Below are 46,833 nucleotides of genomic sequence, written 5' to 3'. Positions count from 1 at the left end.
TGCAGAAGCGAGTCGATGCTCATCCGCCGATTAAGAGCTCAGTGCGTCGCACGCTCCGTCTTAGTGCTTTTCTGTGGGAGAGTCAGACGCGACCGGGCGTTACGATGAGGTGCGGCCGCGGCTGATGCTGCACGATTCAGCCATGGTGACAACGAGTGCAACAGCAACAGCTTTCGCCTGTCGGCGAGTCACTTTTCTTTGCTTGTGCAAAGAAAAGTAACCAAAAGAAAGCACACCCCGCAGCGCGCCCTCCGCGCTGACGCGCTCCGGGTCCGCAGCCACGACGGGCATTTTTCGACGGCACATCCATGTGCCGGCGAAAAACGACGCGCATCCTGCGCGTCGCCCTTCGGGTATTCGCCCGCCGCGGCTGCCGCGCCGAGGGGCCCCCGGTAAAGCAGAAGCGCAACAGCCAAAGCAAGAGCAAGAGCCAAAAGCTAACGCAAGAGCCAAAGCCAGAGCCAGAAATGCCAGTGCGACCGAATTCCCCTGCCACCGGAACCACCATGAACTTCATCTCCACCCGTAACGCCGCTCCTGCCGTCTCGCTCAGCCAGGCCATCGCCGCCGGACTCGCCCCCGATGGCGGCCTGTACGTCCCCGAGCGCCTGCCCGCCGCCCGCGACCTGCGCGCCGGTGCCAGCCTCGCCGAGACCGCCGCGGATCTGCTGGCGCCGTTCTTCGATGGCGACGCTCTGGCTGCGGACCTGCCGGCCATCTGCGCGGAGGCCTTCGACTTCGCCGCGCCGCTGCAGCCGCTGGCCACGCCCGGCGACCACGCGCTGGAGTTGTTCCATGGGCCGACCGCCGCGTTCAAGGACTTCGGCGCGCGCTTCCTGGCCGCCTGCCTGACCCGGCTGCGGCGGGGTGCGGAAACGCCGTTGACCATCCTCGTCGCCACCTCCGGCGATACCGGTGCCGCGGTCGCGGCCGCGTTCCATCGCCAGCCCGGGCTGCGCGTGGTGGTGCTGTATCCGGACGGGCGCGTGTCGCCGCGGCAGGCGCACCAACTCGGCTGCTTCGGCGACAACATCCAGGCGTTGCGCGTGGCCGGCTCGTTCGACGATTGCCAGGCGCTGGTCAAGCAAGCCCTGAACGACGCCGACCTGCAGGCGCAGGCGCCGTTGAGTTCGGCCAACAGCATCAGCCTGGGGCGCTTGCTGCCGCAGATGAGCTACTACGCGCATGCAGCCCTGCAGCACCATGCCGCGCATGCGCAGCCGCTGAATCTGGTGGTGCCCACCGGCAACCTGGGCAATGCGCTGGCCGCGATCCTGGCGCGTGCGCTGGGCGTGCCGCTGGGCCGGATCGTGCTGGCGACCAACGCCAACCGCGTGCTGCCGGACTTCTTCGCCGGCGCCGATTACGCGCCGCAGCCCAGCGTGGCGACCCTGGCCAATGCGATGGACGTCGGCGCGCCGAGCAATGTCGAGCGCCTGCGCTGGCTGTATCAGGGCGACGACGCCACGCTGCGCACCCAGTTCCAGGCGTACTCGGTGGACGATGCGCAGATCCGCCAGACCATCGGCGAGCGCTTCCGCCGCTACGGCGAGGTGCATTGCCCGCACACCGCCACCGCGCTGCACGTGCTGCAGCAACTGCGTGCCGAGGGCGCGGAGGCGGACGCCGGCGATTGGGCGGTGGCGGCTACCGCGCATCCGGCCAAGTTCGAAGGGGTGGTGGAGCCACTGATCGGCCAGCCGGTGGCGGTGCCGCCGGCCTTGGCGGCGCTGCTGCAGCGGCCCGCGCAGGCCGAGCCGATCGCGCCGGACTACGCGGCGCTGCGCGCGCGGCTGCTGGCCGGTTGAGCGACGCGGGCCTGGGCGCGCGCGAGCGCGCTCGACGGCTCAGTCGGACGGCTGCAGCCGCTGCCAGGCGGCCAGGACGATGCCGCGGACCTGCAGCCAGTCCAGGCGCGAGCGCGGGTGGTCGCGCAGGAACACATCGCGCAGTTGCGCGACCACCTCTTCCACGCGCTGGCCGTGGTACTTGAGGTAGGCATCGTAGGCCAGCTTCAGCGCCGGCTCGTAGTCGTGGAACGTGTAACCGGGCTGATGGAAGGGGCTGTGTGCGTAATGCGCCTTCCAGAACTCCAGTTCGCGCTCGCGGTCCAGCATCACGCAGGCGCGCGAGGCGTGTTGCATCTCGATGGCGACGGCCATGTTGGCCCTCCGAGTGGTCCCCCCCACCGGCACCGCGGCGGCGCCGCAGGTGTGTTGCGCACGCAGTCTATGCCGGTCGGGCGTCGCCGCCGCGATGGCCGGCTGAAGCGTTCAGAGCTGGCGGTGCGGCGGTGCTGCACGCGGCAGCAAACCGGTGATCGGTTGGCCGCCGGCGGGCACTGCACGGTTGTCCACACGCGATGTGGAGCGTTGCTCTGGAATCCTGTGGATAAGTGGCCAGGCACCGCATGGCGTCGGTGCCTGGAGCCGCGTGGCGAAAAAATCGCCACGCCGGTCCGCTCAGTCTTCGTCCGACGCCAGCCGGTGCAGCGCGGCGAAGTCGCGAATCTCCACCACATGCAGTTGCGGCAGCGCGATCAGGCCCTGCTGGCGCAGCTTGGTGAAGGTACGGCTGACTGTCTCCATGGTCAGGCCGAGATGGTCGGCGATGTCGCCGCGGCCCATCGGCAGCACCACCTTGTTGCCGGCATCGCCCTGGCGCGCCGCGCGGGCCGCCAGCTTGAGCAGGAAGTCGGCCAGTTTCTCGGCCGGCTGCAGCCGCGCCAGCGACAGCGCCGCGTCCTGCGCCGCATCCAGCTCCAGGCAGGCGCGTTGCAGCAGCTTGCGCTCCAGGTGCGGGAACTGCGTGCGCAACTGCTGCATCTGCGCCACCGGCACCCGGCACACCCGGCTGTCGGCGATGGCTTCGATATCGTGGCGGTGCCTGGCCGATTCGCTCAGGCCGACGTAGTCGCCGGGCAGGACGAAACCGGCCACCTGGCGGCGTCCGTCGGCAAGGGTGCGGACCAGGCGCAGCGCGCCGGCGGTGACGGTGTAGACCGCCTGTCGTGCCTCGCCGGTGCGGGCCAAAGTGGCGCCGGCGGCGTAGTGCAGCGAGGTCGTGGCCCGTTCCAGCGCCTGCACCTCGTCGCAGGCCAGCGCCGAGCAGATCGCCAAGTGGCGGACCGCGCAATGCAGGCACTCGTTACCGCGCGGTTCGCGCGGGGCGGACGCGTCGGCGTAGGGCAGGGCGAATCCGGAAGGAGGCCTGTTCATGGGCGTGGCAGCGGCTTCGGCACCGGCGAATGATACGCCGATGCGGCCGCGCGTGGCCGGTGCGGCTAGAATTGGCGTCCCGCTCGCCCCCGAATCGCAGGAGTTCCGCACGTGATCAAGCCCCGTACGCCGCCCGGCATCATGGAATTGCTGCCACGCGAGCAGATCGCGTTCCAGCGCATGCTGGACGTCATCCGCCGCAATTACGAGCGGTTCGGGTTCCTGCCGGTGGAGACGCCGGTGTTCGAGCTGTCCGACGTGCTGCTGACCAAGTCCGGCGGTGAGACCGAGCGCCAGGTGTACTTCGTGCAGTCCACCGGTGCGCTGGCCAATGCCGCGGCCGAGGGCGGCGAGGGCGGGCTGCCGGAGCTGGCGCTGCGCTTCGACCTGACCGTGCCGTTGGCCCGCTACGTGGCCGAGCACGAACACGAGCTGAGCTTCCCGTTCCGGCGCTACCAGATGCAGCGCGTGTACCGCGGCGAGCGCGCCCAGCGTGGCCGCTTCCGCGAGTTCTACCAGTGCGACATCGACGTGATCGGCAAGGATGCGCTGAGCATCCGTTACGACGCCGAGGTGCTGGCGGTGATCCACGCGGTGTTCGCCGAGCTGGGCATCGGCGATTTCGCCGTGCAGTTGAACAACCGCAAGCTGATGCGCGGTTTCTTCGAGAGCCTGGGCGTGGCCGAGGGCGAGCGCCAGCTCGCGGTGCTGCGCGAGGTCGACAAGCTGGACAAGCGCGGCGCCGACTACGTGCGCGAGACGCTGGCCGGCGAAGCCTTCGGCATTCCCGCCGAGCAGGTGCAGCGCATCCTCGACTTCGTCGCGGTGCGCTCCAGCGGCCACGACGATGCGTTGGCGCGGCTGCAGGCGCTGGAGGCCGATGCGGCGTCCAGTGCGACCCTGCGCGAGGGCGTGGCCGAACTGCGCGAGGTACTGGCCCTGGTCAAGGCGCTGGGCGTGCCGGAGACCGCGTACTGCCTCAATTTCTCCATCGCCCGCGGCCTGGACTACTACACCGGCACCGTCTACGAGACCTTGCTGACCGACTACCCGCAGATCGGCTCGATCTGCTCGGGCGGCCGCTACGAGGACCTGGCCAGCCACTACAGCAAATCCAAGCTGCCCGGCGTGGGCATCTCCATCGGCCTGACCCGGCTGTTCTGGCAGTTGCGCGAGGCCGGCCTGATCGACGGCATCGCCTCCAGCAGCGTGCAGGCCATGGTGGCGCTGATGGACGAAGCCAAGCTGGACGACGCGCTGGACATCGCGCGGCGCCTGCGCGCCGGCGGCATCAACACCGAAGTGCAGATGGAGCCGAAGAAGATCGGCAAGCAGTTCCAGTACGCGGCCCGTGCCGGCATCCGCTTCGTGGTGCTGGCCGGCGACGACGAGCTGGCGCGCGGGGTGGTCGCGGTCAAGGACCTGCTGCGCGAGCAGCAGTTCGAGATCGCCCGCGACGAACTGGCCAGCACGCTGCAGGTGGAGCTGGAGCAGGCCAAGGTGATGGCCTGAGTCTGGTGGCGGCGGCCGGCGACGGCCGCCGCGCTGTGCGAGATCTTCGTGGGAGCGGCTTCAGCCGCGACCGGCATGGTCGGTGATCCCGGCCACGGCTGATCCCAAAAACGCAGGCTACAGCAGGCCGGCACCCTGCAGCATCGCCTTGAGTGCACGCCGCTGCGCGCCATCGTCCACCGGCCAGCCCTGCACTTGCGCGACGACCTTGCCGTCGCGCACCAGGAAGAACGTGGGCATGCGCCACTCGCGCGGCAACAGCGGCCATTCCTCCACGTCGTAGAGCGGATGCAGCGGCGTCTGCGGCTGCGCCTGGTTCCAGGCGCGCAGCGCCTCCAGGTCCTCGCTGCCGGGCGGCAGGGTCAGCCACAGCGCGTGGCGGCGGAACGCCGGGCCCAGTTCGGGATCGGCGGCGATGGCGCGTGCTGCGTCGGCGGCGAAATGGCAGCCGGCGGTGACCAGGAGCTGGGTCGGCCCCAGATCGATGCGCTGGCGGCGCAGGGTGCGGCCATCGGCATCCAGCGACCACAGCGTCGGCCCCTGCGCCGCCGCGCCCAGGCGGTCCTCGAAGCGCAGCCAATGCGGCCAGTCGGCGCTGCCGCCATCGGCCAGCAGGCGCCGTGCGTCTTCCACACGATGCGCGAGCAGCAGCGCGTTGCCGGCGTCGTCCACCTGCGCCGCGCTGGCCTGGCCGCGGCGCCGCAACTGCGCCAACACCTGCAGTTGCGTGTCCAGCCCCGCCGGGGTGGGGCGCAGCGCGTAGGTCGCGACGACGGCCCGATACAGAAGATCCAGCGCGGCCGCGTCCGATTGCGCGATGGCGGCGGGGTCGAATGCTTCGGGCAGGGCGCTGCGCACTGCGGGCCAGGGATCGCGTCCAGTGCGACCGAGGCCGTCCAGATTCCGGTTGTAGCCGTTGTAGCGACGCTCCAGGTCGCCGATCGCGGCGGTGGGCTCGTGGGCGCGCGGTTGCGTCGCCCAGTGCGGCAAGCTTTCCGCGTAGCGCTCGACCCCGAACAGCGCCAGCAGCGCCCGGCCCTGCGTGCGGGTCAGCTGTGGCAGGTCCTGCGTATCGAATCCACCCAGGCCATTGCGGCCGAACACGAGGCCGTCGAGGAAGCGTTCGCGGGCGCCGGGCGTGAGCGCGTCCAGCGGCGTGCGCTGGCCGGCGTGGGTGCGCAGGTAGGCCTTGAGCTGGGCGGCGGAGCGGATCGGCAGTTGCTCCACAGTGGCCGCGGTGTCGGCGTTTGCGGCCCCCTGGGCGGGAGGCGCCGGCGGCGGCTGCGCCGCTGCCGGCGTCGCCATGCACAGGGCAAGGGCGGCAAAACACGCAGTGCGCATGCGGTACTCCAGAGCGGCGGCGGTCATCGCCGATCCTAGCGGCCGCTGGGCGATCCTTCCATCCGCCGCGGGAGGTGTCTGCGCGCAGCGTGAGGCCGGATCGCGGTAACGCGCAGGGCGCCAGAAGGTGCAACAGGAGGGCCCGGTGGCTAAATGCCAGGTCGCTGCGACCAGCGCAAGCTTGACCTTGTAATAGCGTGCTATTACATTAGCGCAATGAAACAACGTCCCGTCCCAGCAGAAGACCGCGACAGCGACGCCTCGTTCAAGGCGTTGGCGCGCACCCTGGCCCAGCTCGGCAAGCCGCAGGAAGTGGCGGCGTTCCTGCAGGACCTGTGCACGCCGGCCGAGCTGGAGGCGATGGCGGACCGCTGGCGCGTGGTGCCGCTGCTGCTCAAGGGCGTGCCGTACCGCGAGATACACGACCTGACCCAGGTCAGCGTCACCACCATCGGCCGTGTCGCACGGACCCTGGAATACGGCGCCGGCGGCTATGCCGCGGCGCTGCGCCGGCAGACGGCGCGCCCCTCCGATTCCCACTGAGATGTCCTGATGAGTGCTTCCCTGGCAGCACCGGCCCGCGACCGGCTGCGTATCGCGATCCAGAAGAGTGGCCGCCTGGCCGAGCCGGCCCGTGCGGTGCTGGCCGCCTGCGGGCTGAGCTGGCGCGAGAGCCGCGACAAGCTGTTCTGCTACGGCGAATCGTTGCCGGTCGACCTGCTGCTGGTGCGCGACGACGATATTCCCGGGCTGATCGCCGACGGCGTGTGCGACTTCGGCATCGTCGGCCGCAACGAACTCGAAGAGCAGGCCGGCGAGCGCCGCTGCAATGGCCTGCCCGAGGCCTATCGTGCCCTGCGCGGGCTCAACTTCGGGCAGTGCCGGCTGATGCTGGCGGTGCCGGACAGTTGGGAGTGGAGCGGTCCGCAGCAGGTGCAGGGACTGCGCATCGCCACCAGCTACCCGGCGGTGCTGGCCGACTGGCTGGACGCGCGTGGCATCGCCGCGCAGGTGGTTGAGCTGTCCGGCTCGGTGGAGATCGCGCCGCGCCTGGGCACCGCCGACCTGATCTGCGATCTGGTCTCCAGTGGCGCCACCCTGGCCGCCAACCAGCTCAAGCCGGTGGAGACGCTGCTGGAGAGCGAGGCGGTGCTGGCCGGCCCGGTGCGCGAACCGGCCGACGCCCGCGCCGGCCTGGCGGCGATGCTGCTGCGCCGGCTCGACGGCGTGCTCAAGCTGCGCGACAGCAAGCTGCTGATGTTCCGCGCCGCGCGCGAGCGCGTCGCCGACCTGGCGCGGTTGCTGCCCGACGCCGAACCGCTGGTGCAACTGCCCGGCGATGCCGATGGCCCGCTGCAGTTGCAGACCATGTGCCACGGTGCGATCACCTGGCAGCGCATGGAGGAACTGGAGCGCGCGGGCGCGCAGGGCTTGATGGTGTTGACGGTGGAGCGGTCGCTGGCATGAATCGTTTGGAATGGAGCGCGCTCGACGCGCAGGAACGCACCCAGGCGCTGACCCGGCCGGTGCAGCGCGTGGCCGAGCAGACCCGCAACGCGGTGGCGCAGGTGCTCAATGACGTGCGCAGCCGCGGCGACGGCGCGCTGCGCGATCTCACCGCGCGTTTCGACGGCGTGGTGCTGGAGACCTTCGAAGTGAGCGCCGCCGAGTTCGCCGCCGCCGAGGCGGCGGTGCCGGCGCCGCTGCGCGCGGCGATGGCCGAGGCGGCGGCGCGGATCGATACCTTCCACCGCGCCGGCATGGCGCAGCCGTACGCGGTCGAGACCGCGCCGGGCGTGGTCTGCGAGCGCGTGGTGCGGCCGATCGGCCGGGTCGGCCTGTACGTGCCGGCCGGCAGCGCACCGCTGCCGTCGACCGCGCTGATGCTGTGCGTGCCGGCGGCGCTGGCCGGTTGTCGCGAGGTGGTGCTGTGCACGCCGCCGCGCGCCGACGGCTCGGCCGACCCGGCGGTGCTGGTCGCGGCGACGCTGTGCGGCGTCGACCGGGTGTTCAAGCTCGGCGGCGCCCAGGCGATCGCGGCGATGGGCTACGGCACCGAAAGCGTGCCGTCCTGCGACAAGCTGTTCGGTCCGGGCAACAGCTACGTCACCGAAGCCAAGCAACAGGTCGCGCAGGCCGGCGCGGCGGCGATCGACATGCCGGCCGGGCCGTCCGAGGTGCTGGTGATCGCCGATGCCGGCGCCGATGCGGCCTTCGTCGCCGCCGACCTGTTGTCGCAGGCCGAGCACGGCCCCGACTCGCAGGTATTGCTGCTGTCCGACAGCGCCGCGCTGATCGAGGCGGTGGAGAACGAACTGGAGCGGCAGCTGGCGACGCTGCCGCGCGCGGCGATCGCCCGGCAGGCGCTGGCCGCGTCGCGGCTGATCGGCGTCGACACGCTGGAGGATGCCTTCGCCATCAGCAACCGCTACGCCCCGGAACACCTGATCCTGGCGCTGCGCGCGCCGCGCGACTGGCTGGACCGGGTCGAGGCCGCCGGCTCGGTGTTCCTGGGCGACTACACTCCGGAGGCGCTGGGCGATTACTGCAGCGGCACCAACCACGTGCTGCCCACCAGCGGCGCGGCGCGTGCCTACAGCGGCGTGAGCGTGGCCAGCTTCCAGAACTTCGTCAGCGTGCAGAGCGCCAGCGCCGCCGGCATCGCCGCGATCGGCGGTTGCGCGGTGCTGATGGCGCGCGCCGAGGGTCTGGACGCGCACGCCAACGCGGTGGCGCTGCGCATGGAGAAGGCGGCATGAGCCGGACTCCAGACGCACGCGCCGTGCTGGCGTTGGTCCGCCCGGACCTGCGCGAGTTCGCCGGCTATTCGTCCGCGCGCAGCAGTGCGCTGCAGGGCGAGATCTGGCTCAATGCCAACGAGTCGGCCTGGGCCAACGCTGCCGATGGCGACGCCGGCAATCGCCGCTATCCCGACCCGCAGCCGCCGGCGCTGCGCGCCGCACTGGCGCAGCTGTACGCCTGCGCCCCGGAACAACTGCTGCTCGGCCGTGGCAGCGACGAGGCCATCGACCTGCTGCTGCGCGCCCTGTGCGAGCCGGGCCGCGACGCCATCGTCATCACCCCGCCGGTGTTCGGCATGTACGCGGTGTGCGCGCGGCTGCAGAACGCGCGCGTGGTCGAGGTGCCGCTGCGCGATACCGCCGAGGGCCTGCTGACCGACGTGGACGCGGTGGTGGACGCCGCATTGAGCCAGATGGCCAAGCTGGTATTCCTGTGTTCGCCGGGCAACCCCGGCGGTGCGGCGATCGCCCTGGCCGACATCGATCGCGCCGCCGAGCGCCTGCAGGGACGTGCGGTGCTGGTGGTGGACGAAGCCTATGGCGAGTTTTCCGACGAAGCCTCGGCCACCCGCTTGCTCGCGCGCCATGCCAACCTGGCGGTGCTGCGCACGCTGTCCAAGGCGCACGCCCTGGCGGCGGCGCGGATCGGCTGCGTGATCGCCGATCCAGCGCTGATCGCGGTGCTGCGCCGCTGCCAGGCGCCGTATCCGATTCCGGCGCCGTGCACGCAGCTGGCGCTGGCCGCGCTGCAGCCCGAACCGCTGCGGCAGACCGCGGCGCGGGTGCAGGAGGTGCGGACCGAGCGCACGCGCATGCAGGCCGCGTTGGCGGCGTTGCCGGGCGTGCGCCAGGTGTATCCGTCGCAGGGCAATTTCCTGCTGCTGCGCTTCGACGACGCCGAGGGCGCGTTCCAGGCGCTGCTGGTGGCCGGGGTGGTGGTGCGCGACCAGCGCGCCGCGCCGGGCCTGGGCGATGCGCTGCGCATCACCCTGGGCACGCCGGCGCAGAACCAGCGCGTGCTCGGCGCCTTGCAGGCATGGAGGGCGGCGGCATGACCCCGATCCTGTTCGTGGACCGCGACGGCACCCTGATCGAGGAGCCGGCCGATTTCCAGATCGATGCCTACGAGAAGCTGCGCTTCGTGCAGGGCGTGATCCCGGCGATGCTCAAGCTGCGCGACGCCGGCTACCAGTTCGTCATCGTCACCAACCAGGACGGCCTGGGCAGCGAGGCCTACCCGCAGGCCGCCTTCGACGGGCCCAACGACCTGATGCTGCAGATCTTTGCCAGCCAGGGCATCGTGTTCCGCGAGGTGCTGGTCGACCGCAGCTGGCCGGCCGACAATGCGCCCACGCGCAAGCCCGGCATCGGCCTGATGCTGCCGTACCTGCAGGACCGCAGTATCGACTGGGCGCGCTCGGCGATGGTCGGCGACCGCGTCACCGACATCCAGTTCGCCGGGAACCTGCGCATCCGCGGCTTCCAGTTGCGTACCGCGCAGTTCGGCGGCGAGTGGGACTGGGCCGGCATCGCCCACGAGCTTGCCGATGCGCCGCGGCGTGCGCGGGTGCAGCGCGACACCAAGGAAACCCGCATCGCGGTGGACCTGGACCTGGACCTGGCGCGCGACCCGCACTGCGCCACCGGTCTGCCGTTCTTCGACCACATGCTCGAGCAGATCGGCAAGCACGGCGGTTTCGCCCTGGACGTGCGTGCCGAGGGCGACCTGCACATCGACGAACACCACACCATCGAGGACACCGGCCTGGCCTTGGGCCAGGCGTTGCGCCAGGCATTGGGCGACAAGCGCGGCATCGGCCGCTACGGCTTCACCCTGCCGATGGACGAGACCCTGGCCAGCGCCGCGCTGGATTTCAGCGGGCGCCCGTACTTCGTGTTCGAAGGCGAGTTCAAGCGCGAGCGGGTCGGCGACATGCCCACCGAACTGGTACCGCACTTCTTCCGCTCGCTGTGCGATGCGGCCGGGCTGAACCTGCACCTGAGCGTGCGCGGCGACAACGACCACCACAAGGTCGAGGCCTGCTTCAAGGCGCTGGCCCGCGCCTTGCGCCAGGCGCTGAAGCGCGAGGGTGCAGCGCTGCCCTCGACCAAGGGCGTGCTGTGAACCGGCGCGTCGTGGACACGCGGAGGCTGCGATGAGCACGGTGGCCTTGATCGACGCCGGCGGCGCCAACCTCGGTTCGGTGCGCTATGCGCTGCAGCGGCTCGGCGTGGAGCCGCGGCTGGTGCGCGACGCGGCCGGTCTGCAGGGCGCGGAGCGGGTGATCCTGCCGGGCGTGGGGGCGGCACCGCATGCGATGGCGCGGCTGCGCGAGCAGGGCCTGCTCGAGCCGCTGCGCGCGCTACAGGTGCCGCTGATCGGCATCTGCCTGGGCATGCAATTGCTGTTCGAGCATTCCGAAGAAGGCGATGTCGATTGCCTGGGCCTGCTGACCGGCGTGGTCCGGCGCATGCCGCCGGCGCTGGGCATCCGCGTGCCGCACATGGGTTGGAACCGGCTGTTGCCGCTGCGGCCGTCGTCGTTGCTGGCGGGCGTGCCGGACGGTGCCAGCGCCTATTTCGTGCACGGCTATGCCGCACCGGTCACAGGCGACACGGTCGCCGCCTGCGATCATGGCGGCCTGTTCACGGCGGTGGTGCAGCATGGTCGCCGCTGCGGCGCGCAATTCCATCCCGAGCGCTCTGCCGACACCGGCTCGCGCATCCTGCGCAACTTCCTCGAGACCGATTTCCCATGAGCTTCGTCGTCTATCCCGCCCTGGACATCCGCGACGGCCGCGTGGTGCGGTTGGCGCAGGGCGACTACGCCCGCGAGACCCACTACGGCGACGATCCGCTGCGCCGCGCGCAGGCCTTCGCCGAGGCCGGTGCGCAGTGGATGCACCTGGTCGACCTGGATGCGGCCCGCGCTGGCGGCTATACCCTGGCACCGCTGCTGCAGCGGATCCGCAACGAGACCGGGCTGCAGGTGCAGACCGGCGGCGGCGTGCGCTCGCGCGCCGACGTGCAGCGCCTGCTCGATGCCGGCGCCAGCCGCGTGGTGATCGGCTCGCTGGCGGTACGCGACCGCGAGTCGGTGCTGGAGTGGCTGGCCGAATTCGGTCCCGAGCGCATCACCGTGGCGCTGGACAGCCGCCAGGACGCGCACGGCGTCTGGCGCCTACCGGTGCACGGCTGGACCGAGATCTCGTCGCTGAGCCTGGACGCGCTGGCCGGCGAGTACGCCGCGGCCGGCCTGATTCACCTGCTGTGCACCGACATCGCCCGCGACGGCATGCTGTCCGGGCCGAACCTGGCGCTGTACGCGCACCTGCGGCAGCTCGCGCCGACGTTGGCGGTGCAGGCCTCCGGCGGCATCCGCAACGCTGCCGATGTGCGTGGCGCGCGCGAGGCCGGCTGCGCCGGTGCCGTGCTCGGCAAGGCCTTGCTGGAAGGGCGGCTGCGCCTGGACGAGGCGCTGGCATGCTGAGCCGGCGCATCATCCCGTGCCTGGACGTGCGCGAGGGACGCGTGGTCAAGGGCGTCAAGTTCCGCGACCACGTGGACATGGGCGATATCGCCGAGCTGGCGCTGCGCTACCGCGACCAGGGCGCCGACGAACTGGTGTTCTACGACATCGGCGCCAGTCCGGAAGGGCGCTCGGTGGACTACGCCTGGGTCGAGAAGGTGGCGCGGTTGCTGGACATCCCGTTCTGCGTGGCCGGCGGCATCCGCGACGTCGCCACCGCGCGCGCGGTGCTGCACGCCGGCGCCGACAAGATCTCGATCAATTCGCCGGCGCTCGAGCGGCCGGCGCTGATCGCCGAGCTGGCCGAGGCGTTCGGCGTGCAGTGCGTGGTGGTCGGCATCGATTCGATCCGCGAGGACGACGGCCAATGGCGCGTGCGCCGCTTCACCGGCGACCCCAGCAAGACCCAGGCGCTGCGCATGCGCACCCTGGACTGGGTGGTGGAGGCGCAGCGCCTGGGCGCCGGCGAGATCGTGCTCAACTGCATGGACAACGACGGCGTGCGCCGCGGCTACGACATCGCCCAACTGCACGAGGTGCGCGCCCTGTGCAAGGTGCCGCTGGTGGCCTCCGGCGGCGCCGGCGAGATGCAGCACTTCGCCGACGTGTTCGAGCGTGCCGACGTCGACGGCGCGCTGGCCGCCAGCGTCTTCCACAGCGGCGCGATCCCCATTCCCGAACTCAAGCGCTTCCTGCGCCAACGACAGATCGAGGTGCGCGATGGCGCATGAACACTCCCACGACGCGGACGCCGCCGATGCGGCGCTGGACTGGGGCAAGGGCGACGGCTTGCTGCCGGTGGTGGTGCAGGACGCCGCCACCCTGCGCGTGTTGATGCTGGGCTATATGAACCAGGAGGCGCTGGCGCAGACGCGCCGCAGCGGCCAGGTCACCTTCTACAGCCGCAGCAAACAGCGCCTGTGGACCAAGGGCGAAAGCTCCGGCCATGTCCTTGACGTAGTGGCGATCGACACCGATTGCGACCGCGACACCCTGCTGGTGCTGGCGCATCCGCGCGGGCCGACCTGCCACCTCGGCCGCGACAGCTGCTTCCCGCAGGCGCCGGGCCAGTTCCTGGGCGCGCTCGATCGGCTGGTCGCGCAGCGCGAGCGCGAACGGCCTGCGGGCAGCTACACCACGCAGCTGTTCGAGAAAGGCACGCGGCGCATTGCGCAGAAGGTGGGCGAGGAGGGCGTGGAGACCGCACTGGCCGGCGTCGCCCAGGGCGACGAGGAACTGCTCGGCGAGTCCGCCGATCTGCTCTACCACCTGACCGTGCTGCTGCGCGCACGCGGCCTGGGCCTGGCCGACGCGGTGGCCGTGCTGGAAGCGCGGCACCGCTGAGTCTGTCCGGCGCGGTCATCGCGGTGTCGATGTCGTTGGCTACAATCGGGGGCCCTCGGCTTCTCCGGATGTTCCGCATGCTGCGCACCGTCGTCCTTGCCTGCCTGTTGGCCGCCGCCGCTCCCGCCGTGGCGCAGACCGCGACGATCAGCGGCAGCGTCTACCAGGAACGAGACAACGCCCCGGGCCGCGGCCCGGGCGATGCCGGCATCGCCGGCGTGCAGGTGTCCGACGGCGTGCACATCGTCCGCACCGACGCGCAGGGCCGCTACCGCCTGCAGGTGGAGCCCGGCCGCACGGTGTTCGTGATCAAGCCCGATGGCTACAGCTTCGCCAGCGCCGGCAACGGCCTGCCGGACTACTGGCGGCACTACGCGCCCGCCGGCTCGCCCACGCTCAAGTATCCGGGCATCGCACCCACCCGCGGCGCCACGGACCACTGGGACTTCGCGTTGCGCGCGCAGCCCAAGGCCGACAGCACCGAGGTGCTGGTGTTCGCCGATACCCAGACCGCGTCGATGACCGATGTCGGCTACTACGCCCGCGACATCGTCGCGCCCTTGCGCGGCAAGACCCATGCGCGCATCGGCACCACCCTGGGCGACGTGGTCAGCGACGACCTGTCGCTGTATCCGGCGCTGAATGCGGAAACCGCCAAGCTCGGCGTGCCGTGGTTCCATGTGCCCGGCAACCACGACCTCAACTTCGACGCGACCGACGACGTCGATTCGCTGTCGAGCTGGCGTGCGGTCTACGGTCCCGACACCTACGCGGTGGAAGAGGGCGGCGCCAGCTTCGTGTTCCTGGACGACGTGGTCTACCAGCCGACGCAGCAGCCCAAGTACATCGGCGGCCTGCGCGCGGACCAGTTCGCGTTCCTGCAGGCCTACCTGGCCAGCGTGCCCAAGGAGCGGCTGGTGGTGCTGGGCCTGCACATCCCGCTGTTCGATGCGGCGCCCGGCAAGGAGACCTTCCGCCATGCCGATCGCGCGCGGCTGTTCGCGCTGCTGCAGGCGTTCCCGCATGTGCTGGTGCTCAGCGGCCACAGCCACACCCAACGCCACTATTACCATGGTGCCGACGAGGGCTGGCACGGTGCGCAGCCGCTGCACGAATACAACGTCGGCGCGGCCTGCGGCGCGTTCTGGTCCGGGGTCAAGGATGACGAGGGCATTCCCGCCGCGACCATGGCCGACGGCACCCCGAACGGCTATGCGCTGCTGACCGTGCGCCGCGACGGCGGCTATGCGCTTGCCTACCACGCCGCGCGTGCCGCCGACGACACCCAGATCGGCCTGCATGCGCCGAAGGTATTGCGCCGCGGTGCCTATCCGGCCTGGGGCGTGTACGCGAACGTGTACATGGGCGAGGACGACACGCGCGTCGAGTACCGCGTGGACGACGGCGCCTGGAAGCCGATGCAGCGGGTCGAACAGCCGGACCCGACGCTGCTCGCCGAGAACGCGCGCGACGATGCCGCCGATGCGCTGCGCGGCTACGATCGGTCGCCGGAAGCGATTCCGTCGCAACACCTGTGGCGCGGCGCCTTGCCGACCGATCTGAGCGTGGGTGCGCACCGCATCGAGGTCCGTGCGTTGGACCGCTGGCGCGGCGAGCAGCACGCCAGCGGCAGCTATCGATTGCAGGACGCGAGCCCTTGATCAGATGCGGTGGTCGGTGACGGCCGGCAGATACGTGCGCAGCGATGCTGCGTGCCCGGTCACCGTCACTGTCGCGACAGAGCTTTAGTCGCCATGCGTCCCAGGCGTCGGGGCTGAAGCCCCTCCCACAGGGCGCCGATCAGCGCCTCGCAGCGTCGGGCCCACGTAGGAGCGGCTTCAGCCGCGACAAGCGCGGTAAGACGGTCGCGCCATCCACCGCCAACGGCAAGAGGCTCGCGCTCCACACGCGCCACACCGAACCCCAGAAACAAAAAAACCTCCACGAAGGAGGCCTACAAAACCAAATGATCCTGGCTGGCGAGCGAAGGCTGGCGGGCGGTCGGATCGGGGGCGCAGTTGGCTGGCGAAACGCGGGCTGGCTTGCTGCGGGAGGCATTCTAGCGAGCGCTCACACGTCGCGATCGAACGCGAATCACTCTCATCCTTTCGGCCTGCTACACGGGGTCGGGCTTACGCGGTCGAGGGCAGGAGCGGCCGGCAAACACGCGAGTGCGCGCGACGTCGCATACAGTCGACCCCGCGTCCTGCGCGGTTGCGTCACCGCGCCGGCGTGCGCTTCGTCGGCGGTGCGGGGTTCTGCGCGCGCGCCGCCGTGTCTGGCGCGGTCGCTGCGCCACGCTTGAGGCTCTGCTCGCCATCGTCCGCATCCGCCGCGTCGTCCGCATCGGGCTCCGGATACGGATACGGCGGTGCGGCGGCGTTCGGCAACTGCGCGCGCCAGTGCTGCAGCCAGCTGCCGATGCGCGCGCCCACGTACAGCTGCGGATACGACGGCGCCTCGCCTTCGGCCTGCTCGCGTGCGCTGATCTCGGCATTGGCCAGGCGATAGCTGTCGACCAGATCGGTGGTGCGCGCCAGCGCGTCGATCAACCAGGCGCGGCCGAAATAGGTGGCGCTGGCGGTGTTGCCGCAGCCGAACGAGGGCCGGTCGCGACGGGCGGCGGTGATGACCAGGGTGTCGGCGGTCTTCAGCGCCGGCACGAAGCCGCCGGAGTAGCAGGCGGAGATCACGATGATGCGGTTGCGGATGCCGGCGTCGTCGAGCAGGCGGCGCAGTTCCTGCGGGGTGATGGTGTCGTACTCGGCATCCTCGCCGGGGCCGAACTGCAGATACAGCTCGTGCTGCTCGGTGCCGTGGCTGGTCAGGAACAGCAGCAGCGCGTCCTCGCGCTTGTCCATCAGCTTGCCGATGCGGTCCAGCGTATCGGCCAGGTTGTCGTAGGAGGCCTGCGGCGCGTAGGCGTGCGCGCCGAGATTGTCGCCGTGGTTGATCAGGGTGGCGATGCGGCCAGCGGCGCCAAAGCGCTGCGTGAACATCTGCCGCAGGTACAGCACTTCGTTGCGGAACACGTCCTCGCTGGCGTCGCCGGCGAAGCCCACCACGTACAGGTCGGGGATGCCCGGGCGCTGCGCCTGCAGCGACCCCAGCGCCTGGCGCAGCTGCGCCTGGTCGACCGGATCCTGCGCCGCCTCGTCCTGCGCGGTGTCGGCCGCGCCGGCCGGCATGGCGCCGGTATCGGAATGGCAGGCGGGCAGCGCCAGCGCCAGCAGCGCGGCCGGCAGCAGCCGGCGCCGCAGCACGGCCAACGGGCGCCGCAACGCCGCCAGGGCGGCCATCAAGGCAGCGACAGGCCTGCGCATGCGTGGGGACTCAGAAGCCCAGGTCGGCGAAGCTCTCCGCGCGGCGGTGGCCGTTGCAGGCCTCGCCCTGGCGCGGTTGCGGGTAATCGTCGCGGCGGTCGATCAGCACCGTGTCCAGGCCGGCGGCGCGGGCCGCATCCAGTTCGGCGACCACGTCGGACAGGAACACGATCTGCGCCGGCGCCACCCCGATCGCCTCGGCGATGCGCGCGTAGCTGGGCTGCTCGCGCTTGCCGCCGATCTCGGTATCGAACCAGCCGGAGAACAGGCCGCGCAGGTCGCCGGCGTCGCTGTGGCCGAAGAACAGCTTCTGTGCCGGCACCGAGCCGGACGAGTACACGTACAGCGCGCGGCCGTCGGCATGCCAGCGGCGCAGCGCCGGCGCGGCATCGGGATAGATGTGCGCGGTGAAGTCGGCATCGCGGTAGCCGGCTTCCCAGATCATGCCCTGCAGCGCCTTCAGCGCGGTGTGCTTGCGGTCCTCGTCGATCCAGCCCTGCAGGGTCTCCACGATCACCGCATCGGTGCAGATGCCGCCGCATTCGCTGGCGACGGCATCCAGCCATTGCCGCACCTGCGGCTGCTGGCCGTGCTCGCGCACGAAGCCGGGCAGGGCGCGGCGCGCATAGGGGAACAGCACGTCCTTGACGAAGGAGATGCTGCTGGTGGTGCCTTCGATGTCGGTGAGTACGACGCGCGGATCGGTCATCGCTCAGTGCGCCTCGCCGCGCAGCTTCGCCTCGTAGCGCGGGAAGCGCTGGGCGATGTCGGTGCCGGTGAAGTGGCCGACCCAGCCGTCCGGCTCGGTGAAGAAGCGGATCGCGATGAAGCGCGGCTCCGGGCCCATGTCGAACCAGTGGTGGGTGCCGTCGGGCACGGCGATCAGGTCGTCCTGCACGCACTCGATCTCGTAGACCTTGCCGTCCACATGCAGGGTGAACAGGCCGGAGCCGGCGACGAAGAAGCGCACCTCGTCTTCCTTGTGGAAGTGCTCGTCGAGGAACTTCTTGCGCATCTCCTCGCGCTGCGGGTTGTCCGGGGCGATGCTGACCACGTCCACGGTCTTGAAGCCGTTGGCGGCGACCAGGCGGTCGATGTCGGCCTTGTAGGCGGCCATGACCGCGTCCGGCGAGGCGCCGGGCTCGATCGGCTGGTTGGCCTGCCAGCGCTCGAAGGTGACGCCGATCTTGCGCAGTTCAGCGGCGATCGCGTCGCCATCGCGGCTGTCGAACAGCGGCGCGTCGGGAGTGGTGTCGGCGAAGATGCGGAGTCGGCTCATGGCGGCGGGCGAAAGCGTCAGTGGGGACGAAAAGGGTAGCAGGTGCGCGGCCGGCGGCCGTTGCGGCGCTGGAACGCTGTCGCGCCGCGGCGGATCAGCCGGCGGCGCGCAGCTTGCGCAGCTCCAGCTCGCAGTGCAGCAGGAACTCGAAGGCTTCGAGGTGGCGGCGCGCTTCGGCCATGTCGCGGCCCCAGGCGTACAGGCCGTGGCCGTCGATCAGGTAGCCCCACAGCGGCGTGCGATCGAGCAGGGCGTCGACCTGCGCCGCCAGCACGGTCATGTCCTGGGTGTTGGCGAACACCGGCAGGTCCACCGCGGTCTCGTGGGTCTGGTTGCCGTGCAGCGCCTTCAGCAGCTCGTAGCCTTCCAGGCGGATATGGCCCTGCGGCGCATACAGGCGCGAGGCGATGGTCTGCACCGGCGAGTGCGTGTGCAGAATGCAGCCGACCTCGGGGAAGCGCCGGTACAGCTGGGTGTGCAGCAGGGTCTCGGCGGACGGGCGCAGCGGCCGGCCGACGGCCTGGCCGTCGAAGTCCACCACCATGATGTCGTCCTCGACCAGCCGGCCCTTGTCGCGACCGGAGACGGTGATCGCGGCATGGCGATCGTCCAGGCGGTGCGAGAAGTTGCTGCTGGTGGCGGGCGTCCAGCCGGCCTGCGAGAGCTCGCGGATGTTGTCGATCAGCAGGTGCGCCAGCGTGCGCAGGCGCTCGGAATCGTAGGGCAGTGCGTTCATGCGCGTAGTGTAGGGCTTGATCGCTGGATTGGGATGACAGGTGGTGGTGCACCCAGTAGCACCTCCTCACGCCGTACCCTCACCCCAACCCCTCTCCCGGGGGGAGAGGGGCTACGGCTTTTTCCTTCTCCCACCGGGAGAAGGTGCCCCGCAGGGGCGGATGAGGGTACGGGCAAAGCCACGTGTCGCCAGCTGGGTGCAGCACTTCGCGCGCCGGACCCTCACCCCAACCCTTCTCCCGGAAGGAGAGGGGCTCTCCGCTCAGCCTTGGCTGCCGCGCAGGCGGCTGTGGCGGTAGCCGTAGCCGAAGTAGATCGCCAGGCCGATCACCGTCCAGCCGGCCATCAGCATCCAGTTATGCGCGGTCATCGCCGACAGCAGCGCCAGGCAGCTGAGCACGCCGGCGATGCAGATCGGCCACGCAAACGGGATGCGGAACGGCCGCGGCAGGTCCGGCTGGGTGCGGCGCAGGATCAGCACGCCGGCGCAGACCGCGGCGAAGGCGATCAGGGTGCCCATCGAGGTCAGTTCGCCCAGCACGTCCAGCGGGAACAGCGCCGCCAGCAGGGCGATGCCGATGCCGGTGATCACCGTGTTGACGTGCGGGGTGCGGTAGGTCGGGTGGATCTTGGTGAACACCGGCGGCAGCAGGCCGTCGCGGGCGATGATCATGAAGATGCGCGGTTGGCCGATGATCATCACCAGCACCACCGAGGACAGGCCGATCAGCGCGCCGACCTCCACCACCACGCGCAGCCAGCCCAGTTGCGGATGCGCGGCGACCGCGGTCACCACCGGCTCGTCGGTGCCCAGTTGCGCGAACGGCACCAGCCCGGTCATCACCGCGGCCATGGCGATGTACAGCACGGTGCAGATCACCAGCGACAGGATCATGCCGATCGGCAGGTCGCGCTGCGGCCGGTGCGATTCCTGCGCCGCCACCGACACCGCCTCGAAGCCGATGTAGGCGAAGAACACCATCGCCGCGCCACGCAGCACGCCATCCATGCCGTACTTGCCCGGGCCTTCGTTGGCCGGGATGAACGGGTGCCAGTTGGCCGGGTCCACGTATTTCCAGCCGGCGGCGATGACCAGCACGATCAGGCCGCTCTTCAGCACCACCATCGCCATGTTCATCGCCGAGGACTTGCGGATGCCGACGTAGCACAGCCAGGTCAGCAGCAGCACGATGCCGGCGGCGGGCAGGTTGGCGATCGCCCCGGTGGGCTGCAGCTTGCCGTCCAGGGGCGCGTTGACCAGGGCCGCGGGCAGATGGATGTTGAAGTGGTCGAGCAGGCTCAGGAAATAGCCGGTCCAGCTGACCGCCACCGCCGAGGCCGACACGCCGTACTCCAGTACCAGCATCCAGCCGATGAACCAGGCCGCCAGTTCGCCGAAGGTGGCGTAGGTGTAGGTGTAGGCGCTGCCGGAGACCGGCACCATCGCCGCGAACTCGGCGTAGGCCAGCGCGCAGAACGCGCAGCACACCGCGGCCAGCACGAACGAGAGCATGATCGCAGGCCCGGCGTGGTTGGCCGCGGCCTGCCCGGTGATGACGAAGATGCCGCCGCCGATCACCGCGCCGATGCCCAGCGCGGTCAGGCCCCAGGGGCCGAGCACACGTTGCAGGCCCAGCCCGCCGGCGTCCTCGTGGCTGGCATGGGGGTGTTTGGTGGCCAAGAGTTGTTTGAGCATCGAGCGGTTCCAGCCGGGCGCGGCGTGCGAGGAAGGGGTGCGAACGCGAAGACCGGCGCGGACGCCGGTCTTCGGGGGAGGGGATCAGGCCTTGGCGGCCAGGCGGCTGTTGCGGATGCCGTAGAAGAAGTAGATGCACAGGCCGATCAGGGTCCAGCCGACGAACACCTTCCAGTGTTCCTGGAATGCCTGGAAGAACAGGCCCACGCAGAACAGCGCGCCCAGCGGGCACACCGCCCAGAACAGCGGCACCCGGAACGGACGCGGCAGATCCGGACGGGTGAAGCGCAGCACCATCACGCCGACGCAGACCGTGGCGAAGGCCAGCAGGGTGCCCATCGACACCAGTTCGCCCAGCACGTCCAGCGGAATCAGTCCGGCCAGCAGCGCCGCGAGCACGCCGACCACCACGGTGCCGACGTAGGGGGTGTGGAAACGGCGGTGCACCTTGCCGAACAGCTTCGGCAGCAGGCCGTCGCGCGCCATGGTGTAGAAGATGCGCGGCTGCGCCATCAGCATCACCAGCACCACCGAGGACAGGCCGGCGATGGCGCCGATCTCGACGAAGGTCTTCAGCCAGGCCAGCTGCGGATAGTGCTCCAGCGCAGTGGCCACCGGCTTGGCGGTGCCGAGCTGGGTGTAGGGCAGCAGGCCGGTCAGCACCGCGCAGACGATGATGTAGATGACGGTGCAGATGGCCAGCGACACCAGGATGCCGATCGGCATGTTCTTCTGCGGGTCCTTGGTTTCGCCGGCGGAGGTGGAGACCGCATCGAAGCCGATATAGGAGAAGAACACGATGGAGGCGGCGCGGAAGATGCCGCTCCAGCCGAACTCGCCCGGGCCGGTGTTTTCCGGGATGAACGGATGCCAGTTGTCCGGGTTGATGTAGAAGATGCCGACGCCGACGAACAGGCAGATCACCAGCACCTTGATCGCCACCACGATGGCGTTGACGAAGGCCGATTGAGTGACGCCGACGTAGCACAGCGTGCTGACGGCGGCCACGATCAGCACCGCCGGCAGGTTGACGATGTTGCCCGAGGCGACGAAGGCGTGGCCGGTCCAGGTCAGCGGCGCGCTGGCCAGTTCCGCGGGGAAGGGCAGGCCGAGGGTGCCGGTGACGAAACTGATCAGGTAGGCCGACCAGCCCACCGCGACGCTGGAGCCCGCGAATAGGTATTCCAGCACCAGGCACCAGCCGATGAACCAGGCCACGCCTTCGCCGAGCGTGGCGTAGGAGTACGAGTAGGCGCTGCCGGAGACCGGCAGCATCGCCGCGAATTCGGCATAGCACAGGCCGGCGAAGGCGCAGGCCAGCCCGGCGAACACGAACGACAGCATCACCGCCGGGCCGGCATGATTGGCCGCAGCCTGGCCGGTGAGCACGAAGATGCCGGCGCCGATCACCGCGCCGATGCCGAGCAGGATCAGGTGTCTGGCGGTGAGGGTGCGTTTGAGGGTGGCTTCGCCCTCCAGACTGCCTTCGAACGGTTCGCCGGCATCGACGTGACCGGCCGGTTCGATCGGCTTGACCCTCAGCAAAGACTTGAGCATTCGGTGCATCCCCAGGTGGCGGTACGGGGCAAGCGGCCCCGGCAATGGCGAAGCGCCGGGCCCGCAGCGGGCGACGCAAGCGTCGTACCATGCCAAAGCCGGCCGGCCGCCACAAGCCGCGCTGCACCGTGGACGGCGATAATGGCCGCCCCCGAATGCGAGAACGCCGATGCCGGAGTCGTCCCTACGCCAGCAGTTGCAGGCCCATGCCGGGCAGTGCCCGGACCAGGCCGAGGTCGCCGCGCAGTTCCTGGCCTTGCTCGACGATGCCGCCGATCCGTTCGTGCGCGCCCGCCTGGACGGCCATTTCACCGGCTCGGCCTGGCTGGTCAGCGCCGACGGCACGCGCACCCTGTTGACCCATCACCGCAAGCTGCAGCGCTGGCTGCAACTGGGCGGCCACGCCGACGGCGACCGCGATCTGGCGCGGGTGGCCTTGAAGGAGGCCGAGGAAGAATCCGGGCTGCCAGGCCTGGCACTAGAGGATGGCGCGATCTTCGACCTGGACCGGCACTGGATTCCCGCCCGCGGCGAGGTGCCGGGGCACTGGCATTACGACGCACGCTACGTGGTCCGCGCCGGTGCCGATGACGTCTTCGCGGTCAGCGCCGAGTCGCTGGCCCTGGCCTGGCGCCCCATCGCCGAATTGCTGGACGAAGCGGACCTGGATCCGTCGCTGCGGCGCATGGCGCAGAAGTGGTTGAAGCGCAGCGCATCAGCCCCTCTCCCCCCGTGAGAGGGGTTGGGGTGAGGGTCGGGCGCGAAGCGCATGCGGTGTTTCAGCTGCACGAGGCTGCGCCCGTACCCTCATCCGTCCCTTCGGGGCACCTTCTCCCGAGGGGAGAAGGGAGAAGCCGGCTCCGGTCGGATGGCTGAGCCCCTCTCCCTCCGGGAGAGGGGTTGGGGTGAGGGTCCGGGCGCGCAGCGCACCCACGAATCCCCAGTCCCCAATCCCCGCTAGTAAAGAATGCGCGTCCGCAACGTCCCCGCCACCTGCGCCAGTTCCTCCTTCAGCACCGCCGCCTGCTCCTCGCTGGCGCCGACGTCGATCACCACGTAGCCGACCTTGGGGTCGGTGCGCAGGAACTGGCCGTCGATGTTGACGTTGTGGCGCGAGAACAGTTCGTTGATCTGCGACAGCACGCCCGGCACGTTGCGGTGGATGTGCAGCAGGCGCAGGCTCTCGGCGTGCTCGGGCAGGGTCACCTCGGGGAAGTTCACCGCCGACAGGGTGCTGCCGTTGTCGCTGTAGCGCACCAGCTTGGCCGCCACTTCCACGCCGATGTTGTCCTGCGCTTCCAGCGTGCTGCCGCCGACGTGCGGGGTCAGGATCACGTTGTCGTGCGCGGCCAGCGGCGATTCGAACAGGTCGCCGTTGCCCTTGGGTTCAATCGGGAACACGTCCACCGCAGCGCCGCAGATGTGGCCGCTGCGCAGCGCCGCGTCCAGGGCATCGATGTCGATCACCGTGCCGCGCGAGGCGTTGATCAGGTGCGCACCCGGCTTCATCTGCGCCAGCTGCGTGGCGCCGATCATGTCGCGGGTGGCCGCGGTTTCCGGTACGTGCAGGGTGACCACATCCGAGCGCGCCAGCAGGTCGTCCAAGTCGGTGGCGGTGCGGGCGTTGCCCAGCGACAGCTTGGTCTCGATGTCGTGGAAGATCACCTGCATGCCCAGCGCCTCGGCCAGCACGCCGACCTGGGTGCCGATGTGGCCGTAGCCGACGATGCCCAGCACCTTGCCGCGCGTCTCGTGGCTGCCGGCGGCCGACTTCGACCAGCCGCCGCGGTGGCATTCGGCGTTCTTCTGCGGAATGCCGCGCAACAGCAGGATGGCCTCGGCGATCACCAGCTCGGCGACGCTGCGGGTGTTGGAGTAGGGCGCATTGAACACCGGGATGCCGGCCAGTTCGGCGGCATCCAGGTCGACCTGGTTGGTGCCGATGCAGAAGCAGCCGACCGCGATCAGGCGCTTGGCGTGGGCCAGCACCTCGGCGCTGAGCTGGGTGCGCGAGCGGATGCCGACGATGTGCGCCTCGGCGATGCGCTGCTTGAGCTCGTCTTCCGGCAGCGACTTGGCGTGCAGTTCGATCTGCGAGTAGCCGGCCGCGCGGAACACGTCGACGGCGGTCTGGCTGATGCCTTCGAGCAGCAGCACGCGGATATCCTGCTTCGGAAACGAGGTCTTCTTGGGCGACATTGCGGCGAGGAAGCGATGGCCAACGGGCCGATCACTATGCCAGATGGCTCCGCGCTTTGGTGCGCCGCAATAGGATGCCGGGAGGCCGTGGATGCAACGCCGGCGGACGGTTTCAGGTGCATCGATTGGCGGCGGCCGTCGGGGATTCGGGCGTGGGGAGTGGGGATTTGCAAACGCGGCGACCTGCTGGCAGCGAACTGGACGCCGTTGCGCAAGGCTGGCACGCTTGAACGATTGTCTACGCTTCGACCTCTCCACTTATGACCGACCCGCGCCTGGATGCCCTGGCCCTTGCCGTTCCCGGCCTGCGCCTGAAGACCGATCCCGCCGACCTCGAGCACTACGGCCGCGACTGGACCCGGCGCTGGGCTCCGGCGCCGCTGGCGATCGCGTTGCCGGCGACGGTGGAGGAGGTGCAGGCGGTGCTGCGCTGGGCCAACGACCACGCGGTGGCGGTGGTGCCCTCCGGCGGCCGTACCGGCCTGTCCGGCGGCGCGGTGGCCGCGCACGGCGAACTGGTGCTGAGCCTGGAGCGGATGAACAAGGTGCTGGCCTTCGATCCGGTCGACCGCACCCTCACCGTGCAGGCCGGCATGCCGCTGGAAGCGGTGCACAACGCCGCGCGCGAGCACGGGCTGCTGTACCCGGTGGACTTCGCCGCGCGCGGGTCGTGCTCGATCGGCGGCAACATCGCCACCAATGCCGGCGGCATCCGCGTCATCCGCTACGGCAACACCCGCGAGTGGATCGCCGGGTTGAAGGTGGTCACCGGCAGCGGCGAACTGCTCGAACTCAATCGCGGCTTGATCAAGAATTCCAGCGGCTACGATTTCCGCCAGTTGCTGATCGGCTCCGAAGGCACCCTCGGCATCGTGGTCGAAGCCACCCTGCGCCTCACCGATCCGCCGCCGCCGAGCAACGTGATGCTGCTGGCGCTGCCCTCGTTCGAGGTGCTGATGCAGGTGTTCGCCGCATTCCGCAGCCGGCTGCAGTTGGAGGCGTTCGAGTTCTTCACCGACCGTGCGCTGCAGCACGTGCTGGCGCATGGCGCGCAGGCGCCGTTCGACACCGTCTATCCGTACTACGTGGTCACCGAGTACGCCAGCGGCAACGAGGCGCAGGAGGCCGCGGCGCTGGCCGCGTTCGAGGCCTGCATGGAGCAGGGCTGGGTGCTGGACGGGGTGATCAGCCAGAGCGAGGCGCAGGCCGCGCAGCTGTGGCGCCTGCGCGAAGGCATTACCGAGGCGGTGGCGCGCTACACCCCCTACAAGAACGACGTGTCGGTGCGGATCTCGGCGATGCCGGCGTTCCTGGCGCGGACCCAGGCGCTGCTCGGCGAGGCCTACCCGCAGTTCGAGGTGGTGTGGTTCGGCCACATCGGCGACGGCAACCTGCACATCAACGTGCTCAAGCCCGAGGCCACTGCGCCGGCGGATTTCATCGCCGCCTGCGAGCAGGTCACCAAGCTGCTGGCGCAGGTGCTGGCCGAGCACGGCGGCAGCATCTCCGCCGAGCACGGCATCGGCCTGGTCAAGAAACCCTACCTGGACAGCACGCGCAGCGCCGAGGAGATCGCGTTGATGCGCGCGGTCAAGCGCGTGTTCGATCCGTCTGGGCTGCTCAATCCGGGCAAGCTGTTCGACCCCTGAGTCCGGCCTGGCACCGCTGCCGCGCGGCCCGTTCAGGCGCTGCGCGGGGCGGACCGCTAGGCTATGCGGCGCGGCGCTGGCCGTCCCCTTTTTCACGATCCCGTTTGGAACGATTGCAATGACCCGAGTGACCGCGCGCTGCGCCCTGCTGTTCGCCCTGATCCTGCCCGCGTTCGCGCAGGCGTCCAGCTTCGCCGGCAGCTCCGCCGGTTCGGCCTCGGCCGGCTCGGCCGGCAGCTCGGCGTCCTCGGACAGCAGTTCCAACAACGACAAGGTGGTGCTGCAGGCGCGCGACGACGCGGCCGGCTTCGTCGCCAGCGCCGGGCGCATCCGCGGCGTGCAACTGGAAGCGGCGCTGCGCGTGTTGCGCGAGCGCAACCCGCAGGCGCAACAGGCCAGCGACCTGGAACTGGCGCAGGCGATCCTGGCGCTGTGATCCCGCGCCGGCCACGGCGCCTGCGCGCGCGGTGGCTGGCGTTGCTGGCGCTGGCCGCTGCGGTGCACGCAGCGGCCGCGCCGCTCGCTGTCGATGAGACAGGGCTGAGTCCCGCCGAGCGCACGGCCAGCGAGGCCGTGCTGGCCGCGGCGCAGGCGCGACTGCCACCGGCCTGGACCGCGGCGCTACCCGCAGGACTGCCGCTGCAGTGGCGCGACGATCTCCCCACGCAGGTGCACGGGCGCGCGCAGGCCAGGCGCCTGCTGTTGAACAAGCGCCTACTGCGCGACTGGATGGCGACGCCGGGGCGCGACACCGATCCGGTCGCCGACCCGGCACGGCGCCCGGCGCTGGCCGCCTTGCTGCACGAACTGGCGCACTTCTACGACCGCTCCACGGCCGGACATCTCTCGTCCGATCCGCGGCTGCTGGATCTGGCCGGCTGGCAGGTCAGCCCGATGCGCCTGGGCCTGCGCCGTGGCCAGAACCGGTTCACCGAGCGCAGCCCGGATCGCTACGAATTGCAGTCGCCGGCCGAGTTCGTGGCGGTGAATCTCGAGCACTTCCTGCTCGATCCGGACTACGCCTGCCGGCGGCCGGCGCTGGCCCGCTACTTCGCCGCGCGCCTGGCATGGACGCCGCCGGCGAGCGCATGCGCGCCCGGCCAGGTGTTCGTGCAGGACCCGCTGGCCGACGCGGCCGCCTTGCTGCAGGTGGACCCGGCGCGGATCTACGCGGTGGACTACCTGCTGGCCGAAGGCAATGCGCAGCCGATGAGCCACTGGGGCCACAGCATGCTGCGCCTGGTGATCTGCGCGCCGGGGCGGCCGCTGGGCCCGGCATGCCGGCTGGACCTGGCCGAGCACCGGGTGCTGTCGTTCCGCGCCTTCGTCGACGACGTGCAGATTTCCAACCTGCGCGGGCTCACCGGCTCCTACCCGTCGCGACTGTTCGTGCTGCCGCTGCGCCAGGTGGTGGACGACTACACCCAGGTGCAGTTGCGCGGCCTGCAGTCGCTGCCGTTGCGGCTGTCGCGCGAAGAGATCGCCGCGCTGCTGGAGCGCGCCGCGCAACTGCACTGGAGCTACGACGGCCGCTACTACTTCCTGAGCAACAACTGCGCGGTGGAGACCTACGCCTTGTTGCAAGACGGCGTGCCGCGGCTGGCGGCCGCGCACCTGTCCGGGATCAGCCCGACCGGATTGCGCCGGCGCCTGGTACGGGCCGGCATCGCCGATGCGTCGGTACTCGACAATGCCGACGCGGCGGTGCGGGAGGGCTATTACTTCCCGGCGGCGAGCGCGCACTTCGCGGAGATGTTCGCGGTGGCGCGCAGCGGGCTGGCGCTACCGGCGCGCAATGCCGACGCGTGGCTGGACCTGCCGGCCGCGCAGCGCGCGCCGTGGCTTGAGCGTGGCGACCTGAGTGCCAGTGCCGCCTTGTTGCTGCTGGAGAACGCCGCGCGCCGCCGCGCCGAACAGCGTGGGCGCGATGCATTGAAGCGGCGCTATCTGGGCAAGCCGCTGCCGACCGCGGTGGCCGGTGCGGGCGATGCGGGTGCCGACACGCGTGACGCCGCCAGCGCGGTGCGTGCCGTGCTGGCCGAGCAGGGGCTACTGAGCCAACCGGCGAGCCTGCTGCAGGGGCAGCCGGGCTATGGCCTGCCGCAGGCGCAGGAACGTGCCTGGCTGCAGGTGCAGGGACAGGCGCGGATCGCGGCGCTGCACGACGACGGCGCCGCGCTGCAGACGCGCCTGCGCGGGTTGCTGCCGGCGCCGCTGCAGGCGGACCTGGCGCAGATCGATGCCAACCTGGCGACGCTGGGCGCACGCCTGCGCACGCTCAATCGCGAAGGCGGTGGACTGCAGTTGGATTCGCCGTCGCTGTTGCGGCAGCGTGGTGGGCAGCCGTAGCGCAGCGTGCGGGCTTGCGATGCGAGGCGATCGAAGGGGACTGGATCGTGAGTGCGGTTGACGGCGGCGCGGTGGCGGCGTGAGTCCGCAGCACCTGTGCGTCGCAGGCGCAGCCGTGTTCGCATGAAGGAAGACTGATCGCTCCATGGGTCGGGACTGAAGTCCCTCCTACAGAAACGCGGCGCAGCTTCCAACCCATTTATGTAGGGGCGGCTTCAGCCGCGACGAGCGAAGACGCGAAGCCGGCCGATGTCGACAGCCGTCAGGGCCGACGCCGATGCCCGCAAGGGCGCCACCTTGCCGGCCGGCAAGCCGTCATCACGGCAGCTCGAGACCCGCATCCTCGCCGTAGCGGCGCAGCCAGGCGTCGCGCGGCGGATCCTGGCGGTACTGTGCACGCAGCGTCGCCCACGTCTGTTCGTTGCCGTCGCAGTACTTGGCCATCGCCTGCTCCAGTTCGCGCCGCCGCGCCGCGTCGTAGGGCTCTTCGCCGGCGAAATGGGTGCAGGTGTCCTGGCGCGCGACGAAGGCGCGGATCGGCGCGGGCAGCGTGCAGAAACCGTCGTGGTGCTCGGGATCGACCGCGTCGGGAATCGTGCACGCGGGCTTGGGGGCGGCCGCCGTGGCCGGCGTCGCCGGCGCGGCGAGCGCCAGCACCGGCACGGCCAGCAGCAGGCCGAGGCAGGCGCGCCGCGGCGCATGCGCGGCGCTGCCTGTGCGGGAGACGTGGGTGACACGGCGCCCGCGCATGGGCTCAGTCGGCGCGACCGGCGAATTCGCCGGTGGTGGTGTTGACCAGCACGCGCTCGCCGTTGCCGATGTACTCCGGCACCATGATCTCGATGCCGGTGTTGAGCTTGGCCGGCTTCGGGCGCTTGGTGGCGGTGCCGCCCTTGAGTTCCGGCGGGGTCTCGATCACTTCCAGGGTCACGCTCTGCGGCAGTTGGATCGCCACTGGCTGGTCGTCGATGACCTGCACGTAAATGCCGCTGAGGCCGTCGGTGATGTAGCCGGCGTCGGTGCCGATCGCATCGGCGTCCAGGGTGTAGGGGGTGTAGTCCTCGTCGTCGAGGAACACGAAGGCCTCGCCGTCCTTGTACGAGAAGGTGGCCTGGCGGCGCATCAGCTCGACCTCGCGCAGGTCGTCGTCGCCGTCGAAGCTGGCATCGAGCTTGTTGCCGCCCGGCACGCTGTACATCACGAAGCGGAAGCGCACGTTGCCGCCGCGGCCCTGCGGCGAGCTGCGCTCGATGTCGCGGATCTGGTACACGCCGTTGTTGTACTCGACGACGTTGCCTTTCTTGATTTCGTTGGCTTTCATGAGGGCTGGGAATCGGGAATGGGGAATAGGGAATCGAAACAGGGTCAAGCAGGCGGAGAGGATCAGCGGAAGGGAAACGCCGTTGCGATTCCCCATTCCCCATTCTCCATTCCCGGCTACTTAGGCGCCAACCGCACCGCGCCATCCAGGCGAATGGTTTCGCCATTGAGGTAGCGGTTGCGCAGCAGGAACATCACCGTGTCGGCGAATTCGTCCGGGCGGCCGAGACGCGAAGGATACGGGATCGCGGCGGCCAGCGACTGCTGCACGGCCTCGGGCATGCCGTCGACCATCGGGGTCCAGAAGATGCCCGGGGCGATGGTGTTGACGCGGATGCCGAAGCGCGCCAGTTCGCGCGCCATCGGCAGGGTCATCGCCACCACGCCGCCCTTGGACGCGGCGTAGGCGGCCTGGCCGATCTGGCCCTCGTAGGCGGCGACGCTGGCGGTGTTGACGATGACGCCGCGCTCGCCGTCCTCGCCCGGGGCGTTGTGCTGCATCAGGTCGGCGGCGGCCTTGGCGACGTTGAAGCTGCCGACCAGGTTGACCATCACCGTGCCCTGGAAGGTGGCCAGCGGCATCGGCGCCTCCTTGCCGAGCACGCGGCCGGCGCCGAGGATGCCGGCGCAGTTGACCGCGGCATTGAGGCCGCCGAGGAAATCGCGTGCCGCCGCCAGCTGCGCCGCGACCTGGGCCTCGTCGCTGACGTCGGTGCGCAGGTAGCAGGCCCGCTCCGCGCCCAGCGCGGCGACCGCGGCCGCGCCCTTGTCGTCGTTCAGATCGAACAGCGCGACCTTGCCGCCTTCGGCGACGATGCGCTGCGCCACCGCCAGGCCGAGGCCGGACACACCGCCGGTGACCACCGCTTTGAGATCGGCAAGCTGCATGGATGTTCCCTCCCAGGAAAACGCCCAGTTTAGAGGCTGCCGCCCCATCGCGGCGAGATCGGCGACGGGCCGCGGCGTGCAGGTCCGTCGCCGGGTAAGGAACTGCCGCGGCTCAGGCCTCGGCGGCCAGCGCCTGGCCGACCTTGCTGCCGGTCGGCCGGCCCAGTTTCTGCGCCAGCCAGCGGCCGGTCGCGGCCAGCGCGGGCAGGTCGATGCCGGTCTCCACGCCATTGCCGTGCAGCAGGTAGACCACGTCCTCGCTGGCCACGTTGCCGCTGGCGCCCTTGGCGTAGGGGCAGCCGCCGGCGCCGGACACCGCGGCATCGACCACGCGCACGCCTTCTTCCAGGCAGGCGGCGATGTTGGCCAGGGCCTGGCCGTAGGTGTCGTGGAAGTGCACCGCCAATGCGTCCATCGGCACCACGGCGGCGACCGCGCGCAGCATCGCCCGCGCCTTGCCCGGCGTGCCCACGCCGATGGTGTCGCCCAGCGAGATCTCGTAGCAGCCCATCGCATGCAGCCGCTGCGCCACCCGCACCACGTCGGCCAGGGGGACGTCGCCCTGATAGGGACAGCCGAGCACCGTGGACACGTAGCCGCGGACCTTGACCCCGTCCGCCGCCGCGCGCTCCAGCACCGGCGCGAAGCGCGCCAGCGATTCGTCGATGCCGGCATTGGTATTGGTGCGGTTGAAGGTCTCCGAGGCGGCGGTAAACACGGCCACCTCGCGCACGCCGACCGCGGCGGCGCGTTCGTAGCCCTGCAGGTTCGGCACCAGCACCGGATAGTCCACGCCCGGCACCTGCGCGATGCCGGCGTAGACCTCGGCCGCGTCGGCCAGCTGCGGGACCCATTTCGGGCTGACGAAGCTGGTCGCCTCGATGCTGCGCAGGCCGGTGCGCCCCAGCCGCGCGATCAGCTCGATCTTGTCTTCCGTGGCGACCCAGGCCTTCTCGTTCTGCAGGCCGTCGCGCGGGCCGACTTCGACGATGCGGACGCTGTCGCTCATCGCGCACGCTCCCGCACCGGAAGGGAGTGCGCGCGCCGAGGCGTCTGCCGGGTACTGCGCATAGGACGGGAAACGGCGAGACGCATGGAAATTCCTGATGGAGGGAGGCGATAACGCTGCGACAGCACGGCCAGCGCCGTCCGCGGGTGCGACGAGGCGGTGCGGATCAGGCCGACGCCGGACGGTGGCAGACCGCTTCGATGTTGTGGCCGTCCGGATCCAGCAGGAACGCGCCGTAGTAGTCGGGGTGGTAGTGCGGGCGCAGTCCCGGTGCGCCGTGCTCGCGGCCGCCGGCGGCCAGGCCGGCACGATGGAACGCGTCCACCTGCGCGCGGCTGGCGGCGACGAAGGCCACGTGCACGCCATTGTCGCCGGCGTCGCGGCCGCCATCGGCGATCCAGAAGCTGGGCTTGCCGTCGCGACCGAAACCGACATGGCGCTGGCCGCCGCTTTCCTCGGCGCTCACCTGCATCACCACGTCCAGCTCCAGCGCGGCCAGGGCGGCGCGGTAGAAGGTCAGGCTGCGGTCGAGGTCGCTGCAGCGCAGGCCGAGATGGTCGAGCGGGTTCATGGGCTGGCCCTCCAGGCCGGTTCGCGTTTCTCCAGGAACGCATTCAGCCCTTCCTGGCCTTCGGCCGAGACCCGCAATTGCGCGATCAGGGCGGCGTTGGCCTGGTCCAGCGCATCGCGCTCGCCACCGGCGGCGACCCGCCGTACCAGCGCCTTGGCGCCGGCGGCGGCCAGCGGCCCGGCCTGGCCGAGCAGGGCGACCTGGCGCTGCACCGCCGCGTCCAGCGCCTCCGGTGCCACCGCCTGGTGGACCAGGCCGATCTGCGCCGCGGTGGCGGCGTCGAAGGTTTCCGCGCTGGCGAACCAGCGCCGCGCCTGGCGCGCGCCGATCGCGGCGATCACGTACGGCGAGATCACCGCCGGCAGCAGGCCCAGCCGGCTTTCGCTGAGCGCGAAGCGCGCATCGGTGGCGGCCACGGCGATGTCGCAACAGGCGACCAGGCCCACCGCGCCACCGAACGCCGCGCCTTGCACCCGCGCCACCGTGGGCTTGGGCAGTTCGTCCAGCAGACGCATCAGCCGCGCCAGGGCCAGCGCATCGTCCAGGTTCTCCTGTTCGCCGGCGCCGGCCATCGAGCGCATCCACTGCAGGTCGGCACCGGCCGAGAACGCCGCGCCGGCGCCGGCCAGGACCACGACCTGCACCTGCGGATCGGCGCCGATCTGCAGCAGGGCGTCGCTGAGTTGGGCGATCAGCGCGGCGTCGAAGGCGTTGCGGACCTCGGGTCGGTTCAACTGCAGGGTCAGGACCTTGCCGGATCGTTGCAACAACAGGGCATCGCTCATCGAACACGCTCGTACAAAGGGAAAACGGCAGCCATACGGCGATCATAGCCGGCCGTGCCGGTCCCGCCATGACGCGCCGCGGCGATGCTACAATTGATAACCATTCTTATCGACGGAACGTGCTGTGACGTTGTCCGACATGCCGTTGCGCAGCAGCGCCCTTGTGGAATCCGTGCACGACCGCCAGCCCAACGACGCCATCGCCCGGCGTCTGCGCGAGCTGGGCTTCGTCGCCGGCGAACAGGTGCAGGTGCTGGCCAGCGGGCCGATCGGTGGCGAACCGCTGCTGGTGCAGGTGGGCTATACGCGCTTCGCGCTGCGGCGCAGCGAGGCGGCACGGGTGCAGGTCAGCGCGCTGGACGAGGTGCGCTCGTGAGCGCGGTGGCCGCGCCGCTGCGCCTGGCCCTGGTCGGCAACCCGAACTGCGGCAAGACCGCGCTGTTCAACCAGTTGACCGGCAGCAAGCAGAAGGTCGCGAACTACGCCGGCGTCACCGTCGAGCGCAAGGAGGGCCGCTTCCGCGCGCCGTCCGGGCGCGAGTTCGCGGTGCTGGATCTGCCCGGCGCCTACAGCCTGCAGCCGGCCAGCCTGGACGAGGCGATCACCCGCGACCTGTGCCGCGGCTTCTACCCGGGCGAGCCGGCGCCGGACGTGCTGGTCTGCGTGGTCGACGCCACCAATCTGCGCCTGCACCTGCGCTTCGCGCTGGAACTGCGCGAGCTGGGCAAGCCGATGCTGGTGGCCTTGAACATGGTCGACGCGGCGCAGCGCCGCGGCATCCAGATCGACCGCCAGGCGCTGGAACAGGCGCTGGGCGTGCCGGTGATCGAGACCGTGGCGGTGCGCCGCAACGGCGCCCGCGCCCTGGTCGAGCGGCTGGACGCGCTGGCGCCGGCACTGCCGCCGGCGATGGCGCCGAGCGAAGGGCAGGGCGACTACCACCAGCAGGTGCGCGCGATCCTGGCGGCGGCGGTGTCGATGCCGACCCGCACCTCGCAGGTGGACGACGCGCTGGACCGTTGGCTGCTGCATCCGGTGGCCGGCCTGGTGACCCTAGTGTTGGTGATGTTCCTGATCTTCCAGGCGGTTTTCGCCTGGGCGCAGCCTGTGATGGACCTGATCGACGGTGGGACCAAGGCGCTGGGTGTCTGGGTCGGCGGAACGCTGCCGGAGGGACCGTTGAGTAGCCTGCTGGTGGACGGCATCATCGCCGGCCTCGGTGGGGTGGTGGTGTTCCTGCCGCAGATCCTGATCCTGTTCGCCTTCATCCTGGCGTTGGAGGAATCCGGCTATCTGCCGCGCGCGGCGTTCCTGCTCGACCGCATGATGGCCGCGGCCGGCCTGTCCGGGCGCTCGTTCATCCCGCTGCTGTCCAGCTTCGCCTGCGCCGTGCCTGGGATCATGTCCACGCGCAGCATCCAGGACCCGCGCGATCGCCTGGCGACCATTCTGGTGGCGCCGCTGATGACCTGTTCGGCGCGGCTGCCGGTGTACACCTTGCTGATCGCCGCGTTTGTGCCGCAGAAGCAGGTGTGGGGCGTGCTCAATCAGCAGGGCCTGGTGTTGTTTGGCCTGTACGTGGCAGCGATCGTCAGTGGTTTGGCGGTGTCGTGGACGATGAAGAAGTGGCGTCGCGACAAGGGCGAGCATCCGCTGCTGCTGGAACTGCCGTCCTACCGCGTGCCGCACCTGCGCGATCTGGCGCTGGGCCTGTGGGAGCGCGCGGCGATCTTCCTCAAGCGCGTCGGCGGCATCATCCTGGCGTTGACCATCCTGCTGTGGTTCCTGCTGAACTTTCCGGCGCCGCCGGCCGACGCCACCCTGCCGGCGATCGACTACAGCTTCGCCGGCCGCATCGGCCACGCCATGACCACGGTGTTCTCGCCGCTGGGCTTCAACTGGCAGATCTGTATCGCGCTGATCCCCGGTCTGGCCGCGCGCGAGGTGGCGGTGTCGTCGCTGGCGACGGTCTACGCGCTGTCGGCGGCCGACGACGATGCCGCCGCCCAGGCGCTGTCGCCGCTGATCCACGACGGCTGGTCGCTGGCCACCGCGCTGTCGCTGCTGGTCTGGTACATCTACGCGCCGATGTGCATTTCCACCCTGGCCACGATCAAGCGCGAGACCAACTCGTGGAAGCAGATGAGCTTCGCCGCGTTCTATCTGTTCGCGCTGGCGTATCTGGCCTCGCTGGTCACCTACCAGGTCGCGGTGGCGCTGGGAGCCAGCTGAGATGAGCGCCTCGCTGCTGCTGCAGTACCTGGTGATCGCGCTGGCGGTGCTGGTCAGTGCCTGGGTGGTGTTGAAGAAGCAGTTCCCGGGCGCCGCGCGCAAGCTGCGCGGCGCGCTCGCACTATGCCTGCTCAAGCCCGGCCGGGCGGCCTGGCTGCAGGCGCTGGGGCGGCGCATCGCACCGCCGGCCAGCGCCGGTGCAGGCGCCTGCGGCGGCTGCGACGGCTGCGGGCCGACGCCGCCGCGGCGGCACTGAGTCGCGTCGCCCGTTGCTGGCCGGCGCATCGCTTGTGCGCCGCACATGCGCGTCGCGATGGCGGCGACTATCCTATGCCGATGACCAGCCCATTCCAGTTCTCCCGCCGTGCGCAGGCGCTGACCAGTTCGGCGATCCGCGAAATCCTCAAGGTCACCGAACGGCCAGAAGTGATCTCCTTCGCCGGCGGCCTGCCGTCGCCGGACACGTTCCCGGTCGAGCGCATGCGCGAGGCCTGCGACAAGGTGCTGCGCGACGCGCCACAGGCGGCGCTGCAGTACGGCCCGACCGAAGGCTATTTGTTGCTGCGCGAATGGGTCGCGGCGCGGCTGAGCCGCGACGGCGCCCACATCCGTCCCAGCCAGGTGCTGATCACCACCGGTTCGCAGCAGGGCCTGGACCTGCTCGGCAAGGTGTTCATCGACGAAGGCAGCAAGGTGCTGGTGGAAACGCCCAGCTATCTCGGCGCGCTGCAGGCGTTCTCGCTGTTCCAGCCGGCGTTCGCGGCGATGCAGTCGGACGACGACGGCGTGGTGGTGGACGCGCTGGACGATGCGCAGCTGGCCGGCGCGCGCTTCATGTACGTGCTGCCGAACTTCCAGAATCCGACCGGACGGCGCCTGCCGCTGCACCGGCGCCAGGCGCTGGTAGCGCGTGCGGCCGCGGCCGGCGTGCCCATCGTCGAGGACGATCCCTACGGCGAGCTGTGCTACAGCGGCGACACGCTGCCGAGCCTGCTGTCGATGAACCCGGATGGCGCCATCTACATGGGCTCGTTCTCCAAGGTGTTCGCGCCCGGCTTGCGCCTGGGCTATGTGGTCGCGCCGGAGGCGGTGCATGCCAAGCTGGTGCAGGCCAAGCAGGCGGCCGACCTGCACACCCCCTCGTTCAGTCAGCGCATCGTCTACGAGGCGGTGCAGGACGGCTTCCTGGATGCGCATATTCCCGGCATCCGTGCGCTGTACGCCAGCCGTTGCGAGCAGATGCTGGCCGCCCTGGCCAAGTACTTCCCGGCGCAGGTGCGCTGGAACCGCCCGGCCGGCGGCATGTTCATCTGGGTCGAACTGCCGGAGGGCATGGACGGCGGCGCGCTGCTGAGCAAGGCGATCGAGCGCAACGTGGCCTTCGTGCCGGGCGCGCCGTTCTTCGCGGTCGCGCCGCAGCGCAATACCCTGCGGCTGTCGTTCGTGACCGTGCCGGCCGAACGCATCGAGACCGGCGTGCGCATCCTCGGTGCGCTGCTGCAGGACGAGGTCGCTGCGCACCGGCGGGCGACGGCCTGAGTCCGGCGTCGCCTCCGTCGATGACGTCGTCCGATGCCGCCGTCGCGTCCTGGACCATCGACGCGGTCCTGGTCGGCCGCGCGCAGGCGTTCACCCGCCCAGGCAGCCGCAGCGCGATCGACAAGCGGCCCCAGGACGGACGCCTGCGCATCGGCCCGGAGGGGCTGGAGCTGGACGAGCAGGGCGACCGCCGCGTGCATGGCGGTCCCGACAAGGCCTTGCACCATTACCCGCGCGATCACTACCCGGCCTGGCGCGAGGAACTCGGCGCACATGCCTTGCTGGACGCGCCGGGCGCGTTCGGCGAGAACCTCAGCAGTAGCGGGGTGACCGAAGCCGACCTGTGCCTGGGCGACAGGCTGCGCCTGGGGACGGCCGTGGTCGAGGTGTCGCAGTCGCGGCAGCCGTGCTGGAAGCTGTCCGACCGGTTCGGCGTGGCCGCGCTGGCGCGGCGCGTGCAGGACAGCGGCCGCACCGGCTGGTACTACCGCGTGCTGCAGCCCGGCGAGGTCGCCGCCGGCGATCGCCTGGAGTTGCTGGAGCGTCCGTATCCGCAGTGGCCGCTGGCGCGGCTGGTCGGCCTGCTGTACCGGCGCGAGATCGACCCGGCGCAATTGCAGGAGGTGCTGGCGCTGCCGCTGGTGCCGAACTGGCGCATCCTGTTCGAGCGGCGCCTGGCGCAGCGTGCGGTGTAGGATTGGGACAAGCGCTTGCTGGGGCAGGCGGCAGCCGAGTAAGGCGGTTGATCGATCCGGCGAGTGTGCTCCCCTCTTGGCGGGAGCGATGGCGTCGACAGGTGCATGCCCGATTGGGTCGGTGCAATGCGTCGGGGGCTGAAGCCGCTCCCACAGGGGGTGTCCGATCGGCTGCGATGTCTCTTGGCAGGTGCCAGGTGCCTCGCCCGGCGGCTTTTTTGTCGCTTCCAGTGCCGCCACGCCCCTGTGGGAGGGGCTTCAGCCCCGACGAGGGAAGCATCGCCACGTCCGAGGTGGCGCGTGGGACGCTTGCGTCTCGGGCGCGCGCGCCCTCTGTCGCACCCGCGCGCAAACCGCTAGCCTTGTGCCGATGACGACTTCTCCGCTGCGTGTGTTGATCCATGGTGCGTCCGGCCGGATGGGCCAGGCGTTGTTGCGGCTGGCCGCGCAGGACCCGGCGCTGCAAGTTGTGGCCGCGGTGGTGCGGCGCGCGCCGGCGCAGCGGGTGATCGACGGCGTGCCGTACTTCGCCGCAGCCGAACTGGGCGGCGTGCCGGCCTTCGACGTGGCGATCGATTTCAGCCTGCCGCAGGGCTTCGACCCGGTGCTGGCCCTGTGCACCGCGCGCGGTGCGGCGCTGGTGTCCGGCACCACCGGACTGGAGGACGCGCAGCGGCAGGCGCTGGCCGCCGCCGCCGAACGCATTCCGCTGATCTGGGCCTCGAACTTCAGCTTGGGGGTGGCGGTGCTGCACGATCTGGTCGAGCGCGCCGCCGCGGCGCTGCCGGGCTGGGACTGCGACATCGTCGAATCCCACCACGTGCACAAGCAGGACGCGCCCTCCGGCACCGCGCTCACCCTCGGCGACGCGGCCGCGCACGGCGGCGCGACCCCGCGCTACGCCAGCCTGCGTGCCGGCGACATCGTCGGCGAACACCTGGTGCAGTTCGCCGGACTCGGCGAGCGGGTCGAACTGGTGCACCGCGCCAGCAACCGCGACATCTTCGCCCGCGGCGCGTTGCATGCCGCCGCGCGCCTGCCGGGGCGCGCGCCCGGGGCCTATCGGCTGCGCGACCTGCTCGGCTGAACGCGGTTTTCACATAAACGGCTGGCGCGGACCGCCCCGCGCCGGTACAATTCTCGCTCGCCTGTTACCCATCGCCACGGACCCGGAGAAGCGCCGAGTCCGCGGTTTCTTGCAGCCTGCAAGTTGGTGGGGCAGGGTTCCTCTCTCCCCAAGGCGAACCCCGTGACTCAACCCGCAATCCTTGTCCTTGAAGACGGCACCGTGTTCGAGGGCGAATCCGTAGGCGCTGCCGGCCTGTCCGTCGGCGAAGTGGTGTTCAACACCGCCATGACCGGCTACCAGGAGATCCTCACCGATCCCTCCTACGCCCGCCAACTGGTCACGCTGACCTATCCGCATATTGGCAACACCGGCTGCACCGACCAGGACGACGAGGCCGCCCAGGTCTGGTCGGCCGGCCTGATCGTGCGCGACGTGCCGCGCCGCCCCAGCAACTGGCGCAACCAAGTGGCGTTGCCGGACTGGCTGATCCAGCGCGGCGTGGTCGCCATCGCCGGCATCGACACCCGCAAGCTGACCCGCATCCTGCGCGAGAAGGGCTCGCAGAACGGCGCGCTGATGGCCGGTGAGGTCAATGTGGACACCGCGCTGGACGCGGCACGCAAGTTCCCGGGGCTGAAGGGCATGGATCTGGCCAAGGTGGTCTCCACCGACAAGTCCTATCCCTGGCGCGACGGCCAGCTCGACCTGGACAGCAACGCCTTCGTCACGGCTGAGCCCAAATTCAAGGTCGTCGCCTACGACTACGGGGTCAAGCACAACATCCTGCGCATGCTCGCCGAGCGCGGCTGCGAGGTGACCGTGGTGCCGGCGCAGACGCCGGTCGCCGAGGTGCTGGCGATGAACCCGCACGGCGTGTTCCTGTCCAACGGCCCCGGCGACCCGGCGCCGTGCGACTACGCGATCGCCGCGATCAAGGAACTGCTGGCGCGCAAGATCCCGACCTTCGGCATCTGCCTGGGCCACCAACTGCTGGCGCTGGCCGCCGGCGCGCAGACCCTGAAGATGGGCCACGGCCACCACGGCGCCAACCATCCGGTGCAGGACCTGGACAGCGGCCGGGTGATGATCACCTCGCAGAACCACGGCTTCGCGGTGGACGAGGCGACCTTGCCGGCCAACGTGCGCGTCACCCATCGCTCGCTGTTCGACGGCAGCAACCAGGGCATCGCGCTCACCGACGCGCCGGCCTTCAGCTTCCAGGGCCATCCGGAAGCTTCGCCGGGTCCGCGCGACGTGGCGCCGCTGTTCGATCGCTTCACCGCGCTGATGGCGGCCGCCGCCTGATGGCCGCAGCGCCGGCCATGCCGTCGCCGACCCGCCGCTGGCGGTGGCCGGCCACGGCGTTGCTGGTGCTCGCCGCGTATCCGGCCTTCGTGCTGGGCGCGGTGTATCCGCAGTGGCTCAGCGCCGGCTTGCCGGGCGGACGCGACGGCCCGGCCGATGCGTACCGCCACAGCCTGGCCAGCGCCGTGGTCGCCTACACCCTGTCGCCGCGCTGCGTGGACTGGGTCACGGCGGTCATGGAGCGCGACGGCCACGGCAACGCCAGCCGGGCGATGGACGCCCACAACAACCGGATCGGCGCGCGCATCGGCGCCACCGCCAGCAGTTGGGCCGCGATGCAGCGCGAGGTTCGCGCCGCGGTCGACCATGGCGCGATCGATGCGCGTTCGCCCGATCAGATCACCTGGCGCGCCCCTGCGGCGTGGCAGGACCGCCTCTACTGAGAATCCCCCATGCCCAAGCGCACCGACCTCCAAACCATCCTCATCATCGGCGCCGGCCCGATCGTCATCGGCCAGGCCTGCGAGTTCGACTACTCCGGCGCGCAGGCGTGCAAGGCGCTGCGCGACGAGGGCTACCGCGTGGTGCTGGTCAACAGCAACCCGGCCACGATCATGACCGACCCGAACATGGCCGACGCCGTGTACATCGAGCCGATCAACTGGCAGACGGTCGAGAAGATCATCGCCAAGGAAAAGCCTGACGCGCTGCTGCCGACGATGGGCGGGCAGACCGCGCTGAACTGCGCGCTGGACCTGGCCGACCACGGCGTGCTGGAGAAGTACGGCGTCGAGCTGATCGGCGCCAAGCGCGAGGCCATCCGCATGGCCGAGGACCGCGAGCTGTTCCGCGTGGCGATGGGCGAGATCGGCCTGGAATGCCCGAAGGCGGCAGTGGCGCACACCCTGGAAGAGGCGCTGGAGATCCAGGCCACGGTCGGCTACCCGACCATCATCCGCCCCAGCTTCACCCTCGGCGGCAGCGGCGGCGGCATCGCCTACAACCGCGAAGAGCTGATCGAAATCGTCGGCCGCGGCCTGGAACTGTCGCCGACCAGCGAAGTGCTGGTCGAGGAGTCGGTGCTGGGATGGAAGGAGTTCGAGATGGAAGTGGTCCGCGACACCGCGGACAACTGCATCATCGTCTGCTCGATCGAGAACCTGGACCCGATGGGCGTGCACACCGGCGACTCGATCACCGTGGCACCGGCGCAGACCCTCACCGACAAGGAATACCAGCGCCTGCGCGATGCGTCGATCGCGGTGCTGCGCAAGATCGGCGTGGACACCGGCGGTTCCAACGTGCAGTTCGGCATCAACGCGCAGACCGGCCGCGTGGTGGTGATCGAGATGAACCCGCGCGTGTCGCGCTCCTCGGCGCTGGCCTCCAAGGCCACCGGCTTCCCGATCGCCAAGGTCGCGGCCAAGCTGGCGGTGGGCTACACCCTGGACGAACTGAAGAACGAGATCACCGGCGGGCTGACCCCGGCCTCGTTCGAGCCGTCGATCGACTACGTGGTCACCAAGATCCCGCGCTTCGCCTTCGAGAAGTTCCCGCAGGCCGACGCGCGCCTGACCACGCAGATGAAGTCGGTGGGCGAGGTGATGGCGATGGGCCGCACCTTCTCCGAATCGCTGCAGAAGGCCCTGCGCGGCCTGGAGACCGGCAAGATCGGGCTGGACCCGACCGGGCTGGACCTGAGCAGCGAGGACGACCTGGCCACGCTCAAGCGCGAGCTGAAGGCGCCCGGTCCGGAGCGCTTGTTCTACGTCGCCGACGCCTTCCGCGCCGGCATGAGCGTGGAGCAGGTGCACGCGCTGTCGTTCATCGATCCCTGGTTCCTGGACCAGATGGAAGACCTGATCGCGCAGGAAGCGCAGCTGGCCGCCGACGGCCTCGGCGCGCTGGACGCCAAGCGCCTGCGCACGCTCAAGCGCGCCGGCTTCTCCGATGCGCGTCTGGCCGAGCTGTGCGGCACCAACGAGGCCGCGGTGCGCGCGCTGCGTCGCGCGCACAAGGTGCGCCCGGTGTACAAGCGCGTTGACTCGTGCGCGGCGGAGTTCGCCACCAGCACCGCCTACCTGTACTCGACCTACGAGGACGAGTGCGAGGCCGCGCCCAGCAATCGCGACAAGATCATGATCCTCGGCGGCGGCCCCAACCGCATCGGCCAGGGCATCGAGTTCGACTACTGCTGCGTGCACGCGGCGCTGGCGCTGCGCGAGGACGGTTACGAGACCATCATGGTCAACTGCAATCCGGAGACCGTGTCCACCGACTACGACACCTCCGATCGCCTGTACTTCGAGCCGCTGACCCTGGAAGACGTGCTGGAGATCGTCGAGCTGGAGCAGCCCAAGGGCGTGATCGTGCAGTACGGCGGGCAGACCCCGCTGAAGCTGGCGCGCGCGCTGGAAGCCAACGGCGTGCCGGTGATCGGGACCTCGCCGGACTCGATCGACCTGGCCGAGGACCGCGAGCGCTTCCAGCAGCTGGTCGACAAGCTGGGCCTGAAGCAGCCGCCGAACCGTATCGCCCGCAACGCCGACGAGGCGCTGGTGCTGGCGCGCGAGATCGGCTATCCGCTGGTGGTGCGCCCGAGCTACGTGCTCGGCGGCCGCGCGATGGAAATCGTCTACGGCGAATCCGACCTGGCGCGCTACGTGCGCGATGCGGTCAAGGTCTCCAACGATTCGCCGGTGCTGCTGGATCGCTTCCTCGACAACGCGGTGGAAGTGGACGTGGACATCATCGCCGACCACAGCGGCCAGGTGCTGATCGGCGGCGTGATGGAGCACATCGAGGAAGCCGGCGTGCATTCGGGCGATTCGTCCTGCTCGCTGCCGCCGTACTCGCTGTCGCCGGCTACCCAGACCGAGCTGCGCCGCCAGGTGGTCGAACTGGCCAAGGCGCTGAACGTGGTCGGGCTGATGAACACCCAGTTCGCGGTGCAGGTCAACGATGCCGGCGACGACATCGTCTACCTGCTGGAAGTGAATCCGCGCGCCTCGCGTACCGTGCCGTTCGTGTCCAAGGCGATCGGCGTGCCGCTGGCCAAGATCGCCGCGCGCTGCATGGCCGGCAAGACTCTGGCCGAGCAGGGCGCGCTGAAGGAGATCGTGCCCGACTACTACTCGGTGAAGGAGGCGATCTTCCCGTTCGCCAAGTTCCAGGGCGTCGATCCGATCCTCGGCCCGGAGATGCGTTCCACCGGTGAGGTGATGGGCGTGGGCCGCAGCTTCGGCGCGGCGTTCGCGCGTGCGCAGGAAGCCGGCGGCATCAAGGCGCCGCCGCTGGGCAAGGCCTTCGTGTCGGTGCGCGATCCGGACAAGCAGCGCGTGCTGCCGGTGGCGCAGGCGCTGGTCGAGCGCGGCTACACCCTGGTCGCCACCCGCGGCACCTGCGCCTGGCTGCAGCAGCACGGCCTGCAGTGCGAGCAGGTGAACAAGGTCGCCGAGGGCCGCCCGCACATCGTCGATCTGATCAAGAACGGCGAAATCGTGTATATCGTCAACACCACCGAGGGCCGGGCGGCGATCTCCGACTCGTTCTCGATCCGCCGCGAAGCCCTGCAGCATCGCGTCACCTATTCGACCACGGTCGCCGGCGCGCGTGCGCTGGTGCATTCACTGGAATTCCGCGGCACCGGTCCGGTCTGGGCGCTGCAGGAACTGCACAAGGAGCTGGAAGCGTGAGAGCCCCGATCACCATGCAAGGCGCGCAGCGGTTGCGCGAGGAACTGGATCACCTGAAGTCGGTCAAGCGTCCCGAGGTCATCACCGCGATCGCCGAGGCGCGTGCGCACGGCGACCTCAAGGAGAACGCCGAGTACCACGCCGCGCGCGAGCAGCAGGGCTTCATCGAAGGCCGCATCAAGCAGCTGGAAAGCGAGCTGTCGCACGCCGAGGTCATCGACGTCAGCAAGCTGGCGGTCGGCAGCAAGGTGGTGTTCGGCGCCACCGTGACCCTGGCCGATGTGGAGACCGACGAAGAGAAGCGCTACCAGCTGGTCGGCGACCTCGAAGCGGACATCAAGCTGGGCCTGATCGCGATCTCCTCGCCGCTGGCGCGTGCGCTGATCGGCAAGATGGAAGGCGACAGCGTCAGCATCGACGCCCCGGCCGGACGCCGCGAGTACGAGATCGTCAGCGTCGCCTACGTCGGCTGATCCGATGGCGGTCGCCACCTTGCTGTTGCCGGAGCGGGTCCGCCTGGCCGGCGCCGTGCTGGCCGGCGAGGTGGCGCGCGCGTTCGGCCGCGCCGACCGCACGCAGGCCGCGCCCGGCGGCGAGGCGCAGTTGCGCCGCCATTTCGTGCTGGCGGAAGCATCGCTGCCGGCCGCGGCGCTGACCCGCCAACTGGACGCTGGCGATGCCGGCGACGGCCTGTGGCTGCGCGCCGATCCCGCCTACGTGGTGCCGGACATGCAGGGCGCACGGCTGATGGCGCATGGCGACATGCTGCCGCTCGACGCGGTGGACCTGGACGCGCTGTTGCCGGCGGTCCAGGGCGTGTTCGCCGAGAGCGGGCTGACCCTGGACGCGCCCGATCCGACCCGCTGGTACCTGCGCCTGCCGGCCGACAGTGTGCTGCCTGTGTTCGCGGCACCGGCGCAGGTGCTCGGCGCGGACCTGTTCGATCATCTGCCGCAGGGCGAGGACGCGCGCCGCTGGCGTGCCCTGCTGACCGAAGTGCAGATTGTGCTGCACCAGCATCCCTGGAACCGCGAACGCGTCGCCCACGGCCAGCCGGCGATCAATTCGCTGTGGTTCTGGGGCGGCGGCCGCCTGCCGGCCACCGTCGGCACTGCGCATGCGCAGGTGCGCAGCCGCGATCCGCTGTTGCGCGCGTTGGCCCAGGCCGCCGGCGTCGCCGATGCGCAGGCGCCGCGGGTCGATGCGCTGGTCGACCTGCGTCAGTTGCGCGCGCCCGAGCAGTTCGTCGGCGAGGTGGTGCAGCCGCTGCTGCAGGCGCTGCGCGACGGCGAGTTGCAGCAGCTGCAACTGGATTTCGAGGACGGCACCTGTTTCCGCATCGCCCCCGCGCAACGCTGGCGCCTGTGGCGGCGACCGCTGTCGCGCCTGGACGCATGAGTTCCAGCGCGCGCATCGTGCGGCGGCCCGCGGCGGCCGCGGCCGGCCCGTGGCACGAGGCGACCTTGCCGCTGCTGCGGCGCATCTACGCCGCGCGCGGCGCGCACGACAGTGGCATGGCGCAGCCCAAGTTGGCGCAGTTGCTGCCGCCGGATGCGCTGAGCGGCATCGACGCCGCAGTGGAATTGCTGGCCGAAGCCATCTCGTCGGGCAAGCGCATCCTGGTGGTCGGCGATTTCGACTGCGACGGCGCCACCGCCTGTGCAGTGGCGGTGCGCGGGCTGCGCCTGCTCGGCGCCGCGCAGGTGCTGCACGCGGTGCCCAACCGCATGGTCCATGGCTACGGGCTGTCGCCGGCGCTGGTCGCGGAACTGGCGCCGTTGCAGCCGGACCTGCTGGTCACGGTGGACCACGGCATCGCCTGCCATGCCGGCGTCGCCGCGGCCAAGGCGCTGGGCTGGCAGGTGCTGGTCACCGACCACCATCTGCCGGGTCCGGCCTTGCCGCCGGCCGACGCCATCGTCGATCCGAACCTGGCCGGCGACGCCTTCCCGAGCAAGATGCTGGCCGGCGTCGGCGTGATCTTCTACGTGCTGTTGGCCTTGCGCCGGCACCTGCGCGTGCGCGGCGCGTTCGCGGCGGCACCGCCGGACCTGAGTGTGCTGCTGGACCTGGTCGCGGTCGGCACCGTCGCCGACCTGGTGCCGCTGGATCCCAACAACCGCGCGCTGGTCTCGGCCGGTTTGCGCCGGTTGCAGCGTGGCGAAGGTTGCCTCGGCCTGCGCGCCCTGATCGAAGCCAGCGGCCGCGACCCGGCGCGGCTCAGCGCCAGCGACATCGGCTTCGCCCTGGCGCCGCGGCTCAACGCCGCCGGCCGGCTCGAGGATATGGCCCTGGGCATCGAGTTGTTGCTGTGCGAGGACCCGCAACAGGCGCGCACGATCGCCGCGACGCTGGAAGAGATCAACGCCGAGCGCCGCGCCGTGCAGCAGCAGATGACCGACGAGGCCGAAGCGGTGGTGGCGCAGGCGCTGCTGGCCGCGCCCGAGCAGCCGCCGGTGGCGGTATGCCTGTTCGATGCGCAGTGGCATCCCGGCGTGATCGGCCTGGTCGCCTCGAAGATGAAGGACCGCCTGCATCGGCCGGTGATCGCCTTCGCCCCGGCCGAGCCGGGCAGCACCCAGTTGCGCGGCTCGGCGCGTTCGATTCCCGGCTTCCACATCCGCGACGCGATGGCGGCGGTGGAGGCGCAGCGGCCGGGCCTGATGGAGAAGTTCGGCGGCCATGCCATGGCCGCGGGCCTGAGCCTGCCGCAGGACGCGCTGGCCGAGTTCGAAGAGGTGTTCCGCGCGCATGCGCTGGCCAGCCTGGATGCGGAACTGCTGCAGGCCGAACTGCTCAGCGACGGCGCGCTGGAACCGCACGAACTCGACCATCGCCATGCCGAGGCGCTGCGCCAGGGTGGGCCATGGGGGCAGGGCTTCCCCGAGCCGCTGTTCGATGGCGAATTCGAGGTGCTGCAGTGGCGCGTGCTGAAGGAGCGCCACGTCAAGCTGAGCCTGCGCTGTCCTGGCCGTGCCGCGCCCTTGAACGCGATCCACTTCAACGGCTGGCACGGCCGCGAACCGGGCCGCCGCGTGCACATCGCCTATCGGCTGGTCGCCGACGACTACCGCGGCGGCGATGCGGTGCAACTGGTGGTGGAGCACTGTCTGCCGTTGGATGGCTGAGCAGTTGGCGGTCTGACGCTGCGCTTGGTGCCGGACCCTCACCCCAACCCCTCTCCCGGAGGGAG

General features: G+C 70.3%; 44 protein-coding genes. 28 read left to right on the top strand and 16 right to left on the bottom strand.

Annotated features, from left to right (window positions below; genetic code table 11):
• Positions 1-506: 506 nt before the first annotated feature.
• A complete protein-coding gene (thrC, locus tag CEK69_RS10610) occupies positions 507-1,808 on the top strand; it encodes a threonine synthase (protein WP_152245463.1) in 1,302 nt (433 codons plus the stop codon).
• A gap of 39 nt (positions 1,809-1,847) precedes the next feature.
• Here thrC and CEK69_RS10605 read toward each other — a convergent pair whose 3' ends face one another.
• Both CEK69_RS10605 and CEK69_RS10600 read right to left on the bottom strand, forming a co-directional pair.
• Positions 1,848-2,162 (bottom strand): hypothetical protein, encoded by a 315-nt coding sequence (locus tag CEK69_RS10605; RefSeq protein WP_017912246.1) that lies wholly within the window; start codon positions 2,160-2,162, stop codon positions 1,848-1,850.
• Positions 2,163-2,462: 300 nt separating this feature from the next.
• On the bottom strand, positions 2,463-3,218 hold the full coding sequence (locus CEK69_RS10600) for a helix-turn-helix domain-containing protein (RefSeq protein WP_017912245.1): 756 nt from the start codon (positions 3,216-3,218) through the stop codon (positions 2,463-2,465).
• A 111-nt stretch (positions 3,219-3,329) separates the two neighbouring features.
• Between CEK69_RS10600 and hisS the strand changes: the two genes are divergently transcribed.
• Positions 3,330-4,730 (top strand): histidine--tRNA ligase, encoded by a 1,401-nt coding sequence (hisS, locus tag CEK69_RS10595; protein WP_017912244.1) that lies wholly within the window; start codon positions 3,330-3,332, stop codon positions 4,728-4,730.
• A gap of 117 nt (positions 4,731-4,847) precedes the next feature.
• On the opposite strand, the gene CEK69_RS10590 is transcribed toward hisS, so the two are convergent.
• Positions 4,848-6,098 (bottom strand): hypothetical protein, encoded by a 1,251-nt coding sequence (locus tag CEK69_RS10590; protein WP_226975119.1) that lies wholly within the window; start codon positions 6,096-6,098, stop codon positions 4,848-4,850.
• A 189-nt stretch (positions 6,099-6,287) separates the two neighbouring features.
• Here CEK69_RS10590 and CEK69_RS10585 point away from each other — a divergent pair, with 189 nt between their 5' ends.
• The 10 genes from CEK69_RS10585 (at position 6,288) to CEK69_RS10540 (ending at position 15,406) form a co-directional block, all read left to right on the top strand.
• A complete protein-coding gene (locus CEK69_RS10585) occupies positions 6,288-6,614 on the top strand; it encodes a YerC/YecD family TrpR-related protein (protein ID WP_017908286.1) in 327 nt (108 codons plus the stop codon).
• A 9-nt stretch (positions 6,615-6,623) separates the two neighbouring features.
• Positions 6,624-7,538, top strand: a complete 915-nt coding sequence (hisG, locus tag CEK69_RS10580; protein WP_043091908.1) for an ATP phosphoribosyltransferase — start codon at positions 6,624-6,626, stop codon at positions 7,536-7,538.
• Positions 7,535-8,830 carry a histidinol dehydrogenase gene (gene hisD / locus CEK69_RS10575; RefSeq protein WP_152245461.1) on the top strand — a complete coding sequence of 432 codons (1,296 nt, stop codon included), beginning with the start codon at positions 7,535-7,537 and terminating at the stop codon, positions 8,828-8,830. The genes hisG and hisD overlap by 4 nt, the downstream gene beginning before the upstream one ends.
• Positions 8,827-9,927: a histidinol-phosphate transaminase gene (gene hisC, locus CEK69_RS10570; RefSeq protein ID WP_152245459.1), complete on the top strand. Its 1,101-nt coding sequence runs from the start codon at positions 8,827-8,829 to the stop codon at positions 9,925-9,927. The genes hisD and hisC overlap by 4 nt, the downstream gene beginning before the upstream one ends.
• Positions 9,924-10,997: a bifunctional histidinol-phosphatase/imidazoleglycerol-phosphate dehydratase HisB gene (gene hisB / locus CEK69_RS10565; protein ID WP_152245457.1), complete on the top strand. Its 1,074-nt coding sequence runs from the start codon at positions 9,924-9,926 to the stop codon at positions 10,995-10,997. Before hisC ends, hisB begins: the two co-directional genes overlap by 4 nt.
• Before the next feature lie 31 nt (positions 10,998-11,028).
• Positions 11,029-11,631, top strand: coding sequence for an imidazole glycerol phosphate synthase subunit HisH (gene hisH / locus CEK69_RS10560; RefSeq protein WP_152245455.1), 603 nt, complete (start codon positions 11,029-11,031; stop codon positions 11,629-11,631).
• A complete protein-coding gene (hisA, locus tag CEK69_RS10555; protein WP_152245453.1) occupies positions 11,628-12,362 on the top strand; it encodes a 1-(5-phosphoribosyl)-5-[(5-phosphoribosylamino)methylideneamino]imidazole-4-carboxamide isomerase in 735 nt (244 codons plus the stop codon). The genes hisH and hisA overlap by 4 nt, the downstream gene beginning before the upstream one ends.
• Entirely contained in the window at positions 12,356-13,132 is a 777-nt protein-coding gene (hisF, locus tag CEK69_RS10550; protein ID WP_152245451.1) for an imidazole glycerol phosphate synthase subunit HisF, read from the top strand. The genes hisA and hisF overlap by 7 nt, the downstream gene beginning before the upstream one ends.
• Positions 13,122-13,745, top strand: coding sequence for a bifunctional phosphoribosyl-AMP cyclohydrolase/phosphoribosyl-ATP diphosphatase HisIE (gene hisIE, locus CEK69_RS10545; protein ID WP_152245449.1), 624 nt, complete (start codon positions 13,122-13,124; stop codon positions 13,743-13,745). Before hisF ends, hisIE begins: the two co-directional genes overlap by 11 nt.
• 77 nt (positions 13,746-13,822) lie before the next feature.
• Positions 13,823-15,406, top strand: coding sequence for a calcineurin-like phosphoesterase family protein (locus CEK69_RS10540; RefSeq protein WP_193313956.1), 1,584 nt, complete (start codon positions 13,823-13,825; stop codon positions 15,404-15,406).
• Positions 15,407-15,964: 558 nt separating this feature from the next.
• Here the strand turns inward: CEK69_RS10540 and CEK69_RS10535 are convergent.
• The 6 genes from CEK69_RS10535 to CEK69_RS10510 all read right to left on the bottom strand — a co-directional run bounded on the left by CEK69_RS10535 (position 15,965) and on the right by CEK69_RS10510 (position 22,335).
• Complete coding sequence (locus CEK69_RS10535; RefSeq protein ID WP_152245467.1) at positions 15,965-17,044, bottom strand: C13 family peptidase; 1,080 nt, start codon at positions 17,042-17,044, stop codon at positions 15,965-15,967.
• A gap of 34 nt (positions 17,045-17,078) precedes the next feature.
• Positions 17,079-17,777 carry an acireductone synthase gene (gene mtnC, locus CEK69_RS10530; protein WP_017912145.1) on the bottom strand — a complete coding sequence of 233 codons (699 nt, stop codon included), beginning with the start codon at positions 17,775-17,777 and terminating at the stop codon, positions 17,079-17,081.
• 3 nt (positions 17,778-17,780) lie between these two features.
• On the bottom strand, positions 17,781-18,347 hold the full coding sequence (locus tag CEK69_RS10525) for an acireductone dioxygenase (protein WP_017912144.1): 567 nt from the start codon (positions 18,345-18,347) through the stop codon (positions 17,781-17,783).
• Positions 18,348-18,441: 94 nt separating this feature from the next.
• Positions 18,442-19,083 (bottom strand): methylthioribulose 1-phosphate dehydratase, encoded by a 642-nt coding sequence (locus CEK69_RS10520; protein WP_017912143.1) that lies wholly within the window; start codon positions 19,081-19,083, stop codon positions 18,442-18,444.
• A gap of 261 nt (positions 19,084-19,344) precedes the next feature.
• Positions 19,345-20,778: an amino acid permease gene (locus CEK69_RS10515; RefSeq protein ID WP_152245445.1), complete on the bottom strand. Its 1,434-nt coding sequence runs from the start codon at positions 20,776-20,778 to the stop codon at positions 19,345-19,347.
• Between the two features lie 84 nt (positions 20,779-20,862).
• Entirely contained in the window at positions 20,863-22,335 is a 1,473-nt protein-coding gene (locus tag CEK69_RS10510; protein ID WP_017912141.1) for an amino acid permease, read from the bottom strand.
• 169 nt (positions 22,336-22,504) lie between these two features.
• Between CEK69_RS10510 and CEK69_RS10505 the strand changes: the two genes are divergently transcribed.
• Positions 22,505-23,071, top strand: a complete 567-nt coding sequence (locus tag CEK69_RS10505; RefSeq protein ID WP_152245443.1) for an NUDIX hydrolase — start codon at positions 22,505-22,507, stop codon at positions 23,069-23,071.
• A gap of 221 nt (positions 23,072-23,292) precedes the next feature.
• Here CEK69_RS10505 and serA read toward each other — a convergent pair whose 3' ends face one another.
• Positions 23,293-24,534 (bottom strand): phosphoglycerate dehydrogenase, encoded by a 1,242-nt coding sequence (gene serA / locus CEK69_RS10500; protein WP_152245441.1) that lies wholly within the window; start codon positions 24,532-24,534, stop codon positions 23,293-23,295.
• 260 nt (positions 24,535-24,794) lie between these two features.
• Here serA and CEK69_RS10495 point away from each other — a divergent pair, with 260 nt between their 5' ends.
• The 3 genes from CEK69_RS10495 (at position 24,795) to CEK69_RS10485 (ending at position 28,532) form a co-directional block, all read left to right on the top strand.
• A complete protein-coding gene (locus tag CEK69_RS10495; RefSeq protein ID WP_152245439.1) occupies positions 24,795-26,183 on the top strand; it encodes an FAD-binding oxidoreductase in 1,389 nt (462 codons plus the stop codon).
• Between the two features lie 118 nt (positions 26,184-26,301).
• The gene (locus tag CEK69_RS10490; RefSeq protein ID WP_010341821.1) at positions 26,302-26,619 is read left to right on the top strand and encodes a DUF2388 domain-containing protein; all 318 of its coding nucleotides are present in this window, start codon (positions 26,302-26,304) and stop codon (positions 26,617-26,619) included.
• Positions 26,616-28,532 carry a DUF4105 domain-containing protein gene (locus CEK69_RS10485; RefSeq protein WP_226975118.1) on the top strand — a complete coding sequence of 639 codons (1,917 nt, stop codon included), beginning with the start codon at positions 26,616-26,618 and terminating at the stop codon, positions 28,530-28,532. Before CEK69_RS10490 ends, CEK69_RS10485 begins: the two co-directional genes overlap by 4 nt.
• Before the next feature lie 318 nt (positions 28,533-28,850).
• Here the strand turns inward: CEK69_RS10485 and CEK69_RS10480 are convergent, their stop codons facing one another.
• From CEK69_RS10480 to CEK69_RS10455, 6 genes are all read right to left on the bottom strand, one after another.
• Positions 28,851-29,282 carry a hypothetical protein gene (locus CEK69_RS10480; protein WP_152245437.1) on the bottom strand — a complete coding sequence of 144 codons (432 nt, stop codon included), beginning with the start codon at positions 29,280-29,282 and terminating at the stop codon, positions 28,851-28,853.
• A 4-nt stretch (positions 29,283-29,286) separates the two neighbouring features.
• The gene (gene yeiP, locus CEK69_RS10475) at positions 29,287-29,853 is read right to left on the bottom strand and encodes an elongation factor P-like protein YeiP (protein ID WP_010343353.1); all 567 of its coding nucleotides are present in this window, start codon (positions 29,851-29,853) and stop codon (positions 29,287-29,289) included.
• A gap of 116 nt (positions 29,854-29,969) precedes the next feature.
• Positions 29,970-30,740 carry an SDR family oxidoreductase gene (locus CEK69_RS10470; protein ID WP_017912213.1) on the bottom strand — a complete coding sequence of 257 codons (771 nt, stop codon included), beginning with the start codon at positions 30,738-30,740 and terminating at the stop codon, positions 29,970-29,972.
• A 112-nt stretch (positions 30,741-30,852) separates the two neighbouring features.
• Complete coding sequence (locus CEK69_RS10465) at positions 30,853-31,749, bottom strand: hydroxymethylglutaryl-CoA lyase (RefSeq protein ID WP_152245435.1); 897 nt, start codon at positions 31,747-31,749, stop codon at positions 30,853-30,855.
• Between the two features lie 166 nt (positions 31,750-31,915).
• Complete coding sequence (locus tag CEK69_RS10460) at positions 31,916-32,320, bottom strand: VOC family protein (RefSeq protein WP_152245433.1); 405 nt, start codon at positions 32,318-32,320, stop codon at positions 31,916-31,918.
• Positions 32,317-33,105: an enoyl-CoA hydratase-related protein gene (locus CEK69_RS10455; RefSeq protein WP_152245431.1), complete on the bottom strand. Its 789-nt coding sequence runs from the start codon at positions 33,103-33,105 to the stop codon at positions 32,317-32,319. Before CEK69_RS10455 ends, CEK69_RS10460 begins: the two co-directional genes overlap by 4 nt.
• Positions 33,106-33,229: 124 nt before the next feature.
• On the opposite strand from CEK69_RS10455, the gene CEK69_RS10450 reads away from it, so the two are divergent.
• The 12 genes from CEK69_RS10450 to recJ all read left to right on the top strand — a co-directional run bounded on the left by CEK69_RS10450 (position 33,230) and on the right by recJ (position 46,768).
• Positions 33,230-33,481 carry a FeoA family protein gene (locus tag CEK69_RS10450; RefSeq protein WP_152238851.1) on the top strand — a complete coding sequence of 84 codons (252 nt, stop codon included), beginning with the start codon at positions 33,230-33,232 and terminating at the stop codon, positions 33,479-33,481.
• On the top strand, positions 33,478-35,337 hold the full coding sequence (gene feoB / locus CEK69_RS10445) for a ferrous iron transport protein B (RefSeq protein ID WP_152245429.1): 1,860 nt from the start codon (positions 33,478-33,480) through the stop codon (positions 35,335-35,337). The genes CEK69_RS10450 and feoB overlap by 4 nt, the downstream gene beginning before the upstream one ends.
• Before the next feature lies 1 nt (position 35,338).
• Positions 35,339-35,593, top strand: coding sequence for a DUF6587 family protein (locus tag CEK69_RS10440; RefSeq protein ID WP_152245427.1), 255 nt, complete (start codon positions 35,339-35,341; stop codon positions 35,591-35,593).
• A 74-nt stretch (positions 35,594-35,667) separates the two neighbouring features.
• Positions 35,668-36,876 carry a PLP-dependent aminotransferase family protein gene (locus CEK69_RS10435; protein WP_152245425.1) on the top strand — a complete coding sequence of 403 codons (1,209 nt, stop codon included), beginning with the start codon at positions 35,668-35,670 and terminating at the stop codon, positions 36,874-36,876.
• A 20-nt stretch (positions 36,877-36,896) separates the two neighbouring features.
• Entirely contained in the window at positions 36,897-37,571 is a 675-nt protein-coding gene (locus CEK69_RS10430) for an MOSC domain-containing protein (protein ID WP_152245423.1), read from the top strand.
• A 370-nt stretch (positions 37,572-37,941) separates the two neighbouring features.
• Positions 37,942-38,658: a 4-hydroxy-tetrahydrodipicolinate reductase gene (gene dapB, locus CEK69_RS10425; RefSeq protein ID WP_081613344.1), complete on the top strand. Its 717-nt coding sequence runs from the start codon at positions 37,942-37,944 to the stop codon at positions 38,656-38,658.
• Between the two features lie 162 nt (positions 38,659-38,820).
• Entirely contained in the window at positions 38,821-39,945 is a 1,125-nt protein-coding gene (gene carA, locus CEK69_RS10420; RefSeq protein ID WP_148828376.1) for a glutamine-hydrolyzing carbamoyl-phosphate synthase small subunit, read from the top strand.
• The gene (locus CEK69_RS10415; protein ID WP_043091930.1) at positions 39,945-40,388 is read left to right on the top strand and encodes a hypothetical protein; all 444 of its coding nucleotides are present in this window, start codon (positions 39,945-39,947) and stop codon (positions 40,386-40,388) included. Before carA ends, CEK69_RS10415 begins: the two co-directional genes overlap by 1 nt.
• Before the next feature lie 9 nt (positions 40,389-40,397).
• The gene (gene carB, locus CEK69_RS10410) at positions 40,398-43,640 is read left to right on the top strand and encodes a carbamoyl-phosphate synthase large subunit (protein ID WP_017915611.1); all 3,243 of its coding nucleotides are present in this window, start codon (positions 40,398-40,400) and stop codon (positions 43,638-43,640) included.
• An 8-nt stretch (positions 43,641-43,648) separates the two neighbouring features.
• Positions 43,649-44,113: a transcription elongation factor GreA gene (gene greA / locus CEK69_RS10405; RefSeq protein WP_026143501.1), complete on the top strand. Its 465-nt coding sequence runs from the start codon at positions 43,649-43,651 to the stop codon at positions 44,111-44,113.
• A 4-nt stretch (positions 44,114-44,117) separates the two neighbouring features.
• Positions 44,118-45,038: a phosphoglycerate mutase gene (locus CEK69_RS10400; protein ID WP_152180616.1), complete on the top strand. Its 921-nt coding sequence runs from the start codon at positions 44,118-44,120 to the stop codon at positions 45,036-45,038.
• Positions 45,035-46,768, top strand: a complete 1,734-nt coding sequence (gene recJ, locus CEK69_RS10395; protein ID WP_152245421.1) for a single-stranded-DNA-specific exonuclease RecJ — start codon at positions 45,035-45,037, stop codon at positions 46,766-46,768. The genes CEK69_RS10400 and recJ overlap by 4 nt, the downstream gene beginning before the upstream one ends.
• Positions 46,769-46,833: the final 65 nt, after the last annotated feature.

It is taken from the genome of Xanthomonas sp. LMG 12462 (assembly GCF_009192885.1).
Lineage (GTDB): Bacteria > Pseudomonadota > Gammaproteobacteria > Xanthomonadales > Xanthomonadaceae > Xanthomonas_A > Xanthomonas_A sontii.
This window is presented reverse-complemented; position numbering and strand designations above follow the sequence as displayed.

Bases quoted from the DNA above. Each gene is read 5' to 3' on its own strand.
- thrC (WP_152245463.1), top strand. From the start codon at position 507: ATGAACTTCATCTCCACCCGTAACGCCGCTCCTGCCGTCTCGCTCAGC.
- CEK69_RS10605 (WP_017912246.1), bottom strand. From the start codon at position 2,162: ATGGCCGTCGCCATCGAGATGCAACACGCCTCGCGCGCCTGCGTGATG.
- CEK69_RS10600 (WP_017912245.1), bottom strand. From the start codon at position 3,218: ATGAACAGGCCTCCTTCCGGATTCGCCCTGCCCTACGCCGACGCGTCC.
- CEK69_RS10590 (WP_226975119.1), bottom strand. From the start codon at position 6,098: ATGACCGCCGCCGCTCTGGAGTACCGCATGCGCACTGCGTGTTTTGCC.
- CEK69_RS10585 (WP_017908286.1), top strand. From the start codon at position 6,288: ATGAAACAACGTCCCGTCCCAGCAGAAGACCGCGACAGCGACGCCTCG.
- hisG (WP_043091908.1), top strand. From the start codon at position 6,624: ATGAGTGCTTCCCTGGCAGCACCGGCCCGCGACCGGCTGCGTATCGCG.
- hisD (WP_152245461.1), top strand. From the start codon at position 7,535: ATGAATCGTTTGGAATGGAGCGCGCTCGACGCGCAGGAACGCACCCAG.
- hisC (WP_152245459.1), top strand. From the start codon at position 8,827: ATGAGCCGGACTCCAGACGCACGCGCCGTGCTGGCGTTGGTCCGCCCG.
- hisB (WP_152245457.1), top strand. From the start codon at position 9,924: ATGACCCCGATCCTGTTCGTGGACCGCGACGGCACCCTGATCGAGGAG.
- hisH (WP_152245455.1), top strand. From the start codon at position 11,029: ATGAGCACGGTGGCCTTGATCGACGCCGGCGGCGCCAACCTCGGTTCG.
- hisA (WP_152245453.1), top strand. From the start codon at position 11,628: ATGAGCTTCGTCGTCTATCCCGCCCTGGACATCCGCGACGGCCGCGTG.
- hisF (WP_152245451.1), top strand. From the start codon at position 12,356: ATGCTGAGCCGGCGCATCATCCCGTGCCTGGACGTGCGCGAGGGACGC.
- hisIE (WP_152245449.1), top strand. From the start codon at position 13,122: ATGGCGCATGAACACTCCCACGACGCGGACGCCGCCGATGCGGCGCTG.
- CEK69_RS10540 (WP_193313956.1), top strand. From the start codon at position 13,823: ATGCTGCGCACCGTCGTCCTTGCCTGCCTGTTGGCCGCCGCCGCTCCC.
- CEK69_RS10535 (WP_152245467.1), bottom strand. From the start codon at position 17,044: ATGGCCGCCCTGGCGGCGTTGCGGCGCCCGTTGGCCGTGCTGCGGCGC.
- mtnC (WP_017912145.1), bottom strand. From the start codon at position 17,777: ATGACCGATCCGCGCGTCGTACTCACCGACATCGAAGGCACCACCAGC.
- CEK69_RS10525 (WP_017912144.1), bottom strand. From the start codon at position 18,347: ATGAGCCGACTCCGCATCTTCGCCGACACCACTCCCGACGCGCCGCTG.
- CEK69_RS10520 (WP_017912143.1), bottom strand. From the start codon at position 19,083: ATGAACGCACTGCCCTACGATTCCGAGCGCCTGCGCACGCTGGCGCAC.
- CEK69_RS10515 (WP_152245445.1), bottom strand. From the start codon at position 20,778: ATGCTCAAACAACTCTTGGCCACCAAACACCCCCATGCCAGCCACGAG.
- CEK69_RS10510 (WP_017912141.1), bottom strand. From the start codon at position 22,335: ATGCTCAAGTCTTTGCTGAGGGTCAAGCCGATCGAACCGGCCGGTCAC.
- CEK69_RS10505 (WP_152245443.1), top strand. From the start codon at position 22,505: ATGCCGGAGTCGTCCCTACGCCAGCAGTTGCAGGCCCATGCCGGGCAG.
- serA (WP_152245441.1), bottom strand. From the start codon at position 24,534: ATGTCGCCCAAGAAGACCTCGTTTCCGAAGCAGGATATCCGCGTGCTG.
- CEK69_RS10495 (WP_152245439.1), top strand. From the start codon at position 24,795: ATGACCGACCCGCGCCTGGATGCCCTGGCCCTTGCCGTTCCCGGCCTG.
- CEK69_RS10490 (WP_010341821.1), top strand. From the start codon at position 26,302: ATGACCCGAGTGACCGCGCGCTGCGCCCTGCTGTTCGCCCTGATCCTG.
- CEK69_RS10480 (WP_152245437.1), bottom strand. From the start codon at position 29,282: ATGCGCGGGCGCCGTGTCACCCACGTCTCCCGCACAGGCAGCGCCGCG.
- yeiP (WP_010343353.1), bottom strand. From the start codon at position 29,853: ATGAAAGCCAACGAAATCAAGAAAGGCAACGTCGTCGAGTACAACAAC.
- CEK69_RS10470 (WP_017912213.1), bottom strand. From the start codon at position 30,740: ATGCAGCTTGCCGATCTCAAAGCGGTGGTCACCGGCGGTGTGTCCGGC.
- CEK69_RS10465 (WP_152245435.1), bottom strand. From the start codon at position 31,749: ATGAGCGACAGCGTCCGCATCGTCGAAGTCGGCCCGCGCGACGGCCTG.
- CEK69_RS10460 (WP_152245433.1), bottom strand. From the start codon at position 32,320: ATGAACCCGCTCGACCATCTCGGCCTGCGCTGCAGCGACCTCGACCGC.
- CEK69_RS10455 (WP_152245431.1), bottom strand. From the start codon at position 33,105: ATGAGCGATGCCCTGTTGTTGCAACGATCCGGCAAGGTCCTGACCCTG.
- CEK69_RS10440 (WP_152245427.1), top strand. From the start codon at position 35,339: ATGAGCGCCTCGCTGCTGCTGCAGTACCTGGTGATCGCGCTGGCGGTG.
- CEK69_RS10435 (WP_152245425.1), top strand. From the start codon at position 35,668: ATGCCGATGACCAGCCCATTCCAGTTCTCCCGCCGTGCGCAGGCGCTG.
- CEK69_RS10430 (WP_152245423.1), top strand. From the start codon at position 36,897: ATGACGTCGTCCGATGCCGCCGTCGCGTCCTGGACCATCGACGCGGTC.
- dapB (WP_081613344.1), top strand. From the start codon at position 37,942: ATGACGACTTCTCCGCTGCGTGTGTTGATCCATGGTGCGTCCGGCCGG.
- CEK69_RS10415 (WP_043091930.1), top strand. From the start codon at position 39,945: ATGGCCGCAGCGCCGGCCATGCCGTCGCCGACCCGCCGCTGGCGGTGG.
- carB (WP_017915611.1), top strand. From the start codon at position 40,398: ATGCCCAAGCGCACCGACCTCCAAACCATCCTCATCATCGGCGCCGGC.
- CEK69_RS10400 (WP_152180616.1), top strand. From the start codon at position 44,118: ATGGCGGTCGCCACCTTGCTGTTGCCGGAGCGGGTCCGCCTGGCCGGC.
- recJ (WP_152245421.1), top strand. From the start codon at position 45,035: ATGAGTTCCAGCGCGCGCATCGTGCGGCGGCCCGCGGCGGCCGCGGCC.